The organism is Veillonella parvula, from assembly GCF_040097785.1.
In the GTDB taxonomy this organism is placed as follows: Bacteria; Bacillota; Negativicutes; order Veillonellales; family Veillonellaceae; genus Veillonella; species Veillonella parvula_D.
In genome coordinates this window covers 634384-692054 of record NZ_JBBNNS010000001.1, presented here as the reverse complement: position 1 = coordinate 692054, position 57671 = coordinate 634384, and the positions used below count along the sequence as shown (strand labels likewise).

Below are 57671 nucleotides of genomic sequence, written 5' to 3'. Positions count from 1 at the left end.
TGTGATTCATCAATCTGAAGTGTACCAAGTTGTAAATGAATGTTTGATAGGACTCTTGGATGAGGTTAAGCAAATGATTCGTGCTACGGCACCAGAAATCGTGGCTGATATTATGCAACATGGCATATGGCTTACTGGCGGTACGGCAAGACTATCTGGATTAGCGGATCGGATTGGTACTGAAGTAGGTGTACCTGTTCACGTTCCTGAAGCACCTGAAACAAAAGTTGTGGTAGGCCTTAATGGGGCCTCATCTGATTTGGTGAGCTTATCGCGTTTTATTGTAAATTCTAAGAATAGAAAGGGCCGAGACTAGCATGATACAGTCAGATAAAAAGTTAATTATCATCGTTGTCATTGGTTGTATCCTAATGGCATTGCTCGGCTTTGCGTGGAAGCAACGGACTAGTATTCCCTTTGTTACGGTTACCCTTGAAGGAATTACAACGCCTTTCTCTTATGGGTCAGCTCGTTTATTAGAGGGCGTCCAAACTAGCTTTACAGTACTTAATAATGCTATTTTCTCTACTATCGAACGTGAAGAGGAAGCATCTCGTAAAGCTACATTGGAACAAAAGGTAGTTAACTACGATGAAGTAGTGGCAGAGAATATTCGCCTTCGTCAGCTTTTAAACTATAAGAGTAGCCATCCAGAATTCTCCATGACCCTAGCAGGTATCATTACAAAGGATTACGGTACTTGGACAAATACTTTCACCATTGATAAAGGGAGTGAAGAAGGTATGGCAGTTAATATGGCTGTTGTTGTACCTAGTGGTGTCGTTGGTTTTATTACAGATGTATATCCGCATTCTGCTCGCGTTCAAACCATTCTTGATCCGCGTAGCGCAATAGGTATCCTTGTACAACGACCTGAATCTCGTTTGTCTGGCGTTGTAAAAGGTAATGGCAATACACCTCGTACACCATCTATGGTAAATATTGCTCGCGATGGTGATGTATTGGTAGGTGATAAGTTGATTACCTCTGGATATGGAGGCATTTATCCGAAAGGTCTACCTGTTGGCAACGTGCAATCTATCGAAAATGATTCGGAAGGATTTGTTAAAAATGCGGTAGTCACACCGAGTGTAGATTTTCATCGTTTAGAAGAAGTTTTTGTGCTTACCTCGTCTTCTCTAAGTGCACCACAAAAACCAGAACTTGAACCTAAACTTGTGCCTCAAACACAACGAGATCAAGTAGAGGGTGCAAAGGGGGCCGTTAAACAATGATGCGTCTAGCTTTAGCTTTCTCTGGATTTTTAATATATTTTATACAAGCGCAATTATTGCCTACTATTTTCCATACAAATTGGTTACCAAACTTAATTTTGACGATAATTGTTATGATTACTTTATTTAAAGGTCGTCGTATGGGGCTGATATCCGCTGTTGTTGGGGGTATCGTACATGATGTATTGATATCTAACTTTTTTGGGCTCCATCTATTCCCTTACGTAATTGTGGTATATCTACTATCTGCCGTAAAGCATCGTATCTATGAAGAACGCTGGTATTGGTCTAGCGGTATAGTAGCTATTTGTACGCTACTAGATGGCGTTATTCGTAGCTTTATGATATTAGCTAGTGGTGGCGATTTGCACTTTGGACTATACTTGTGGCATATGGTATTACCCGTGATGTTCTGGAATGGCTTGTTAGGCGCTATTGTGCATGGTTTGTTATGGCGTAAAGATGATGAACAACAAGGTTATATTTGGTAAGGATTAAGGGGGTGAAAGAGTGCTTGAAGGCCTCTATAAACGAAGAAAAACGAATCGCTTTGATGTACTCTTTTACATTGTAGCCGGCATATTTATAGTCTTGGCATTACGCCTGATGTCGTTGCAAATCTTGTCTGGTGGTTATTACCAAGCTAAGGCAGAAGGCAACCGTTTGCGCATGGTATCCATGACAGCTGCTCGTGGTATTATGTACGATCGAAATGGTCAGATCTTAGTAGGTTCTAGACCGGCATACACTATCTCCATTTTGCCTACGGGGAAGGCTCTAGACGAAGGTGAAGTTGCTAAGTTGGCAACTTTGCTGAAAATTAAACCAGAAGATATTACAAAAAAGGTAAATGATCATAAATATGGTTATGAGCCAATTCGTATTGCTAATGATATTTCTATGGATGTAGTTACAAGCATCGAAGAGCATCGTCATGAATTACCAGGTGTTACCATAGATGTAGAACCACTTCGCTATTATCCATATGAAACGATGGCTTCTCAGCTCTTTGGTTATGTGGGTGAAGTGAGCGAAGAAGAATTAGAAGAGCTAAAACAGCAAGATCCAAATACCCTTATTAGTGGTGGTACTATTTTAGGCCGTTCTGGTCTTGAAAAACTATATGATTCCATCTTGCGTGGTACTGATGGTGGTAAACAGGTAGAGGTTGATGCTACAGGCCGACCGGTTGCGGAGGTAGATAGAAAGCATACAGTGCCTGGATCTAATATCCATTTGACAATAGATGCAAATCTACAAAAGGCTGCTGAAGAAGCTGTTAAGAACCAATTAGAACAGTTGCGTGCCCAAGGCATTCCAGCTCAAGGAGCTGCTGTAGTAGCAATGGATCCAAATACGGGTGCCATTTTGGCCATGGTCAGCGCCCCTGAGTTTAATCCTAACTGGTTTGCGAAAGGGATTACAACGGCACAGTGGAATCAATTGAATAACGATAAGAATCATCCATTTGATAATAAGGTTATTTCTGGTGAATATCCACCAGGTTCTCCGTTCAAGATTATTACAGGTACGGCGGCTTTAGATCTTAAAAAGGTTACCCCTGAAGAAATGATTTTTGATAGTGGTAAACATTGGCTTATCGATAAACGAAATGCAGAAGGTGAAGCATTAGGGTGGCTTAACTTTAATAAAGCTCTTGCAAAATCAGATAATGTTTACTTCTATGAAATGGGCAATCGCGTTGGCATAGAAGGACTTGTAAAATATGCTGGCTACTTTGGTATTGGCGAAAAGACAGGCATCAATCTTGTTGGTGAGGCCTCTGGTAATATGGCAAGTCCTGCTTATAAACGCAAAGTGTATGATGAAGATTGGTATTTAGGTGAAACCTTTGATGCGGCCATAGGTCAGTCTTTTACTTTGGTGACACCATTACAAATGGCTGTTATGCTCAGTGAAGTAGCAAATGGTGGCATTAAATACCGCCCATATGTGGTGAGCCGTATTGATAATAAGGATGGCACGCCAAAAGAAATCTTTGGCCCAGACAAGCTCGGTATCTTACCTGTACCAAAAAATATTATGGATCTCGTTCGCGAAGGCTTGCGTGACGTTACTAATGAAGGTGGTACAGCAGGGGAGTTGTTTAAAGGATTCCCTATTGATGTAGCTGGTAAAACAGGTACTTCAGAGAATGCACATGGCAGAGATCACGGCTGGTTTGTAGCCTATGCACCATATGATAAGCCACAAATTGTAGTGGTTGCACTTGTTGAGCAAGGTAGCTTTGGTGCGGGCTCTGCAGGGCCTATCGTAAGAGATATATTGGCTGCGTACTTCAATGTACCAGTGAATAAGAAATCTAATGATACAAATAGTAAGGGCAATAAGGAAACTGCTACGGGGACAAGTATTAATAAAGGGCAAAAACCTCAGAATGCGGTAACTAGTGGACAACCAAGAAAGGATTAGTATGGGCGAGATAATCGGCGTTGTATCCGGTAAGGGGGGCGTAGGTAAGACTACGATTACCGCTTGCTTGGGTTCAGCCTTAAGTAATGCAGGGCATCGCGTATTGCTCTGTGATGGAGATTTTGGATTGCGCGATTTAGACCTTGTGTTAGGAGTGGCAAATGAAATTATTTACGACGCATTAGATGCGAGCGAAGATAAAGACTATATGGATGATGCCATCGTATCAATTGCTGAAAACTTAGATTTCCTACCAGCTAGCCAAAGTGCTCGTTGGGAAGATATAGGTCGTAAAAAATATAAAAAATTAGTCCGTCGCCTCTCTGAGACATATGACTATATTTTAATTGATGCTCCTGCTGGTATCGGTAAGGGCATAGAGTCTATTTTAGAATTAGTAAATCGCTGCATCGTGGTGACGCATCCTTTATGGGTATCCTTGCGTAATGGGGCACGCATGATTCAAGTATGTCAAGAACATAATATTCGTGATTATGCTATTGCTTTTAATGCAGTACCTATCGATGGAGAGAATATCAATTTATATGATATGTTAGAAGTCCTTCGCGCTGAATATGTAGGGGCTATAATCCCTTATGATGAGGATATTTTGACCTATACACAAGATGGTCGTTTGTTAGAATTTGTTTCTAGTGAACTAAAAGCTATGTTAGCACCTCTTGTTGATTATGTAACTACCGGTGAGTGTTGGGAAGACTACGATGTACAAAAGCACTTCGATGCTTATGTAACTAAGAAAAAAACATCGAAGGAGCAAGATATTACACCAAGTCTTGCAACAGTAGGTGAGTCTATTTTTGAGGATTCTAACAATGTTCATTACATTAATCGTGGCGGTTGGACCACGCAACGCTTATTGGTGCAAGGGAAACAAAGCTTGTGGCGCCGTAGCAAGTTGAAATAGGTGATATGATGTGGCGTAAAATATGGACAGATAGCGATTGGACTATCATCATATGTACTATATTACTTGTCGGAATTGGTCTTACAGCTATTGGTAGTGCTACCCATGTGAATCATGAAGCTATCGGTTTTGGTAGTTTAGTGGTAAAACAACTCGTATTCTTTTTAGCAAATATAGCTGTCGTTATAGGCATGCAATTTCTAGATTACCATCGCCTTAAAGGGTGGGGGAATATGATTTATGTGATTACCATGCTTATGTTAATTGCAGTTATGGTAGTTGGTACCTCCGCACTAGGTGCACAGCGTTGGATTCAACTGGGACCAATTACTATCCAGCCTTCAGAGTTTTCTAAACTATTGATGATTATCTGTATGGCTAAAATGTTAGAACCGCGCATTGGCAAGTTAGATACTTTTAAATCCCTATTGATGCCAGTGTTATATGTAGGGATTCCTATCCTTCTCGTATTCTTACAACCTGACTTGGGGACATCCCTTGTATATATTGCTATATTTGTAGGGATGCTCTTTATATCTGGTATCAAAACTAAGCTTATAAAAATCATTGCGAGCGTGACTTTACTCTTGATGCCTTTGGGCTGGTTTGTACTGAAAGAATACCAAAAGCAACGTATTCTAGTATTTTTAAATCCAGATATTGATCCCTTCGGTTCTGGCTATCATATTATTCAATCTAAGATTGCCATCGGGTCGGGTATGATTTTTGGTAAAGGTATCTTTAATGGTACTCAAAGTCAGTTGAACTTTTTACCAGAAAATCATACGGACTTTATCTTTTCTGTAATCGGCGAAGAATTTGGCTTTGTAGGATGCATTGTAGTATTGCTATTATTGTTTATGCTTATTTATCGCAGCATTCAAGTAGCATATACCTGCAATGATAATTTCGGTATGTTATTAGCAACGGGTATTGGTACGATGTTTGCCTTTGAAGTGCTCGTAAACGTAGGCATGACGATTGGTATCATGCCTGTAACGGGGATTCCGTTGCCATTCCTTAGCTATGGTGTTAGTGCGCTAACAACTAATATGCTGAGCATTGGCATTTTATTAAATATTGCTAGACAGCGGACAAAATATATATTTTAATATCCTTTCATAGGATTGATTGTGAAAGAAGTCTTTCATTAAAGACGGAGGATGTATGATTCAATTAGATACGTCATGGTTACAACATGTCCAAAAGCCCGCTCGTTACACGGGCGGCGAATACAATAGTATCGTGAAAGATCACAGTACTGTTGATGTAACTATGGCTTTAGGTTTTCCCGATGTGTACGAAGTGGCCATGAGTCATTTGGGCATCAAGATTTTGTATGGTCTCGTAAACCGTCGTGAAGATGCGGTAGCCGAGCGCGTATTTGCACCGTGGCACGATATGGAAGAGGAAATGCGCAAGCGTAATATTCCATTATTTTCCTTAGAAACACGTACGCCTATTAAAGACTTTGATGTGTTAGCATTTACGCTTCAATATGAAATGAGCTTTACTAACATTTTAAATATGCTCGATTTAGCAGGCATTCCTATGTATGCTAAGGAGCGTGATTTAGATTTTCCACTGCTTGTATGCGGTGGCCCTTGTGCGTATAACGTTGAGCCTATTGCAGATTTCTTTGATATCGTATCCCTCGGTGAATCCGAAGAGTGGGGCGATGAATTCATCGACTTATTTAAAGCAGAAAAAGCCAAAGGCTTCCCAGGTGGCAAAGAAGGCTTTTTGCGTAAAGTAGCCCAAATTCCTGGCACATATTGCCCGGCTTTATACGATGTAGAATACACCGAACAAGGCGATTTTAAATCGATTACGCCGCGTTTCGAAGACGTACCTGCAGCTGTTGAGAAACGTATTATAGAGGATGTAGAGAATGTATTCTATCCAACAAAGCCTGTTGTACCGTTCCTTGATATAGTGCATGACCGCGCTGTATTGGAGTTATTCCGTGGCTGTACGCGTGGCTGTCGTTTCTGTCAGGCTGGTATGCTCTATCGTCCGGTTCGTGAAAAGACGCCAGAACGTTTGTTACAAATTGCTAAAGATACAATTGCCAATACTGGTTACAACGAGATTTCCTTGATGAGTTTGAGCTCTGCGGACTACTCTAAATTGCCTGAACTCGTAGATATGCTCATGGAAGAGTTTAAAGATAAACAAGTTAGCGTTAGCTTACCGTCATTGCGTATTGATAGCTTCTCTATCGATATTGCGAAAAAGGTACAGCAAGTGCGCAAGAGTGGTCTTACCTTTGCGCCTGAAGCAGGTACGCAACGGATGCGTGACGTTATCAATAAGGGCGTTAGTGAAGAAGATTTGTTGGCCGCATGTACTAATGCCTTCAAATCAGGATGGAACACGGTTAAATTGTATTTTATGATGGGGCTTCCTACAGAAACAGACGAAGATTTGGCTGGTATTGCAGATCTTGCGTACAAGGTGCTTGACTTGCACCGTGATATTACAGGCAAACGTAATGGTTCTGTAACGGTGAGCGTATCCTTCTTCGTACCAAAAACACATTCTCCATATCAATGGTATGGTCAAGAAGATGTGGAGGAGATTCATCGTAAACAACGTTACTTGAAGTCTCTCATCAATAATCGTAACATTTCTTATCACTATCATGATGGTTATACTGGCTACATGGAAGCCGCTTTTGCTCGTGGAGATCGTAGACTATCTAAAGTTCTCGTAGAGGCTTGGAAGGCTGGTTGTAAATTTGATGGTTGGACTGAGTTCTTTAACTATGAAGCTTGGTTGAAAGCATTCGCTGACTGCGGATTGGATCCTGCGTATTTTGCACGTCGTACACGAGATTTCGATGAGCCATTGCCTTGGGATCATTTAGATTGCACTGTAAGTAAAGCTTTCTTAAAACGCGAGTGGGAACAAGCGGTGGCAGCTAACCTTACAGGCGATTGTCGTCGAGCTCCATGCAAGGGCTGTAATGTATGTCCAGAGCTCAATACAGCTATTATTGACTATAAGGAGGGTGGCAGAGTTGAAAAAGTTACGTTTGGCCTTAAATAAGGGCGAAGAATTACGATTCCTGTCACACCTTGATTATGCTCAAGCTGTAGAGCGGATGATACGTCGAGCAGAAATTAAAATGGCATATTCTGAAGGCTTTAACCCTCATATGAAAATTAGCTTTTCCTCTGCTCTTGCTTTAGGCGTAACGGCAGCGGCTGAATATATCGATATGGATGTGCTTGAAGAGGATAGTTTAGAGTCCATTATGGACCGTTTAAATCGCGTAGCACCTCCAGGACTTGAAGTACTAGACGGTAAAGAAATGCCTGAAAAGGTGAAAAAGATGATGGCCATCTGTAATTTTGCTATCTATGAGGTAACAGGTCCTGTGACAGATGAAAATGCTGATTGGGATGCGTTACTCAAACCTTTTAATGAAGCAACGGAAATTTCTTATGAAAAGGTAACACCTAAGAAAACTCGTACCATTGATGTAAAAGAGTTTGTAAAAGAACCCATCGTAGCCTCCGTTAAGGACGGTATGGTGACCCTTACAATGGGTATCGGCATTTATCCGCAAGGTACTATTAAACCTAGCGAAGTGTGGAATCTAGGTAAGGACCAATATAATTGGCCTATTACAACTAGCTACGAAGTTCACCGTAAAGCAATTATGGTAGAAAATGAAGAAGGCCGTTATACGCCTTTAGAGATTAATTACTAATTATAATTTAGATGACAAAGAAGGGAGGGATAGGATGCATAAAATTTTGGTCAATGTTATGCGCGAAGAAATTCGGATGGCTGTTATAGACGAAGAAGGTCAGCTAGTGGACTTTGTCTTGGAGCGTACCGATGAGTCTCATATGGCAAATCATATGTACAAAGGCACAGTAAAGAATGTATTGAATGGTATGCAAGCGGCCTTTGTTGATATTGGGGGCTCTCAAAATGCGTACTTGAACTTACAACAAGGGAAGGAACAGAAAATTTTGCCACGCTTATCTGTGGGGCAACAAATTCTCGTTCAAGTAGTGAAAGAAGAAATGCTTGGTAAAGGTGCTCGCGTAACTGCTGATGTCAGTTTGGCGGGCCGCTTTATGGTGCTTTTACCGTATTCTGAAGGCATGCATATTTCTAAAAAGATTACTGACGAAGCCTTGCGTGCAAAGTTGCAAGAATTAGCAGCACCTTATGTACAAGAAGGTTGCGGTTTTATTATTCGCACTGCGGCAGCTAAGGCTAGTGCTGATGAAATAGGCCGTGACATGGATTACTTGTGGCGTACATGGCAACATGTGTTGAAGCGCTTTAAGGTGGCTAAGAGCGGTACAGATTTATATAGTGACGCAGATTTCTGGTTCCGTCTTGTGCGGGACTATGCTCATCGCAATGTAGAAGAAATCATCGTCGATTCCGATATGGGTGAAGATCGATTGATGGATCTCTTAGGTCATGGCCCTACATCGCAACAAATTAAAGTAACACGTCATCGCGATAGCACACCTATCTTTAAAGCAAACCATATTGAACCGCAATTAGAAGATCTTATCTCTCGCGATATTAATCTTCCTTCTGGAGGGTCAATCCGTATTGATCATACGGAGGCTCTCACCGTATTTGATGTAAATTCTGCTCATTATACTGGTAAATCTAATAAACTAGAAGATTTAGCTTTTACAGTCAATAAAGAGGCGGCAAAAGAGATCTGTCGTCAATTGCGCTTGCGTGATATCGGTGGTATTATCGTCATCGATTTTATTGATATGAAAGATAAAGAACATCAACAAGAGTTATTAAAATTGTTGGGGGCACAAGCTAAGTTAGATAAAATGAAAACCGTTGTATGCGGCATTAGTTCGCTTGGCCTCGTAGAGATGACGCGAAAACGAGCTCGCCAAGGCTTGCAAACCTTGATGTTTGATACATGCCCTCAATGCGGTGGTACGGGCTATATGTTGTCGGGTCGTACTGTATATATGCAGATTGTGCGTCGCATCCGCGAGTTATTTAAATCAGGACGTATTAAAACGAATCTAGAAATCGAAGTTCATCCGGAGGTGGCTCAGTATTTAACAAAAGCTATTGTCGAGGATTTAGGTGGGTCTATAGGTCGCAAGATTTCTATTGTAGTAAATCCACAAATTAGTCGAGAAGGATATTCCTTGATGGCTATAGCCGAATAAGTAAGTAGTTTGTTTATAGGTGAGTATAGTGTCTATATTTGAAATTGTATTAATTAGTATTGGTCTTGCCATGGATGCTTTTGGCGTATCTATTGGTAAGGGGCTGACAATGCCTGTAGGTGAGAATAGTCGGAAGGTCACTTTGGCCTTTCTCTTTGGCTTGTTTCAGTTCCTAATGCCCCTCATCGGTTGGCTCATAGGACGTCAATTTATCGATGTCATATCTGATTGGGATCACTGGATTATCTTTGGTCTTCTTGGCTATTTAGGTATCGCTATGATTCGAGAAGGGCTTAGCGATGATGATGAAGAGGACGATGATAAGTAATTTTTAGGTGTCTGGGAGATGGTGATGCTCTCCGTAGCAACCAGTCTCGATGCGATGGCTGTAGGGTTGACCTTTGCGTTCTTACCTATTAATGTATGGGAAGCTTCTACCATGATTGGTATTATTACCTTTGGCATTTCTTTAATTGGTGTGTACTTAGGTAAATTTATGGGCCAATTTGTTGGAAAATATGCAGATATAGTTGGTGGAGGTGTATTAATTCTCATCGGTACAAAGATACTCTTACAGCACCTTGGAATTATCGGAGAATTTTAAAGCTCTGTATATATAAGTGTTAAAAACTAGGCGAATTCTGTAGTTTTTGGTTTGACATGATAGTGTAAATAGTATATACTATATCAGTATTAGTTCGGTTTTCTGAACTTTGCAATCCGCGTGAAGCAGGTTTAAACGCCCGACCGAAGTTCGGGTCGGGATACCGAATTCAGCGAGTTCGATAACAAGGAGGTGTTCTCATGTACGCAATTATTAAAACTGGTGGTAAACAATATCGCGTTGCTGAAGGCGATGTAATTACTATCGAAAAATTGGAAGCAGCTGCTAACGATTCCGTTACATTCGAAGAAGTTTTGACTGTAGTGAATGACGGCGACGTTAAAGTTGGCGCTCCTCTTGTAAACGGTGCAAAAGTTACAGGTACAGTTCTTGAGCATGGTAAAGGTAAAAAGATTTTAGTATTCAAATACAAAGCTAAATCCAACTACCGTCGTCGTCAAGGCCATCGTCAACCGTTCACAAAAGTTCGTATTGAATCTATCCAAGCTTAATTATGGTTTCCATTGGAATCCAGCGGAATAGTGATGGTCAAGTTATTGGTTGTCATATGTCCGGTCATGCAGGATATGATGAACATGGCTTCGATATCGTATGTGCTGCAGTGTCTGCCTTATCGGCAACGGCGATGTTAGGCCTCACCCAAATTGCTCAACAAGAAGGTGAGTATACGAATAGCGAAGGTCAATGTGATATAGTTCTCTCTGGTACGATTAATCAGAGTGGACAGGATATTCTGGGGACTATGCTTCTCGGTTTAGAGGAAATTAGCCGTCAATATCCAGAGTTTGTCCAAATTCACGAAATATAGGAGGTGAACTTAATGTTTACTTTTGATTTGCAATTGTTCGCACATAAAAAAGGTGTGTCCAGTACTCGTAATGGTCGTGATAGTGAATCTAAACGTCTTGGTGTTAAATGCCATGATGGTTCCATCGTAAAGAGCGGTAACATCATCGTTCGTCAACGTGGTACTCACTTCCACCCTGGTACTAATGTAGGTATCGGTAAAGATGACACTTTATTCGCACTTGTGCCTGGTAAAGTAGCATTTGAACGTGCTGGTCGTTATAACCGTAAAGTTAGCGTATACCCTGTAGAAGCTTAATTTTACAAGACTATTAATCCCTAGTGGTTTCCACTAGGGATTTTTTATTGTTTATTATGGTGTAAGTTGTATTGGTATAATATAATATAATTTAAAGTGATTATTAAATATATCATAGAGTCTTGAAATATGATCGGAGGCATTATGGCACTATTAGAGTTATCTAATATATCCTATGTTGTAAACGAAAAGTCTATTATCCGTGATGTGTCTCTATCTGTACATGAAGGAGAGTATCTCACTGTTGTAGGCCCTTCTGGTAGTGGTAAAAGTACACTTTTAAAATTATGCAGTGATTTGATTAGTCCTACCTCAGGGATTATTACTTATAATGGACGTGATTTAACCACTATAGATCCAGAAAGTTATCGAAAAGAGGTAGGTTATTGCTTTCAAAGACCTTACTTGTTTGCAAAAACGGTGCGTCGTAATATTTTGTTCCCTTATGATATTCGAGGTATGGAACCTGATATGATTCGTATCAAATATCTTTTCGATTTACTTCATATGCCTATTGAATATCTTGAGCGCCATAATGATGAACTATCTGGTGGAGAAATGCAACGGATTTGTCTCATTCGAAGCCTTATCTTTGAACCTAAAGTATTGCTTTTAGATGAGGTTACCTCTGCATTAGATGCTGTTAACACGGCTATCGTGGAACAGGTAATCGATGAACTTCATAATAATGGGATGACCATCATAGCAATAACACATAGTGAGGAACAAAGCTTACGTAAGGCTAATCGCCGCATTACAATTGTAGATGGATCATTAGCTAAAGAGGAGGTATTACGGTGAGTCAATTTCATGCTATTTCAGCCATGTCATTATGTCTTGCATCTATATTAGTTATTATAAGTATGTTTATGTCCTATCGGCAGGAGTTGAAGTTAGAGAAAGATATTTTTATAAGTGCTTTACGAGCTACCATACAGTTATTTGCCATAGGCTTTATTTTAGCTTATATTTTTAGTACTGAAAGTCCTATATTCATAATCGGATTATTAGGTTTTATGGCTATTAATGCAGCCTATAATTCTTCTAAACGCGGTAAGGGAATACCATATGCATTGTGGATTTCTTGGTTTGCCATAACCGTAGGTGCAAGCATTACATTATCGATTTTGCTTCTAACAGGTGTGCTTAACTTTACTGCTTATCAGGTGATTCCTGTTGGAGGGATGGTTATTAGTGGAGCTATGGTGGCAATTGGCCTTTGTTATCGACAAATGCTATCAAATTTTGAGTTACGCCAACAAGAGGTGGAAATTAAACTAGCGTTAGGAAGTACGCCTAAGCAAGCGTCAAAAGCCATCGTGCGAGATGTTATAAAGACTGGATTGCAACCTACTGTAGATAGCGCTAAGACTTTAGGAATCGTGGCTTTACCAGGAATGATGACAGGTCTAATCTTAGCGGGAATGCCTCCACTTGAAGCTGTAAAATATCAAATGATCGTGACATTTATGAGTTTATCTACTATATCGATTGCTTGCTTTATTACTTGTCAATTAGCGTATAGAGCATTTTTTAATAATAGGAATCAATTAAATAGGTAAATTTAGTACTTTAAATATATTTTATTGTACATCAAATCAGAATATTTACTCATAACTTAGAGTAGTAGCCTTAAGGTTACTGCTCTTTTTTATAGAAATAATATTTATATATGATTATAGGAATAAAAATTGTTGGATATAATTCTGTATAGTTATAAAGATTTACTTATTTTGTTTTTAACATTGCATTATTGCTATAAATGATACTGAGATTTATTATTGAAATAGATAGAGCATTGTTGATATAATGTATCAGTAAATTCTATAGTATTTCGTATTGTAAGGAGTTCTTATGAGCAATTATGACGTAGAAACAAGGGGAGGGCGCGCAGCTAAAACTACGCTACTAGGTATACTGGCTTTAGCTATTTTAATTGCCACATCTCTTGGTTCACTCTTCATTGGGATACGCTATATCAGCCTAGATGATATTATTTTATCCTTTACTAACTATGATCCTAATAGTATAGGTCAGATGATCGTTCAAACATTGCGCTTGCCACGTATGATAGCAGGTATCGTTGTAGGTATCAGCTTTGCCGTATCAGGTGCACTGATGCAAGGTGTTACCAACAATCCTATGGCAAGTCCTTCTATTTTGGGGATTAACGCAGGTGCCAGTTTTGGTTTAGCTGTTGGGATGATTTTATTTCCTTATTTAACCTTAAATGGAAGTATTTTGTTTTCCTTCGGTGGGGCCGCATTGGCAACACTGTTCATTTTAGCTCTTGCTAAACGCGTAGGTGGTAAAGCTACTCCTGTATATCTTGCACTTGCAGGTACGGCTATTAGTGCAGTATTTGTGGCTGTTACACATATGCTTGTTGTGTACTTCCAAGTGGCACAAGAGTTAAGCTTTTGGACTGCAGGCGGTATTAGTGGTATTCGTATGGAACAAGTATTACTCGTATTACCTTGGACACTCATTGGTATTCTTATTGCCATGTACGTATCTAAATCTGTTACGCTCTTAAGCTTTGGCGAAGAGGTAGCTATTGGTCTTGGCAGTAATTTAAATCGTGTACGTGTATTATCTGGTTTGACTGTACTTATTCTTAGCGGTTCTGCTGTTGCTCTAGCCGGTCCGATCGGCTTTGTAGGTCTCGTTATTCCACATATAACACGTAAACTGGTAGGCATCGATTATCGTCTTGTAATTCCATTCTCTGCACTCTTTGGTGCAGTACTTGTTATGATTGCTGACGTTGTAGCTCGTATCGTAAATCCTCCATTCGAAACACCATTAGGTGCCATTACTGCTCTTGTAGGTGTTCCATTCTTTATTTATTTAGCAAATCGTAAGGGAGGAAAATAAGATGAAAAAACGCTTTTTTGCCTACTCTTTCGTTATGACGCTCATGTTGTTAGGTGCCATGTATGGACATCTTCATACAGGCTTTAGTGATATGTCTACATCTGATCTTATTCGCATTCTCTTTGGCGGTGGTAATGATGTAGAAAAACTCACAGTTTTTGATTTCCGTTTAGTTCGCACCATCTTGGCTGTATTTATTGGTATGGGCCTTGCTATGTCTGGTGCAATTTTTCAAACTATATCTCGGAATGAATTGGCTAGTCCAAGCTTGTTAGGCGTAAATGCTGGTGCTGGTTTAGGTGTAGTTCTTTTAGTATATTTTGCAGGTTCTACAACGGCGTGGGGGATTTGGACATTACCTACTGTTGCCGTAGCTGGGGCTGTTGTGGCAGCGATTTTAATTTATCTTCTATCTTGTCGCGGTAGAGATATTATTTCTCCATATCGTTTAATCTTAACAGGTATCTCTATGAGTGCAGGACTCCATGCATTGCAAGTCTTACTCGTAACGCGTTTGGACCCTAATAAATTTTATTTAGTTAATACTTGGACCATCGGCACTATTTCGGGTAATACATGGGAGCATGTATGGGTGCTTGCGCCAGTTGTCATTGTATTATCACTCATTCTCTATGCCCGTTATATGGAGCTAAATTTATTGAGCCTAGCTGATGAAACAGCGATTGGGCTTGGTGTACATATAAATCGCTCTAGATTTGTATACCTTATTATTGCAGTTCTTTTATCTGGGTTCTGTGTAGCTATCGGTGGCAGCATTGGTTTTGTAGGGCTTATTTCCCCGCATATTGCACGCCGCTTAGTCGGTGCCGATCATGCCTATTTCTTGCCATTAACAGGTCTAATTGGAGCTATTTTAGTGGTCACTGCTGACTGGATTGGCCGATCCATTATTGCGCCTGATGAAATCCTCTTAGGGATTATTGTAGCTTTAATCGGGGCACCATACTTCTTGTATATTCTAGCAAAAACAAAAGCGTAAAAGGGGAAATATAAATGAAATTAGAAGTTAAAAACCTAACTACTGGTTACGGTGATACAAAAATTATAGAGAACTTAAATCTTACGATTCCAGAAGGCAAGGTAACAGCATTAATTGGTGCTAATGGTTGTGGTAAATCTACTTTACTAAAAACTATTTGTCGTATTATTCGACCAATGGATGGCGATGTCTTACTAGATGGTAAATCTATCGGTTCTTATGGTAGTAGAGAACTAGCAAAAAAGGTTGCTATTTTGCCTCAAAATCCAACGGCACCTGGTGAAATTACAGTTCGTGAACTTGTTATGTACGGTCGTGCACCGCATCAAGGCAGCTTATTTGCCCGTACTACAAAAGAGGATAAAGAAATTGTAGAGTGGGCTTTGAAGGAGACTGAATTACTTCAGTTTGCAGATCGTGGCATTACAAATATGTCTGGGGGGCAACGGCAACGCGCATGGATTGCCATGGCTATCGCTCAAAATACAGACATTCTATTCCTTGACGAGCCTACTAGCTTCCTTGATGTATCTCACCAAATGGATGTATTACATTTAGTAGAGCATTTGAATAAAGCTTATAACAAAACGATTGTTATGGTTATTCACGAACTTAATGAAGCCGCTCGTTTTGCTGATAATTTAGTTGCCATGAAGGATGGAAAAATTCAATACGAAGGTACGCCTCATACTATCTTCCATAATGAAATGTTGAAGGATGTATTTGGTGTAGATTCTACAATCATGAATGACCCTAAGACAGATCGTCCGTTCTGTATTCCTTATTCTATGAAAAATTATGGCCATACGGCACGTGAGGTGTAGTATGAAGCGTTTGTTAATTTCTGGTCTTTTGGGGGCTTGTATGCTCATGGGAATTGCAGGATGTGGTCCACAGGAAAATGGTATGACTCATGAAGCTATCTATGCTAATCTTGATGATAAGGTAAAAACAGCCCTTGAACGGTCAAATGATCCGAAAGACATTGATAAAGAGTTTAAGAAGCGATTAACGGCTATCCAAAAGGCAGCAGATAAAATTGTTACTGTTGAAGGAGATAAGATTATTGTCACTCATAAGCTCGGGACAACAGTTATGCCCAAAGAACATAAACGTATCGTGGTTGTTCGGACAGAAGATCCTATGATTGCATTAGATGAATCTTTTATAGGGGCAAATTTTAATGAAAAAAGCTATCTTTATAATGAATTAAGTAATCGTAATGTTCAAAATTTTAGTATTAATGATGAAACAAAGACTATCAACTATGAGCAGATTCAGGCTTTAAAACCGGATTTGATTATTATGCGTGACTCTTATGGCAAAGCGGCATATAATGCACTTTCTAAAATTGCTCCAACCATTTCTGTCAACGTAAATAAGGAAGAAGTTGCACTACTAACTATTGCTAAAGCACTTGGGGTCCCTGAAAAAGGGGAAGCTCGTTTGAAAGAATATTATTCACAGGCTAAGAAAACACGGATAGCTTTAGCTGAACATATGCAAGGGGAAACCGTAGCTTTTCTAAGAATTTTAAATAAAGAAATACGATTGTATCCGTATATGAAAAGCGATTTGAATGTCTTTATGGCTGAATTACTTAATATTAAACCGCCTGATATGGTATTAGAAACAGAACTTAACCCTACGAACAATGCGATTTCTTTAGAGCGATTACCCGATCTTGATGCAGGCTATTTAATCGTTTCTGCTGGTTACGGTGCTTCTAGTGCTAATAATCAAGGTGTAGCAGACCAACGATTGGCAAATCTTAAAAAAGATGAGTTGTGGAAAAATTTGCCTGCTGTAAAAGCCGATCATGTATTGCAAGTGGATAGTACTTTGTGGATGGCCCATGGTATTATTGCGAAAGAACGTGCTATGAAAGAGCTGTATGATACATGGGGAGAATAGGACTAAATACATTTGTAATATATAGTTAGTACTATTATGTAAGGGTTTATCTCGTGTAAAAATACATACATACATTTTAGTCATGTTCGATATAGATAATCGATATAGATTAGAAACTCCCATGATATAAAGGTTGCTTCCTCTTATGAGGTGGCAACCTTTTTGCATGTATCAAATTCCTGTGCTTTTTAGTAGGAATAGTGGTATACTATGTACAGTATCAGTGAAATACCAGAAGACTGGTTGTCATATACTTTCATAAACCTAAAGAGGGGTGGCATTGCCACTAGAAAGATTTGAGGTAAGTACTATGTATGATGTAAAATCTCCAAAGGCGGAGGAATTTATTTCCCATCAGGAAATCCTTGACACACTTGCCTATGCAGAGGAAAACAAGGAAAATAGGGAGTTGTTAGATGCTATTTTAGCGAAAGCTGCTACATTTAAGGGATTAAACCACCGAGAAGCAGCAGTTCTCTTAGAATGTCCGTTACCTGAATATAAGGAAAAGCTTTTTGCTTTAGCAAAGGAAATCAAGAAGGCTATCTACGGCGATCGTATTGTTCTATTTGCACCGTTATACTTGTCTAACTATTGTATCAATGGATGTGTGTATTGTCCGTACCACTCCAAAAACCGCGATATTAAACGTAAAAAATTAACGCAAGACCAAATCAGAGAAGAGGTTATTGCGTTAGAAGCGATGGGTCATAAGCGTATTGTAATTGAGTCTGGTGAAGATCCTCTTAATAATCCACTGGAATATATTTTGGAATCCATCAAGACGATTTACAGTATCAAAAATAAAAATGGTGAAATCCGCCGTGTAAACGTAAATATTGCAGCTTGTTCCGTTGAGGACTACAAAAAATTACATGAAGCTGGTATTGGCACGTATACATTATTCCAAGAAACATATAATAAAGAAAACTATGAAGCTTTACATCCTACAGGCCCTAAGAGCGACTACGCCTACCATACAGAGGCGATGGACCGCGCTATGCAAGGTGGTATTGATGATGTAGGCATCGGAGTTCTTTATGGTTTGGAACATTATAAATACGATTTCGTTGGTTTGTTGATGCACGCAGAACATTTAGAGGCTGTGTATGGGGTAGGTCCACATACTATTTCTGTACCTCGTATTTGTCCAGCGGATGATATCGATGTAGATGATTTCAGTAATGCTGTACCTGATGATGTATTTGAAAAAATTGTTGCTCTTATCCGCGTCTCCACACCGTATACAGGTATGATTATGTCCACTCGTGAAAGTCAATCCATGCGTGAACGTGGCTTGGCATTAGGTATCTCCCAAATTAGTGGTGGATCTCGTACTAGTGTAGGTGGTTACAAAGAAGAAGAAAAGCCAGAAGATAATACGGCACAATTCGATCGTAGTGATACGCGTACATTAGATGAAATCGTTAACTGGTTGCTAGACCTTGGGTATGTTCCAAGCTTCTGTACTGCTTGTTATCGTGCAGGTAGAACTGGGGATCGATTCATGGCTCTTGCAAAATCCGGTCAAATTCACAACTGTTGTCAACCAAATGCGTTGATGACATTGAACGAATATATCATGGATTACGGCAATGATGAAACTAAGGCTCATGGTTCTAAGGTTATTGAACAACAGTTAGAAAATATCAAAAATGATTTAGTTAAAGATAAAGCTAAAGCTTATATTGCACAGATGAAAGACGGCGAACGGGACTTCCGGTTCTAAGGAATTCACTGATATGGAGCCTCCTATTGATAATAGGAGGCTCTTTCTTGTTGAGAAAATAGCAAGCTTTAAATGAGAATAAAATATATAAAATAGTTTATTTTATTTGCATTTTAAGGTATAATAAATAAAAATGATAATGATAATACGTTGAATTCAAGAATAATATTGATTATAAACTACTGAGGGATATGATGATTAAGAAAAAACGTTGGCGCCTTTGTAAAGGTGATCAAGAGAAAGAGAATATCTTAATCCGTGAACTTGGTGTAAACCCTATTGTGGCTAAATTAATGGTGAATCGTCACATTGATGTAGACGAAGGTCGTCAGTATTTACAAGGTACTTTGTCAGATTTGTTAGATCCATTTACATTAAAAGATATGGATGTGGCTGTTTCACTAGTTCTGGAAACAATTGAAAGTCACAAACCAATCGTCATTTATGGTGATTATGATGTAGATGGTATTACTGCAACATCAGTACTTTATCGATTTTTAAAGAAATTAGGTGCCGATGTTACCTATTACATACCAGAACGTCAAAGTGAAGGGTATGGCCTCAATTTAGAGGCTTTAGAGCACCTTATTGAACGGGGAACGGCTTTAGTCATTACTGTAGACTGCGGCATTAGTTCTTACGATATTGTAGAGGCTGTACGAGACCGCATCGATATGATTATTACGGATCACCATACGGCTCCTGATATGATTCCACGAGCCAAGGCCGTTATAAATCATAAGCAAAAGGACTGTCCATATAAGGATAAAAACTTATCTGGAGTAGGTGTTGCTTTTAAGTTATGCCAAGCCTTGTGGCTTACAAAGCACGGAGAATGGTACTTAGATGATTTAGATATCGTTGCACTTGGCACTGTGGCAGATGTAGTGCCTTTGGTCGGTGAGAACCGTATCATTGTAAAATCAGGCCTTGAGAAGATGAATAGGGAACCTAACTTGGGGATTAAAAAGCTTATTGATGTAGCTGGGCTTCATGAACGAACTATTACATCTGGACATATTGGTTTTACCTTAGCACCTCGTCTTAATGCAGCGGGTCGCGTAACGCATGCAACGCGTGCAGTTGAATTACTTGTGACCGATGACGAGGATATAGTAGAGGCAATTGCGGAGGAACTAAATGAAACGAACCGTGAACGACAAGAGTTAGAACGAAATATTCATGAGTTGGCTCGTGTTGATGTAGCTAATCAAGGACATAAAGCTGATTATGTAACTATTGTGGCCGGCGAAGAGTGGCATCCAGGAGTCATTGGTATTGTTGCTTCTCGTCTAGTAGAGGAGTTTTACAAGCCAACCTTAGTCATCAGTATTCATGATGGCGTTGGTAAAGGCTCGTGCCGTAGTATAGATGGCTTTAACATATATGATGCATTAAAATCTTGTGAGGATATCTTGCTACAGTTTGGCGGGCATGCTGCGGCAGCAGGCTTTAGCATCGATGCAAATCGTATTGATGAGTTACGAGAACGGTTAACCAAGTATTGCAAAGCAGTTATTACAGATGAGGAATATATTCCTGTGGTTGCTATTGATGCGGAACTACCTGTTGATGATATCGATGTCGATATCATTGACCGCGTATCAGACCTTGAACCTTATGGAATGGCCAATAGCACGCCAGTCTTTGCTATTATGGAAGCTACCGTGCAAGATATTATGCTCATGGGCCAATTAAAAAATCATTGTAAGATAATATTTGAAACTTCGAATGGTACATTAGATGCTATAGCTTGGAATCGTCCAGACTTATTTAAATTTATCTTTGTGGGAACTGTGGTAAAAGTGGCATTTTCTTTGCAAAAGAATGAATGGCAAGGCATGGTTTCTCCGCAACTCATGATTCAAGCTATTGAACCATTGACTGAAGAGCCGATTAAGCTTTCTACAGAAGGGCTTAGACAAATGTATGTCATAATAAAACAGTCCATGCGAGGTCGTAGTCAATCGGTTTATAATGTAGAACAAGATATATTGCGCCGTAAGCCGGCAGATCAGAATAATCGCAGTGCTCTAACATCTATTGATGTATTTAAAGAATTGGGCATTGTTGAAGAATATACAAGTGATGATGGTCAATTAATGCTTAGATGGAACGCCATTGAAGGGAAATTAGATCTTGTCACATCCGTAACATTCCTTACTTATAGTGTATAGGAGGTGACATCATGACAACTGTAAATGAAGAAGGCAAAGCTTTGGTAGAACAAAGTACATTTGATAAAAGTAAAGCCTTAGCTGAGTTTATGGAGTATATCCATACGTATTTAACAGATGATGAGTGTGACCAAGTATTGAAAGCTTTTGAGCTTGCTGATAAGGCTCATGAAGGTCAGTTTAGAGCTTCCGGTGAACCGTATATCATGCATCCTCTAGCTGTAGCTGATATTTTGGCACATTTACAAATCGACCATATTACACTCATGGCAGCTCTAATGCATGATGTGGTTGAAGATACATCTTACTCGAAGGAAGACCTAGAGGAGATGTTTGGCTCTGAAGTAGCATTCCTCGTTGATGGGGTAACAAAATTAAACCAATTCCAGTATGAAACCAAAGAAGATCGCCAAATGGAAAACTATCGAAAGATGATTTTAGCTATGGCGAAGGACGTACGTGTCGTAGTTATTAAATTGGGTGATCGCTTACATAATATGCGCACCTTAAAGCATATGCGTAGTGACAAACAAAAGCGTATTGCTAAGGAAACCCTAGAAATCTTTGCACCTTTGGCACATCGTCTTGGTATCTTCAATGTGAAATGGGAGTTGGAAGATTTATCCTTCCGTTATTTAGAGCCGGAAAAATACTATGATCTAGTCGATCAAATGAAACAAAAACGCCAAGTCCGGGAAGACATCGTTAATGATACGATGAGGCAACTTACAAAGGCCTTAAGTGAAGCCCATATCAAGGCGGATATCAAAGGTCGTCCAAAACACTTCTACAGTATTTATAAGAAGATGAAAAAGGATAATCGTGATTTATCCCAAATTTATGATTTGCTTGCCGTTCGTGTGATCGTTGATAGCATCCCTGATTGTTATGCAGTACTTGGCATTGCACATAGCTTGTGGAAGCCATTGCCTTATCGCTTCAAAGATTATATTTCCATGCCGAAGTCTAATATGTATCAATCCTTGCATACAACCGTTATCGGCACGATGGGGCAACCGGTAGAGATTCAAATCCGTACTTGGGAAATGCACCGTGTATCTGAATATGGTGTGGCCGCTCACTGGCGATATAAAGAAGGAAATAAAAACGGCGATAAAGAATTTGATCAAAAGGTTGCATGGCTGCGCCAGGTTCTTGAATGGCAAGATACTAGTAATCCAACGGAACTCGTTAATGCTTTGAAATTAGACGTTTTCTCTGGTGAGGTATTTGTATTTACGCCAAAGGGTGACGTTGTTAAGTTGCCAATAGGCTCTGTACCTCTTGATTTTGCCTATCGAGTTCATACCGATGTAGGTCATCATTGTGTAGGTGCTAAGGTAAACGGTAAAATTGTACCGCTGGATTACACCTTGCAAAATGGTGATATTGTTGATATCATCACATCCAAAACAGGTCGTCCTAGCCTTGATTGGTTGAATATCGTAGGTTCTTCTGAAAGTAAGAGCAAAATTCGCAATTGGTTCAAGCGTGAAAATAAAGCTGAAAATATTGAAAAAGGTTTAGACTCTCTTGAAAAAGAAGCAAAACGATTGAATCATAATTGGAAAGAATTATGTGCAGACAACCGTTTACAACATGTAACGAAACAACTTAAAGCCGGTACAGAAGAGGAAATGTTTGCAGCCTGTGGCTATGGCGGTATTCCTGTAAGCACGGTTCTCTTGCGTTTAATTGAACTTTATAAAAAGTCTAAAGAGGTAGAGGAATCTAAGCGCAGTACAGAGCAAATTATTGAGAAGTTAAAATCTCAAGGACAAAAGAAAACTAAAAATGGCACTGGTGTTCTCGTAAAAGGTGAAGCTGGTGTGATGGTGCGTATGGCAAAATGCTGTAATCCTGTACCTGGTGATGATATTATAGGTTACATAACCCGTGGTCGTGGCGTTTCTATTCACCGTTGTGATTGCCCTAGCATGGGCCATTCACCTGAAGATTTAGAGCGGATGATAGAAGTCTCTTGGGACGGTTCTTCTGGCGAATCTTTCCACGTAGGCATTGATATTCAAGCTTATGATCGAGCTGGCATTCTCATGGAGGTTATGGCGGTGCTTTCAGAATTGAAAATCACCATTACTAACATCAATGCTAAGGTTCAAGAAGATACAAAAAATGTAAGCATCAATTTGGTGGTTGATATTCGGGATATTTCGCAACTAGATTTCGTAATGACTAAATTGCGTCGTATTCGTGAAGTGTATACTGTTCAACGTAGTAAAGGAGGGGCTTAATGAGCGAACAACAATTAGTGCTTATGCGCATGCCTTTAGGTCCACTAGGAACAAATTGCTATGTTATCGGTGATAAAGCGATAGGTGAAGCTTTCATTATCGATCCTGCAACAGCTGAAGTACTAGATGCGCTAAAAAAACATGACTTAAAGCCGAAGGCGATTGTACTGACACATGGTCATGGAGATCATATTGGTGGCATTCAAGAGATTGTAAACATCTATCATGTGCCTGTATATATTCATAAAGGCGATGTACCGTATTTATCTGATCCTGAACTTAATCTTAGTGCTTATAGCAATCCAACGCCAATTAAGGTAAAAGCGGAAATTATCGAGGTTAAACAAGGTGATCACATTACATGTGGTGATATCGATCTTGAGGTGCTTGAAACACCAGGTCATACGCCAGGAGGGGTGTGTTATTATATGGAAGGTCTTGTATTTGTAGGGGATACTCTATTCAGAGATTCCGTAGGCCGTACAGATTTTCCAAATGGTTCTTATGAGACCCTGATATCATCTATTAAGACTCAGCTTTATACATTGCCTGATAATACAATGGTTTATCCTGGTCATGGACCGGAAACAAGTATAGGGTATGAAAAACAATACAACCCATTCGTTGGTCAGTAGGTTTAAACGAATTATTTTTTACAGTCGAGGGGAAATTTATTATGAACACAACATTAGAAAAATTAAAAGAACGCATTAAAGACAAAAAGTACAAATTGACAACTCAACGTCAAACAATTTTGCAAGCATTCATCGATGCTGATGAAAATCACTTGAGTGCTGAAGATGTATATGTTCTTGTAAAAGAGGTGGCACCTGATATCGGGTTGGCAACAATTTACAGAACTCTTGATCTCTTCACAGAACTTGATTTGTTAAAACGTCTTGATTTTGGTGATGGCCGTAATCGCTATGAATTAAATGACGAAGAATTCGCTCATTTCCATCATCATTTGATTTGCGTAAAATGTGGTAAAGTATCTGAGTTTGAAGACGACATGCTTGAAACATTGGAGTCTATTATCGCTAAGAAATTAAACTTCCGTACCATTGATCATCAATTGAAAGTATATGGTTACTGTAGCGATTGCCAAAATCATATGACTGAAGCAGAATTAGAAAAGCTTGAGCGTATGTCCCATCATGGTTAATGGTTATCTATATACGGGGCCATTACCACTTGGCTCCGTAGTAGCTCATAACTGTGGCGCGGCAGGACTCTTTTCTGATAAGGTACATCCAGAGGTTATCCTTGAAGCGCATGAAATGGAAGGGATGTACACATTAACTGTTACTATTGGTGATTCGGTTCAGATTTTTGAAGGACCTGTTTCCTCTATGGGGCGTCGTCAAATTGGACAAGCCTTGTTGCGCTATTTGCGTGAATATCAAGGCTTACCTGCTGAGGCTCCGTGGGGAACCATGGTAGGTGTGCGCCCTACAAAGCTACTACATAAATATATAGATACATATGGCTCTGTCCACGCAGCAACTCGTCACATTCGGGACGAGTTTTCTGTGTCTATAGAAAAGCTTGCTACTTTGGGGGCCATTGGCGAGTATCAACGTCCATTTCTATCTGATACAGATGATAAAAAGGTAAGCCTCTATTGTGGTATTCCTTTCTGTGACACGCGTTGCGTATATTGCTCGTTTCCATATGGTCTCTATCAGGATTATGCTGGTAAAAGTCAATTTCTAAGGGCTTTAACCCGTGATATAGAAGATATGAAAGCTATTATCCAATCTTATAATCTAACCGTAGATACCCTCTATATGGGCGGTGGTACTCCGACAGTGCTAAAGGATGAAGACTTTCACCAGGTTCTAAAACAGTTGTCTCTACTCGTACCAGAAGGTCATGAATTTACTGTAGAGGCAGGACGACCTGATTCTGTTAATCCTACAAAGCTACGTTCCATGCTTGCGCTAGGTGTGAATCGTATTAGCATTAACCCGCAAACAATGCAAGATGATATTTTGCGTCGTATTGGACGCGGCCATAGTGTACGGGATATTGATGAACTTTTACAATATGTAAAAAACAATACATCATTAGCCGTAAATATGGATTTTATTGCAGGCTTGCCTAATCAAACGATGTTAAACATGATAGAGAATATGGATTATGTATGTCAAAATCTGCCGGAAAATGTTACAATTCATACGTTAGCATTAAAACGTGGTAGCCCGTTGTACGATTTACATATGGAAGATGATATTCCTGAAGAACATCTTGTGGCGGAAATGGTACAATATGGTAAAGAGCGTCTTGAAGCGGCTGGTTATGTGCCATATTATTTATATCGCCAACAATATATGAGAGGGCAGTTAGAGAATATTGGCTATACCTTGCCTGGCAAAGCGTGTGAATATAATATCCAGATTATGGAAGAACGGCAGAGTATTCTATCTATGGGGCCTGGCAGTTCATCCAAGTGGATGCGCGCCCCTGAATATCGTCAACTTAAACAGCATATGCCAAAAGACGTAGATGTTTATCACGAAACGATAGATGCACTTTTAGAGAAACGACATAGAATTTGTGAAAGATTTTGGGAGGTTGTGTAATGGCTATAAGAAAACCAAGAGGTACACAAGACTTTTTGCCAGAACAGATGATACATTGGCATTATATTGAACAACGTATGCGCGAAATTTGTAAAGTATATGGGTTCAATGAAATTCGCACACCTGCCTTTGAAGAAACTAAATTATTCTTACGCGGTATCGGTGAGACTACAGATGTAGTACAAAAAGAGATGTACACCTTTACCACTGGTGATGACGGTGGTTCTAGCTTTACCTTACGCCCTGAAAATACGGCGTCTGCTGTGCGCGCATACTTAGAAAATAAAGTATATGGTAAAGAAGGTCTCACAAAATGGTATTACATGGGCCCTATGTTCCGTCATGATAAACCGCAAGCGGGTCGTTATCGTCAATTCCACCAGTTTGGTGCAGAGGTACTAGGTTCGCAATCTCCAGTGGTAGATAGTGAAGTTATCTGTATGGTTGTACAGTTATTAAAAGACTTTGGCCTTAAAGACCTCAATGTAGAAGTAAACTCCGTAGGTTGCCCAACATGTCGTCCTGTATACCGAGAAAAATTAATCGCTTTCTTTGAACCTAAAAAGGAACAATTATGTAGCGATTGCCAAGAGCGTTTGTACAAAAATCCTTTGCGTATCTTGGACTGCAAAAATGAAACATGCAAATCCTTGTCCGTAGGTGCTCCTGAAATTCACGAACATTTATGTGAAGAGTGTCATGATCATTTTGAAGAATTGAAAACCTATTTAACTGCAGCTAATGTGCAATATACTTTAAATCCTCGTCTCGTACGTGGCCTTGATTACTATACAAAGACAGCCTTTGAGGTACAATATACTCCTTTAGGTGCTCAAAGTGCCGTAGCCGGTGGTGGTCGTTACGATGGTCTCGTAGAAGAGCTCGATGGACCGCATACCCCAGCTATCGGTTTTGCTATGGGCATGGAGCGCTTATTATTAGCTCTTGAAAAACAAAACCTATTGCCTGAACCAACTGTAGAACCATCTGCATTCGTAGTAGCTCTTGGTGATGCGGCTAAGGTAGAGGCTTTCAAAATTTGCCAAAAACTTCGCAGTCTTGATATTCCTGTTGAAATGGACGGGCAGGGCAAAAGTATGAAGGCACAATTAAAATACGCTAACAAAATTAATGCGAAATATGTTATTATATTGGGTGATGATGAATTGGTTCGTAAAGAAGCCATAATTCGATTCATGGATACTAGTGAACAAGAGACTGTATCTCTTGATACAGTGGCTGAACGTATAACTTCTTTGGTGAAAGGATGACAATTAGAATGGAAACAATGCAAGGCTTACACCGTACGCACGGTTGTGGCACCATCTCTGAACAAGAGGTAGGTAAAGAGGTCGTATTATGTGGTTGGGTTGAACGCCGTCGTGACCATGGTGGTTTGATATTCTTAGATTTACGCGATCGTTCTGGCGTAGTACAAGTAGTGGCATCCCCAGATCACAACGTAGAATCGTTCCACAAAGCAGAGGATGTTCGTAATGAATATGTGCTTTGCGTGCGTGGAACTATTACAAAACGTGATGATTCTGCTATTAATCCTAACCTTCCTACAGGTGCATACGAAATGTTCTGTGAAGAGTTGCGCGTATTGAATTCCGCTAAAACTCCTCCTTTCTATATCCAAGATGATATCGATGTAGATGAAAATATTCGCTTGAAATATCGTTACCTTGACTTACGTCGTCCAGAAATGCAACGCAACTTGATTTTGCGTCACAAAGTAACTAAAGCAATGCGCGACTTCTTCGATAGCCGCGATTTCTTGGAAATTGAAACGCCAATGCTTACTAAATCTACACCAGAAGGCGCTCGTGACTATCTAGTGCCGTCTCGTGTAAATGCTGGTACATTCTATGCGTTGCCACAATCTCCACAAATTTTCAAACAAATCTTGATGGTTGCTGGTTATGAAAAATATTTCCAAATCGTTCGTTGCTTCCGCGATGAAGATTTGCGCGCAGACCGTCAACCTGAGTTCACTCAGCTCGACTTAGAAATGTCCTTCGTTGATGAAGAAGATATTTATGCATTGCTTGAAGAGATGATTGCTCATGTATTTAAAACTGCATTAGGTAAAGAAATTTCTTTGCCTATGCCTCGTATTACATGGGACGAAGCAATGGATAAATACGGCTCTGATAAGCCGGATCTTCGTTTTGATATGGCGTTTACTGATGTAACTGATCTTGTAAAAGATACAGAATTCAAAGTATTCCGCTCTGTAATCGACAATGGTGGCGTAGTTAAAGGTATTGTTGTACCTGGTGATGCTGGCATTCCTCGCCGTGAACTTGACGACCTTGTTGAATATGTAAATCGTTACGGCGCCAAAGGCCTTGCATGGGCTTGCTTCAACGAAGATGGTTCCATCAAGTCTCAAATTATGAAGTTCTTAGGTGAAGATACAATTCGCAATATCGGTGAAAAAATGGGCGCTAAAGGTGGCGACCTCGTATTGATGATTGCTGATAAACCTGCAACTGTGGCACGTGCATTAGGTGAACTACGCCTTGAAATGGCACGTCGTATGAACATGATTGACCAAGATAAATTGGCATTCACATGGGTAACTGATTTCCCTATGTTCGAATATAACGAAGATGAAAAACGTTATGTAGCAATGCACCATCCATTCACAATGCCACGCCATGCGGATCTTGATAAATTAGAATCCGATCCTGGTAATGTAAAAGCGATTGCTTACGACATGGTATTGAATGGCGTAGAAATCGGTGGCGGTTCCTTGCGTATCTACCAAGCTGACGTACAAGAAAAAGTATTCAAAGCAATTGGCTTGTCCATTGAAGAAGCAAGATCTAAATTCGGCTTCATGCTTGATGCATTCCAATATGGTGCACCTCCTCATGCAGGTTGTGCATTTGGTCTTGATCGTCTTGTTATGTTGATGGCAAAACGTCAATCTATCCGCGACGTAATCGCATTCCCTAAAACTCAATCTGCTTCTGATATCATGAGTCAAGCTCCATCTGAAGTAGAACCAAAGCAATTAAAAGAGTTGCATATTAAATCCGATGTAGAAGAAGAACAAGAGCAATCTTTAGTGTAAAAACATAGGCAAGAATTGATTAAAATCGAAATGTCAAGACTTGTTAATTGCTAATCTTTCTGATACTATTTAAGTATAAGATATCCCTGCCATGTGCGTGTGATATCGCAGTTTTGAGCCAACACATTTACTTTGGGAGTCTGAACTCTCGTCTGAACGTTACGCCCGTACGGGACAACTGCAGGATGAGGAGGACACCCACCTGCCCTTGCAGGATCAAAACGCGGTACATTACGGCATGGTGGGGCTTTTTTGCGTGTAAAAATAGACTGAAATATCATATACTATAAATATATCTTTGGTAAGAATTTAAATTTTTTAAAATCTTAAGAGTCCTAAATGTCATAAACGTTATAAATGTCTTGCCAATATTATCAGTGTTACCGAGTTACTGATGTTATTAGGCTTTTATGACGGGGAAGTAATTGTTTTTTGATTGAATAGTTATAGATATGAAAATACGACAGTTAAACTGAGTGAGAATTGAGGTGATAGAATGGATAGTTTGTTTGATATGACACCTACAAATACATACGAGCCGCTTCCTGTACGAATGCGTCCTACTAAACTAGATCATTTATATGGTCAAGAGAAGGCCGTAGGTAAGGGGACTTTCTTGAGAGCTATGGTAGAGAAGGATACAATACCATCTATGCTTTTTTATGGGCCTTGTGGAACGGGTAAGACTACATTAGCCGGAATCATAGCTAAGGTGAGCAATAGTCATTTTGTGAATCTGAATGCTACTAACGCTGGTATTGGTGAGTTGCGTACTATCATTGAAGACGCGCGAAAACGGGTTCGTTCTTTACAGCAACGCACAATTCTATTCCTTGATGAAATTCATCGTTTTAATAAAAGCCAACAAGATGTGTTGTTACCTTGTGTAGAGGATGGCACTATTATCCTTATTGGTGCTACTACAGAAAATCCATTCTTTGAGGTTAATAGACCGCTATTATCTCGTTTGCGTCTTATTACATTAGAAGCACTTACACCAAAGGCTATCGGTCAAATTTTACGTCGCGCCATTACCGATGAAGAGGTAGGCCTTGGCAAACGCCATCTACAGGTAACCGATGAAGTTCTGGAGGATGTGGGGATTTTCGTCAATGGCGATGGGCGTATGGCTCTCAATATTCTTGAACAAGCAGCAGCTATGGTTCCTGATGAGGGGATGATTACTATTGAAGTTCTCGAAAAGGTCGTAGGTCGTCGCATATATACATACGATAAAAAAGGTGATAGTCATTACGATACAATCTCAGCTTTTATTAAAAGTATGCGTGGCTCCGATGTGCAGGCAACAGTACATTATTTAGCGCGTATGATTGAAGCTGGAGAGGATCCTAATTTCATTGCTCGTCGTATTGTTATTTGTGCAGCAGAGGATGTAGGACTTGCGGACCCACAAGCTCTTATACTTGCCAATGCAGCGGCTCAAGCGGCTCATATGGTAGGTTTTCCTGAGGCGCGCATTATATTATCTGAGGCTGCGTGTTATGTTGCTCTCGCACCTAAAAGTAATTCTGCTTATGTAGCTATTGATGCCGCGATATCTGATGTGCGACATAAGGATTGTGGACAAGTACCGGATCATTTGAAAGATAGTCACTATAGCGGGGCTAGTAAATTAGGCCATGGGAAAGCTTATAAGTATGCTCATAATTATCCTAATGGATTTGTAAAACAGCAGTATTTACCAACGCCTCTAGTTGATGCAACCTACTATAAGGGCATAAAGAGAGGGACTGAGGAACAGTTACTTCACGACTGGGAGAAACGTTGTAAAAATTAACTTAATATTACGATATATGCTATAATATAATGATAAGTTAATTTACTGTAATGTTATATAAGTAAGGGGTTTGTATAGATTTATGGCAGAAGAAAATACTTCCACCAAAAGACGCAACACACGCCGTAAGCGAACAAGTACAAAACAGCAATCAAAGTCTCAAAGCTTTTCTTTGCGCAGCGAAGTGAAAGGCCTTATTGTTATTGCCTTTGCTGTGATTTCCTTTCTGGGCTTTTTCGGCTTTGAACTCGGCCTTGTAGGACAGATTTTAACAGGTATATTCCGTTATGGCTTTGGACTGGGGGGGATTATTCCTTGTTTATGCGTTTTCTGGTTAGGTTGGAGATTATTATATAAGGATACATTTATTTCCATTACAAAACGAGGGGTTGTAATGACCTTGTTTTTTCTATTTTTGTTAGCTCTTGTTCCCTTGTGGCGCGTTCCTGAGGGGCAGGAACTCATTACTACGCAACTAGCTAATCAAGGTGGTTTCGTAGGTGGCGCAATTGCTACATTCCTTCGTACACTATTAGGCAATCTAGGGGCTATTATTCTTGATGTATTCTTACTCATAGCTTTTGGATTACTGGTGACACGTTTGTCTTTGCGCAGTGGATTACAAAAGGCTGCGGACAAAACACAGGTTGGCCTTGATGTTGCAAAAGAGGTAGCTGCTGAGAAGGTTGCTGTTGCAAAAGAAGTCTTTGAAGATTGGAATGAACAACGTAAAGAAGCGGCAGAACAGCGTAAAGCTTATAACAGGGAAAAAGATACACGCTTTGCTGATGCAGCAGATCAAGCATTAGATGCACTAGAAAAACAAGGCATTGCTACTGGCAGAGACCTCTTTGACTCTACTACAGCTATAGATGTTGATCCTATTGAAGATATAGTTACTACTATGGAGTCACAAAAAACTCCTACATCTTGGAAGGAATTGGCTGAGATAGAAGCACGTAATCGTGCGGCTGAGCAATTGGCTAATATATCTGAAGCATCTGGTGATGCGAAGTCTTATGAAGCTGATGATTTTGAACAATTCTCTGATACGCATAGATCTACGAGTGATGATTATGTATATGTTCCAGATGAGGACTATTCATATACACCAGATGAAGAGTATTCAGATGAGGTTGGAACTGTAGAAAACTCTGATGATGAAGAACCAAAATTCTCTTATCAAAATACAACAATAGGCCCATTAGAAACGAATCACGGTGCTATTGCCTCCGCTGTGCCAGGAACGGGTGCAGCTGCAAGCTCTGTAAGTGCTGGAGCAGGTATGGCAGGTATGGGGTTACAAGTGCCGTCCATTATTAGTACTACAGAAGATACGGCGCAAGTAGCTGTATCTAAAGATGGACAGATTCATCGGTCCTATGATAGACCTTACCATTTCCCAAGCCTAGATATTTTGGCGAAAGGGAAGGGGAGTCAAAACAATGGTGAAGAAGTAGCACAAAATGCGATGATGCTTGAACATGTATTGAGTGACTTTGGTATTACTGCAAAGGTTGTTAATGCTACACAAGGGCCAACTGTTACACGTTATGAAATTGAACCTGCACCAGGCGTGAAAGTGAGTCGTATCGTTAATTTAACAGACGATATTGCCCTCAATTTGGCAGCGCAACATATTCGTATGGAGGCTCCAATTCCAGGGAAATCTGCCATCGGTATTGAGGTCCCTAATAAAACGACAGAAGCCGTTCATTTACGCGATGTACTTGATTGCAGTGACTTTAAAGATGCTCGTGGAGGTATTCCTGTCGGTCTTGGTAAGGATATTGCAGGTAAGCCTGTTATTACAGACCTTGCGAAGATGCCTCATTTGCTCGTAGCTGGTACGACTGGATCTGGTAAATCCGTATGTGTAAATACATTGATTTCTAGTATTCTCTTTAGTCGTAAACCAGAAGAGGTTAAGCTATTATTAATCGACCCTAAGATGGTTGAATTGTCTATTTACAATGGGATTCCGCATTTGATGGCTCCAGTTGTAACGGATATGAAAAAAGCGGCAGCTGTATTGCGCTGGGCCGTTCGTGAAATGGAGGCTCGTTATAAGGCGTTTGCTGCATCTGGTAAACGCGATATCAAGAGCTATAATGAAGCGCATCCTAAGGCTGCAATGCCGCTAATCGTGTTGATTATTGACGAGTTAGCTGACCTTATGATGACGGCTCCTGATGATATTGAAGAATCTATTAGTCGTTTAGCACAAATGGCTCGTGCCGCAGGTATTCACATGGTTCTTGCTACACAACGGCCATCTGTTAATGTTATTACCGGTTCTATCAAGGCTAATGTACCAAGCCGTATTTCCTTTGCTGTAGGCTCTCAAATTGACTCCCGTACCATTCTTGATATGGCAGGAGCAGAGAAACTATTGGGTAAAGGGGATATGTTATTTGCTCCGATTGGTGCTAATAAACCTATTCGTGTACAAGGGGCTTTCATTTCTGATGATGAGGTAGAAAAACTTGTAGAGTTTGTGAAAGCTCAACGAGAACCAGAATATGATAATACGGTAACTCAAGAAGTGGAAAAGGAAGCTGAAAAAGAATCTTCTGATGCTAATGATGTTTACCGCGATGAATTATTAGAGCGAGCTGTCAATCTCGTTATGGAATCTGGTCAAGCTTCCGTATCGATGTTGCAACGTCGTTTCCGTATAGGTTACACCCGTGCGGCACGTCTTGTAGATACAATGGAAGACCTCAAAATCGTTGGCCCTAGCATGGGCAGTAAGGCTCGAGAAATTTTAATGAGCCCTGAACAAGCTAAGGCTAGATATTTCTCCGATTCCAATGATGAGCAATAATTAGCTAATTACTATATGAATATTACGTAGATTTAGAAAGGAACGAAAATGGCTGAATTAGGCGAAGAATTACGACGTGAACGGGTAAGACGTAATCTAACCTTTAAAGATGTGGAGCAAGTGCTGCACATTAAAACAACCTATTTAGAGGCTATCGAAGATGGCAACTATGATATCATTCCTGGTCAAGTCTACGTAAAAGGTTTTATTCGAAACTATGGTAACTACTTAGATCTTGATGGGGATCGCTTGGTGAAAGTATATCAGGGCCAAGTAGGAGACATAGATACCTTTTCTTTACGTTCTGTTACAAGACGGAAGGCTCAAGCAACTCCTAATTTGGTACAAAGTGAGTTTGTTGAATATCAAACATCTAAAAAGCGTATGTCCTTAGAAACGCGTCAACGAAAACGTCAACGCTCTATTGTACAAGAACGCATTATTTTAGGGATTATTTTAGTTTGCATGGCATTATTTTTACTATGGTTATTCCTGTTCTAGTATCTGATTAGGCATGATAGAAAGGCATTTACACAATCAATGGATAGATTTTTAGTAACAGAACCTTCGGATATGAAGGAACGTGGTTGGGCTGAATTAGATTTCGTTCTCATCAGTGGGGACGCTTATGTGGACCATCCATCCTTTGCGCCTGCAGTTATCGGTAGATACTTGGAATCCAAAGGTTATCGTGTAGGCATTATAGATCAACCAGATTGGAATGATGTAGAGGCTTTCAAAAAACTAGGTAAACCACGTCTAGCATCCCTTGTTACGGCAGGGAATTTAGATTCAATGCTTAATAAATTTACGGCAGCAAAGAAAGTTCGCCGTCAAGATGATTATTCTCCAGGTGGTGAGTCAGGTCATCGTCCAGATCGTGCTACCTTGGTATATGCTAACCGTATGAAGGAGGCTTACAGTGATGTACCTCTTATCATTGGTGGTATAGAAGCGTCTTTGCGTCGCTTTGGTCATTATGACTATTGGTCAGATACGGTGCGTCGATCCATCTTAGTAGATTCTAAGGCCGATGTACTCGTCTATGGCATGGGAGAACTTCAAATCGTTGAACTAGCTGATGCCTTAGATCAAGGCCGATTCAAAGAGTCTTTGCCATCTATATGTGGCATTTGCTACATGGCAAAGGAGATTCCAACCATTGACTATGTAGAGTGCCCGTCTTATGAAGCTATTAAGGCGGATAAGATGGACTTTGCCGATGCATTTCGCATTCAATATGATGAACAAGATCCGTTCTATGGTCGTATTGTAGTCCAAAAACATGGTGATAGATATCTCATTCAGAACACGCCTGCCTTGCCATTGACGCAGGAGGAAATGGACGGTGTCTATAACTTGCCATATACTCGAAAGTGGCATCCTAAATATGATGATAAGGGTGGTGTGCCAGCATTAAGTGAAGTTCAATTTAGCCTTGTGAGCCAACGAGGTTGCTTTGGCAGTTGTTCTTTCTGTGCTATTACTAATCACCAAGGGCGTATCATCCAGAATCGTAGTCATGAGTCTTTGATTGAAGAAGCTCACATGATGATCAAGATGGACAACTTTAAAGGGTATATTCATGATGTAGGGGGCCCTACGGCAAACTTCCGCCATCTAGCTTGCGATAAACAAGCTGTCTATGGTGCGTGTAAAGGTCGTACTTGTGCGGCTCCAGAGCCTTGTGAAAACTTGAATACAAATCATGATGACTATATTGCTTTACTGCGTAAATTACGTAAACTAAAAGGTGTAAAAAAGGTATTTGTTCGTTCTGGTTTGCGTTATGACTATGTACTAGCCGATAACAATAAAGATTTTGTGCGGGAACTTTGCGAATTTCACGTAAGTGGGCAGCTAAAGGTAGCTCCAGAACATGTATCTAAACGGGTTACCAATATGATGGGAAAAGCTGGTAAAGAAGAATTCCTAACCTTTAAGTCTTGGTTTGAAGAGGCAAATAAAAAGCTTGGTAAGAAACAATACTTAGTTCCGTACTTTATGAGCTCTCATCCAGGTTGTGCGTTAGAGGATGCTATTGAATTGGCGGAATTTTTACGAGACCACCATATGTACCCTGAGCAAGTACAGGATTTTATCCCTACACCGGGTAGTCTTTCTACTTGCATGTATTATACGGGCATAAATCCACTAGATGGAAAGCCTGTTTATGTTGCTAAAAAGGGGCGAGATAAAGCAAAACAACGCGCTTTGATGCAGTTTAAAAATATTGAAAACTATGATCTTGTTAAAGAGGCTCTCATAGAAGCCAATCGACGTGATTTAATTGGCTTTGGCCCGGAATGCTTAATTCCACCGCGCCCAATTAGTGGAAATTCTAAGCGTATTAGCCAATCTAGTAAATTCCGTAATGGCAAACGAGATTGCGAACCTAGGAATCAATGCCGGACTGCCAAAAGGCGTAGTAGAGATGTGACTAAAGTTCGTACATCTAATAAAAGTTTTGGTGGTCGTTAAACCTAGAGAGTAGCTCTAGCTACTCTCATTTTAAGATACTTTATGTCTTATGGGAGGCATATATGAAACGATGGATTGCTCCGAGCATCTTAGCATTATTTGTGGTAGGAATGTTGATTTATGGTATAAACTTTTACCAACAAGAACAAATAGAACAGGCCAAAGAGCCTATTCGTGGTGAAATTATAGTCTATACGGACTTACCTAATACTTTGACAGCTATGCTTGCTGAGCGTTATGAAGAGGAACAAAAGGTAAAAGTTACTGTAATGCCTCTTACAGAGGAACAAATGTCGTTACGGTCGGCTTCTACCGTGGCTGATACTTCTGGTGATTTGGTGCTAACTTCTGAAGATAATCTCGTAGTTGGTGCCAATGCAGGTAAATATATGCCCATCGTCAATGAACGTATTGACGAGGTACGTGATAATCTAAAGGATCCAAATGGCTATTGGGTTGGTCTCTGGTACGATCCAATCGTATTTGTTCAGAATGATACCTTCCATAATGGCATTGGTAAATATATTACTACATGGGAAACATTGGGAAAACAAGGTGATTGGTCTATCGTTATGACTGATTTTGTAGCATCTCAGAATGCGGCCAATTTGCTATACAATATGGTAGAGTACAAAGGGGAACCAGAGGCTCTTGAATACTTGTATAGTTTGAAGCCTCATGTGGTTCAACATGCTAAATTTTTGTCTACTCCAATACGCTTAACTGCGCTAGGGGAAACAAATATTGGTATTGGTAACTTGTCTGATGCGGCGCAATATAGTCATCATGGGTATCCAATTAAGATCATTTATCCTAAAGATGGTACGTCTTATTATGTGACTGGTGCTGCTGTTTTAAAAAATTCAAAACATAAAGCAGATAGTGTAGAGTTTATTAATTGGTTACTATCTTCTAAAACGGCGAAATATATGGTAGAAAAGAATTTTACCTATATATTTACTAATCCTGAGATGGATGAGCCAAAAGATTCTATAGGGCATGATTTAGTGTTATGGCCTGTGAATGGTGGCTATACCCTAGAAGGTAAAAAGTTATTGTTAAATCATTGGGTTAGCCAGGTACGATTCCGTAAGGACTAAGTCAGCTGTATAAATCCAAGAAATAAAAAAAGAATCTAGTGACGAAAGGATATGGAATGGGGAAAAAATTAGGATATGTTAGCCTAGGTTGTGCTAAAAATTTAGTAGATACAGAGGTAATGTTAGGATTATTGAGAGATAATGGCTATTCAATTACAGAAGACTTAAGCGAAGCAGATCTTATCGTTGTAAATACCTGTACTTTTATTGAAAAAGCTAAGGCTGAGTCTATTAATACCATCCTTGAGGTTGCTCAATATAAGGAAGATGGTGCTTGTAAGGGCCTTATCGTAGCAGGTTGTCTTAGCCAACAATATCAGGATGAATTATTCCAAGAAATTCCTGAAATTGATGCATTAATCGGTACCGGTGCATGGGATCAAGTTATGGTAGCCGTTGATGCTATTGAGCACGGCAATCGTAGTTGTATAATGGAAAATATTACGAATATCTATGATGAGCGCATGCCTCGTATTCAAACAACACCTCGTTATAGTGCATATGTTAAAATTGCGGAAGGCTGTAATAACGGGTGTACATTCTGTATTATTCCAAAGGTACGCGGTGCATTCCGTAGTCGGACTATCGAGTCTATCAAGGTTGAAGTGGAACGATTGGCAGCGACAGGGGTTAAGGAAGTTGTCCTTATCGCTCAAGATACCACAAGTTATGGCATCGACCTTAATAATGGTAAACCATTGTTGACTACATTGTTAAAAGAATTAACAACTGTAGAGGGCATAGAATGGATTCGCATGCTATACCTATATCCGACATTCTTCTCTGATGAATTGTTAGATATTATAGTTAATGAGCCAAAGCTTTGTAAATATGTAGATATTCCATTGCAACATGTTAATAACGATATCTTGAAACAAATGAATCGTCGAGACGATCGCAATGATATTGAGCGTTTGCTTAAGAAAATTAGAAATGCGCCGACTCATATTACATTGCGCACCTCTATCATCGTTGGATTTCCTGGTGAAACAGATGAACAATTTGAGGAACTTTGTGACTTTGTAAAAGAAATCAAATTTGATAACATGGGCGTATTTACATATTCTCAAGAGGCTGGCACACCAGCGGGTGCTCGTGAAGACCAAATACCAGAAGCGGTCAAAGAAGAGCGTTATCACGTTCTTATGTCCATCCAAGCTGCTATCTCTGAAGAGAACAATCGCGATTTAGAAGGTACCATTGATTATGCGATGGTAGAGGAAATCGAAGAAGGCGAGAATAACACATTGCTTGCAAAAGGTCGATTGAAATCTCAAGCACCTGATGTAGATGGTAATATGTACATTGAAGACTGCGGTGAAGACATTCAACCTGGTGATATTCTTAAGGTACAAGTAGAGCAAGGCTTTGCTTATGATGTAGTAGCTACAGTTGTAGAATAATACACAGTTCGATATATTCGATTGTGGAGGTGATCTGATGATTGTAGAACTTATCTCTACAGGTTCAGAATTATTGCTAGGTGATACAGTAAATACGAATGTATCATGGCTGGCACAAGAGTTGAATAAACTAGGATATACCATTGCCCATCAATCAGTGGTAGGTGATAATCCGAAACGAATGGCTGAAGTCTTTCAGCTCGCTAGTACAAGGGCTGATATCGTTATTAGTACTGGTGGGTTAGGACCTACGCAGGGCGATATTACACGTAATGTACTTGCCGATTCAATTGGTAGACCTATTGTGTTTAATCAAGAGGCCATGAATGAGCTTGAAAGGTTCTTTAAAAGTGTAAACCGTACTATACCTGATGCGAGTCGGCGAGAGGCACAATTACCAGAAGGGGCGAAAGTATTATATAACCCTGTTGGAGTTGCACCAGGTGTCGTCGTTGAAGATGGTGACACTACATACATACTTCTACCTGGACCTCCTGGAGAAATGAAGGGAATGTTTCAAGAGAGCGTAGTTCCTTATTTAAATGGTCGATTTGGTTCTCAAGGGGTTGTTACATCTTATCGTTATGGTGTATATGATATTCGTGAAATTGATTTAGAAAGCACCTTGATGGATCTCATTAAGAAGCAATCTAATCCGACGATCGCTTTGCTTATTAAAAAGGGCTACATTGAGGTTCGTATCACTGCTAAGGCTGAAACATTAGAAGCGGCACAAGACCTGCTTAATCCTTGGGATGCAATCATACGAGAACGCTTAGGCTCTCGCATAGGGCGCAACTTAACAATTTCTATGGAGGAAACATTAGGTCGAACCTTGTTAGAGGAACATAGTACTATTAGTACTGCTGAATCTTGTACATCAGGATTGGTTGGCAAGCTTCTTACTAATGTCAGTGGTAGTAGTGAGTACTATATGGGCGGTGTCATCTCGTATAGTAATGATGTGAAACATCGTGTTTTAGGTGTACCACAAGATATGCTAGATGCGTATGGTGCTGTTAGTGAGCAAGTGGCTAAGGCTATGGCAGAGGGGGCACGAATTGTTGGTCAAACAACATATGCTGTTTCTACGACAGGCATAGCTGGTCCTGGAGGCGGTACGCTAGAAAAGCCTGTTGGTCTTGTTTGGTTTGGTGTTACTGGTCCACATGGTACGGTAGCCCATAAAGCTAATTTAATTGGCAATCGAGAAGATATTAGACAAAGTGCAGCAGAGCTAGCACTTTACTATGTTTATACTTATATAACAGAAAAGGGGAAATAAAATAATGGCTGTAGATGGTAGACAAGCAGCGTTGGATAACGCATTAAAACAAATTGAAAAAGATTTTGGTAAAGGTGCTATTATGCGTCTTGGTGAGGCGGCAGATCGCATGAATGTAGAGGTGATTTCCTCTGGTTCTCTAGCTATCGATATTGCTGTTGGTGTAGGTGGTTTCCCTCGTGGTCGTGTAATTGAAATCTATGGTCCAGAATCTTCTGGTAAAACAACAGTAGCTCTTCACGCGGTAGCAGAAGCTCAAAAACAAGGTGGCATTGCAGCATTTATTGATGCGGAGCATGCGATGGATCCTGTATATGCTCGCAATTTGGGTGTAGATATCAATAATTTGTTGATTTCTCAACCAGATAATGGAGAACAAGCTCTTGAAATTACAGAAGCCCTTGTTCGCAGTGGTGCAGTAGATATTGTTGTAGTTGACTCCGTAGCAGCATTGGTACCTAAAGCGGAAATTGATGGTGAAATGGGTGACGCTCATGTAGGTTTACAAGCTCGTTTGATGAGTAAAGCCTTGCGTAAATTGACTGGTATCATCAGTAAATCCAAAACAGTTGTTATCTTCATCAACCAATTGCGTGAAAAAGTTGGTGTTATGTTTGGTAATCCTGAAACAACAACTGGTGGTCGTGCGTTGAAATTCTATTCTTCTGTGCGTCTTGATGTTCGTAAAGGGGAATTGATCAAAGCAAATAATGAAAATGTTGGTGCTCGCACAAAAGTCAAAGTTGTTAAAAATAAGGTGGCACCTCCATTTAAGACCGCTGAATTTGATTTGATGTATGGCGAAGGTATTTCTAAAACTGGCACACTTATTGATATTGGTACAAATATGGAAATTATTAATAAATCTGGTGCTTGGTATTCTTATAATGGGGAACGTATGGGCCAAGGTAAAGAAGCGGCTAAACAATACTTGCTAGACAATCCACAAATAGCTGATGAAATCGATCGCATTATTCGTGATACATTAGCTGTTGGTACTGAAGAAATCGATGTAATCGGTGAAGAAGTAACTGAAGAAGTATAATCATGAGTGACGAAACGATGCAAGCTGCTATGGATCAAGCGTATCGCTTCTTAGCTCAACGCTTTCTTAGTTCTTATGAACTGACACAAAAAATGAGACGTAAACAATTCGAGGACCCTATCATTGAGAGGGTCCTTGAGCGCCTTAGAGATTATGATTACATCAATGATGAACGTTTATCGGAGCAAGTATTAACCTATTTGATGAAAGAACAAAAATACGGTGCTTATATGATTAAGCAAAAAATGAAACTTCGAGGACTTGCGATTCCTCAAGAAATTTCTGCTTATGATGAGGTAAAAGCTGCTTATCGGGTGGTAGAGAAAAAGTTTGGATCTATTCTCAATGAAGAAAAGACTCCTCGGGTAAAGGTTTTCAGTTTTCTCAAATACAGGGGGTTCTCAACAAGCACAATTCAAGTTGTATGCAATGATTTTTATGAATAAATTATGCTTTTTGAGAGGCCTTACTAAGCTTGTAAAATCTTGACAGAAAGGGCTTTGAAGTCTAAAATTAATAATAGCCTTATTTATTTATATGATGATATGGCTAATTGATAATTTAATGCATAAAGGGCATAAAAAGGAGCATGAAAGCTCAATTTTGAGAAATAAAAGGAGGTGAAAGAAATTTTAGAGTATAGTCTAATTGCAGTGGTAATGGTACTGATTGGACTAGGGGTAGGCTATTTTTTAAGAAAAAATATTGCTGAAGGAAAACTGAATCAAGCTGAGCAAGAGGCTGCACGCATCATTGCAAATGGTGAACGCACAGCTGAGTCTAAAAAGAAAGAAGCTTTATTAGAAGCGAAAGAAGAAATTCATAAGCTCCGTTCTGATGTGGAACGAGAAAATAAAGATCGTCGTTCTGAACTTCAACGTATGGAACGTCGTATTCTTCAAAAAGAAGAATCTTTGGATAAAAAATTAGACAATATTGAGCACAAAGAGGAAGCTTTACATCGCAAAGAAGCTGACTTAGCCCAAAGCCGTGAAAAGGTAGAAGCTTTGTATGAAAAACAAATGGCAGAATTAGAACGTATTTCTGGCATGACGTTCGAAGAAGCAAAAAATATCTTGTTAACGAATGTGGAACAAGAAATCCGTCATGAAACGGCGATTATGGTTAAGGAAATGGAGCAGCAAGCTAAGGATGAAGCGGAGAAAAAAGCGAAAGAAATTATCTCCTCTGCAATCCAACGTTGTGCAGCTGACCATGTAGCGGAAACTACCGTATCCGTAGTGGCATTGCCTAATGATGAAATGAAGGGTCGCATTATCGGTCGTGAGGGCCGTAACATTCGTGCACTCGAAACATTAACAGGTATTGATTTGATTATCGATGACACGCCAGAAGCAGTTATTCTTTCCGGCTTCGATCCAATTCGTCGTGAAGTGGCTCGTATTGCGCTGGAAAAATTGATTGTAGATGGTCGTATCCATCCAGCTCGTATTGAAGAAATGGTTGGTAAAGCTCGTAAAGAGGTGGACCAAACTATTAAAGAGGCTGGTGAACAAGCGACATTTGAAGCTGATGTTCACGGCTTACATCCTGAAATTGTTAAGATTTTAGGCCGTTTGAAATATCGTACTAGTTATGGTCAAAACGTATTGAAACATTCCATTGAAGTATCTCATTTAGCAGGTTTAATGGCAGCTGAACTAGGCTGTGATGTAACTTTGGCTAAACGAGGTGGTTTGATTCATGATATTGGTAAAGCATTAGACCGTGAACTTGAAGGTTCTCATGTTCAAATCGGTGTTGATGTGGCTCGTAAATATCGTGAAAGTGCAGCAGTAATTAACTGTATTGGTGCTCATCATGGTGATGAAGAGTTCCAAACTGTAGAAGCTGTATTAGTAGCTGCCGCTGATGCTATCTCCGCTGCCCGTCCAGGAGCACGTCGAGAAACATTAGAAAACTACTTAAAACGTTTATCTAAATTGGAAGAAATCGCTGAATCCTTCGAAGGCGTTGAAAAATGTTTTGCTATTCAAGCCGGTCGTGAGATTCGCGTTGTAGTAAAACCGGATAAGATTGATGAAGCTGAGTCTACATTACTTGTTCGGAATATCGTAAAACGCATCGAGTCAGAACTTGAATATCCAGGCCAAATTAAGGTCGTAATTATTCGTGAAACTCGCGTTGTGGATTACGCAAAATAATATGCTATAAGCGATAAGTATAGGCTGCAATGTTTTCATTGCAGCCTATTGTTATCAAAGTTTCGGTAATTACATATTGCTATATACGGCGTATAGAAATCATCATGTACATTACATTGTAGATGATGATTCCTATGATTCGTATCAAGCTTTTTTATATTATTTTTATAATTTAATTGATTAAAATGCTTTACAAATAGAGGATTTTTTATTTGTATATAGAATTAATATATATATGGGGAAGGAGGCGTTGGCTATGAGCCGATATTTTGAAAATGAGTTGATTGAACAAATCAAAGATGCTAATGATATCGTGTCAGTTGTATCCGAGCATGTAGCCTTAAAGAAACGCGGCAAGAACTATTGGGGTTGTTGTCCATTTCATAATGAAAAAACGCCATCCTTTAGCGTAGCTCCTGAAAAGGGTTTTTATTATTGTTTTGGTTGCCATGCATCAGGAAATGCTATTAAATTTCTTATGGAATTAGAGCATTTAACCTTTGTAGAAGCCCTAGAACGGCTAGCTAATCGAGCTAATATTCCATTGCCAGAGGCGAAACTTTCACCTGAGCAAAGAGCTAGAGATGAAAGACGTAAAAAACTGTATGAAGCTTCTGATTTAGCAACCACCTTTTTCCATAACTGTCTCACTCAAACGTCTATTGGTAAAGTGGGATTAGATTATTTGAAAAAGAGGGGGCTCACACAAGAAACCATAGAACAATTTAAACTTGGTTTTGCTCCTGATGGTTGGGATAAGTTATATCGTGCCTTTCATGACCGTGGTATTGATGATTCCATTCTCTTGGAGTTGAATCTTGTCCGAAAGAATCAAAAGGGTCAATTTTATGACTTCTTCAGAAATAGAATTATGTTCCCCATTATGGATGGTAAAGGGCGAGTAGTTGCTTTTGGTGGGCGTGTTATGGATGATAGTACACCAAAATATTTAAACTCTCCAGAGTCATCAATCTTTGAAAAAGGTAAACTTCTATTTGCTTTTGATAAGGCTTATAAATCTATTCGTGAGGAAAAACAAGCTATTCTTGTAGAAGGCTATATGGATGTTATATCTGCTCATAATCATGGTGTTACTAATGTAGTCGCATCATTGGGGACTGCTTATACAAGAGATCATGGACATATCTTGATGAGGCAGGCTGAAGAAATCGTGTTAGCTTATGATATGGATGGTGCTGGTCGTCAGGCGGCTGCTAGAGCTATTGAATTATTGCAAAATACGGATTTTAAGGTGCGTGTCCTTGCTATGCCAGACGGCAAAGATCCAGATGATTATGTGCGTAATCATGGGGGGCAGGCATTTAAGGAGTTAGTTGCTAAAGCTGTTAAGCCTCTTGATTATCTATTAAGTGAGTCTTTAATTAAACACGATACAAATGATACAGAAGGAAAGCAGGCTGTTATGGCAGATGTTTTCCCATATATTGCAAATATAGATAGTCAAACGCAGAGAGATGATGCTTTAAAAACATTGGCATTGCCATTATGGCTTGATAATAGTACTATTTTTAGATACTTTAGAGATTATGTGAAAAAAGGACAAATTGAATTAGTGGATACGGCATCGACACCTTTGCCAACACAGGATTTACCAAGGGGTGATGCGGAAAAATTATTATCCTTAGCTTTCACAAATGGCGAAGTATTACAACATATGATGAGCTATTTGCCATTAGAGGACTTTGAAAAAATTGAATATCGAGGTATAATAGAAAAGCTATTCACCTTGTATAAGTCCGAAGGTCGTCTAGATGAAACTGCAATTCAATCTGTTTTATCTTCTCAAGAATACGATATTTACTCTAGGTTGGTCGTCATGAGTGACGATGAATATAAGGTACAAGTGCCTGCATTAATCCGCAAGATAAGGCTCCATTCATTGCGTGAACAGTATAAAGCGCATTCGATTATGGCGGATCAATTAAAACGAGCAGGAGATTCGACGTTTATTAGCGAATTACATAAGTGTCAGGAAATACAGAATTTAATTAGAGAATGGTCTAAGTAAATCATTAATGGTTAAAAAGGAGAGCGCTGTGGCTAAGAAAGTACAAAAAAGTCAAATAGAGGAGATTGTTGAGCAACTTCTTGAAAAAGGCCGTAAGAGCGGTGTGTTGACACAATCCGAGATTTCAGATGCTCTTCATGAGCAGACGGAAATTACTGCGGAACAATTAGATGATATTTATACGACTTTGGGTAAATTGAATGTTGAGATTGTGGCAGATATCGATGCTGATGATACAGATAATCATACAATTGAAACGGATGAAGATGAAGACGAAGTTTCTAGCGAGAAAAAAATTGCTATCGATTTAAGTGTTGATTCTGGTGTTAATATCGATGACCCTGTACGAATGTACCTAAAAGAGATTGGTCGAGTGCCATTGCTTTCAGCTGATGAAGAAATCGTATTAGCTAAGCAAATTGAAGCTGGTGCTCAAGAGGATGCTACATATAAAGATATTCAACTTAGCAAAAAGGCAAAGAAAAAATTGGTAGATGCTAACTTGCGACTAGTTGTAAGTATCGCAAAACGTTATGTAGGTCGCGGTATGTTGTTCTTGGATCTAATCCAAGAAGGTAACTTAGGTCTAATCAAAGCGGTAGATAAATTCGATTATACTAAAGGTTATAAATTTTCTACGTATGCTACATGGTGGATTCGTCAAGCAATTACGCGTGCTATTGCAGACCAAGCTCGTACGATTCGTATTCCTGTACATATGGTAGAAACAATTAATAAATTGATTCGTATTTCTAGACAATTGTTGCAAGACAAGGGTCGTGAGCCATTGCCAGAAGAAATTGCTGAAGGTATGGGAATTACTGTAGAGCGGGTGCGTGAAATTCAGAAAATCGCTCAAGAGCCAGTATCCTTGGAAACTCCGATTGGTGAAGAGGAAGATTCCCATTTAGGGGACTTCATCGAGGACCAAGATGCAATTGCTCCAGACGATGCAGCTAGCTACATTTTATTGCAAGAGCAGATTGAAGATGTATTTACATGCTTGACTGATCGTGAGCAACAAGTCTTGATTTTACGTTTTGGTTTGAAGGATGGTAAGCCTCGTACATTGGAAGAAGTTGGTCAACATTTCAATGTAACAAGAGAACGTATTCGTCAGATTGAAGGTAAAGCGCTTACTAAATTGCGCAATCGCGGTAAACGTGATAAAATCAAAGACTTCTTATAATATTTTGAAACTCTTAAGGGTTGTAATGCAGTGTTGTATAGCACTGTATTACAACCCTTTTGTGTTATAATAAAAAATAATAATATCTTACAATAAAAAATATTTTGTGATAAGACTTATGTAATAGACAAGGGTTTCATGTAATAGCGATAAGTCTTATGTAATAGATATAAGTTGAAAGCTTATGTAATAGATAGGAGATATAATGTTTACAGTTACTAAACGGTTAGAGGTGAGTGCATCTCATCAATTAAAACTAGATTATCCGAGTAAATGTCAAAATCTTCATGGGCATAACTGGATTATTACAGTTCATGCACGCTCTGAAGAGTTAGATCATAACGGGATGGTCATCGACTTTACGATTATTAAAGAAAAAATTCATGGTCGCTTGGATCATCGCCATATCAACGATGTACTAGGTGACATTAATCCCACTGCGGAGAATATGGCAAAATGGATTGCTGATGAATTGGGCCCAAAATGCTTTAAAGTAGAGGTTCAAGAATCTGAAGGGAACACAGCTGTTTATGAACGTGATTGAGATTTTTGCCTCTATTGATGGGGAAGGTAGTCGGCAAGGCTTGCTGACTACATTTTTACGTCTTCATGATTGCAATATTCGCTGTTCCTATTGCGATACGACTTATAGTTACGGCATTGATAGTGTATTCACAGAGATGACTGTAGCTGAGGTGGCTGATGTTATTGAAAGCTTAGGTAATCATCGCATTACTATTACTGGTGGGGAGCCCTTATTGCAAGAAGCCGCTGTAGTAGAGCTAATCGATGAGTTAAATCGTCGGAAGGCTGAAACAATGCAGGATAATACATCAGGTCAAGCTGGTTCAACTTGTATTATTGATATAGATAAATTTGATAAACGAGAGATGCTTAATAATAGCCTTTATGATTTCAATATTGAAACAAATGGCACGATTATACCGAGTTTTCATAGAGATAATGTGTGGTTTACCTACGATTATAAAACACCGTCTTCTTTAGCCGAAGAGTCTATGAATATAGACATATTCAAGGTGGCTACAGAACGAGATCTTATCAAGTTTGTCGTTGGTTCTCCAGAAGATTTGGATTGTATGCGTCGCATAATTGACCAATATCCTACAGCGGCTCAAATATATGTATCGCCTGTATGGGGACAGATTGAAGCGGTATTGATTATCGATTATATGAAAGCATATAATTTGCAAAATGTACGATTTCAACTGCAAATCCATAAATTTGTCTGGGATCCAGATATAAAGGGTGTATAGTATTATTAGGATGTGTAGTGTCAGTATCTTTTTTTATGCATAGTATGATATGGGATCTGATGGAATCTTGATATAAAGGGGTAAATATGGATACAAAAAAATAGAATCGCTTATATATCAGTTGTTAGAAGCACTAGGTGAGGATCCTAATCGGGACGGTTTGTTAGAAACACCGAAACGGGTAGCTCAAATGATGGAAGAGGTATATGAAGGCATTCAGTATACAAATGCTGAAATTGCAGAAATGTATGGTAAAACCTTCGCTGTAGATACAAATCAAATGGTAGTAGTAAAGGATATTACTTGCTTCTCTCATTGTGAACATCATATGGCATTGATGTATGATATGAGTATCAGTATTGGGTATATACCAAAAGGTCGTGTCATAGGTTTATCTAAGATTCCTCGCATAGCTGAAATGTGTTGCAAGCGTTTACAATTGCAAGAAAAAATTGGTGAAGATATTGCGGAAGTAATTTCTTTAGCGACAGGGTCTAATGATGTTATTGTGCACATTACATCGTCCCACAGCTGCATGAGTGCAAGAGGCATTAAATCTACAGATAGCCAAACGACTACACTAACTACTAAAGGCGTATTTAACGAAGATCATATGATTCACCGTTTTATGCTAATGAAACAGTCTTAGCGTTTGAGTTACCTTGACTAAATGATAGTCTATTCGGTATAATTAATAAGCTAGAAACTAACTGAGGGCCTATAGCTCAGGGGTAGAGCAACCGGCTCATAACCGGTCGGTCCCTGGTTCGATCCCAGGTGGGCCCACCATTATGTTGATATCTACCGTCCTTGAGATTTCAAGGGCGGTTATTTTTATATGTAACTCATTTTGAGGCAACATAATAGAGATTATTTCAGAATAGTATTGTGTTTATAGATATATAAACGAGAACAAATAAGTAAGAAAATAATCAAGAATTAGTAATTAAGAATAAATAATTAGTGATAGTAGAGGAAGTTATGGAACCTAGACCTATGATGGACCGCCTAGAAGCGGTATTCTCAATCGTACCAAAGGCGCATGCCATTGCAGATATTGGCACCGATCACGGCTATTTAGCGGTAGAGCTCATCAATCGTCAACGTGCTGAATATGTCATTGCCGGGGATGTGCATAAAGATCCGTTAGAGTCTGCAAGGGCATATGTTGAGTCTTGTGGATTAGCCGCTAAAGTAGATTGTCGTTTAGGCGATGGTCTTAAGATGACAGAAAAGGGTGAGTTGAATGGTGCCATTTGTTGTGGTATGGGTGGCTTCTTAATGCGAGATATTATAGATGCAGGACCAGAACCATTAGAGTTCTATGTACTCCAACCACAGAATGGACAAAAAGAATTACGTCAATACATGGTTCAAAAGGGATATGTTATCGTTCTAGAAATCATCGTAGAAGATGCTGGTAAGCTCTATACAGCGTTTTTAGTAGTACGCAATGATTGTGTAGAAGCTTATACAGGTATGACTGAATATGTAGATGTTTATCAAGCGTTACCGGAAGATTCCTTGTTGTGGTCTGTAGGGGCTTTATTGGAACAAGACAGACCACCACTTTGGATGAAATATATAGAGTATTTAATATATCAACGACAATGTGCATTAGATGATATGACAGAGAAATTAAGTCATATTGATAAATATCAGGATTTAGAGCAGGAAGTTAATTTTCTTCGGAATCTTTTATAGAATAGATAGGAAGTGATTTTATGACGACGGTTCAACAAATTATTAATGTAATGGAACAACTAGCACCCCGCTCCTATGCAGAGTCTTGGGATAATGTAGGTTTAATGCTGGGTAATCGGAATGCAGTTGTTACAGGTGTAGTGACTACGTTAGACGTAACAGATGAAGCCGTAGAATATGCTATTGAACAGAATTGTAATCTAATTATTAGTCATCACCCATTAATCTTTAAAGGGTTAAAACAGATATCATGTGATACTGCTCAAGGGCGTACGATTAATAAGCTGATTCAACATAAGATTGCCGTATATAGTGCTCATACAAATCTTGATATCGCTCCAGGCGGTCTCAATGATATGTTGGCGAAGCAATTGGGACTTATAGATATTAAGGGCTTTTTTAAAACTGGTGAAGAGGTGCTCTATAAGGTGACTACCTTTGTACCTGAAAGCTCGGCTGATGCGGTTCGTTTGGCGATGGGCGATGCAGGGGCAGGTCGAATTGGTAATTACGAATATTGCAGTTTCAGTACCCATGGTGAAGGGCGCTTTGTTGGTAATGAAGATTCTCATCCTGTCATTGGGACAGCTGGTGCTTTGACAGTGGCTCCTGAGGTACAAGTAAATGCTATAGTCGATGGTATGCATTTAAGCGAAGTCGTAGCGGCTATGAAATCAGCTCATCCGTATGAAGAGGTGGCTTATGAGGTTTTAAATATAGTTGAGCCTACTAGTTCAACTCAATATCTAGGACGTGTAGGTCGCTTGCCAAATGCATTAAACTTAGATTCTTTCCGTGAATGGGTACAAGAGGCTTTGCCTGATGCCAATATTCGCTTTGCCGGTGTTGCGCCAAAAGCGATTCAATCCATTGCACTATGCTCCGGAGCAGGTGCTGAATTTATTAAGGATGCCGCTCGATTACATGTAGATGCCTATATCACAGGTGATGTGAAGTATCATGAGGCGCAAATGGCTAAGGAATTAGGTTTACTCGTAGTTGATGGGGGGCATTTTGGAACTGAGTCTATAGTAGCGTGTGGTTTGCGTGATTATTTAATTTCTACAAGGCTTACTGTTCCTGTGAAAGCTTTTACAGAACAAAATGATTTCTTCTTTGTGTAATGATGCATTTTCTTGCAACAAATTGTTAGCTATGATAAACTGAATTGAAGCAAGTATGAAAGACGATTGCGAGTCTATAAGACTCGAGGAAAGTCCGAGCTCCATAGGGCAGGATGCCAGATAACGTCTGGCGAGGGTAACCTTAGGGAAAGTGCCATAGAAAAGGAAACCGCCACGTAAGTGGTAAGGGTGGAAAGGTGAGGTAAGAGCTCACCAGCAGTCTGGTAACAGGCTGGCTCGGTAAACCCCATCCGGAGCAAGACCGAATAGGGAAGGGTTAAGGGTGGTCCCGCCTACCTTCCGGGTTGTGTCGCTCGAGCGTGCAGGCGACTGTACGCCTAGAAAGATAATCGTCACCGCGCAAGTGGAACAGAACTCGGCTTATTGATTGCTTGCTTCTATATTTAACATATAATTGATAGTATATAAGATTGTAGATCTTTGTTAGGAGAACTTCATGGCAATTACAGCAATTACTAGTGTACAAGAATTTGATGAGAAAGTGCTTGGCGCTAAAGGTTTAGCTATTGTTGATTTTTGGGCTGGTTGGTGCGAACCTTGCACCGTTATGCGTCCAGAGATTGAAGACGTAGCAGAGCGTTTAAAAGGTCAAGTAGAATTCTTTAGTGTTAATGCAGAAGATAAAAATCTTCGTGGTATTTTGTTAAAAGAAGATGTTGATGGTATTCCATCCTTAGTATTCTTCCGAGATGGTAAAATGCTTGATTCCCTTGTGGGTTATAAAAAAGCAGATATGCTTGAGTCTCTAATAAAGGAAGTTATCTAATTAATTAATAACTAGGAATTCGTAGAAAATAAATAACATGAGGCTGTATATAAGAAAAGTTAATTTCTTATATACAGCTTTTTTGTTAAATTTTATAGTTTTCAAAAATGTTAAGTGATATAATAAAATAGTAAAAATATGATTGTCATCATGCTGGTTGAACTTCGTCAAACTGATAGAGTGAGCTCATAAAAATGATTTCTGTCATAAACGTTGTAGTTTATTAAGTAATATAATTATATTGCGCAAAGTTGTTGTAAGGAGGCTATATTCCATGAAGAATCGTATAAATAGTTTGTGGACACTCTTCCAAGAACGCCGTTTGAGTCGACGCACATTTATGAAATCCTGTGTAGCACTCACTGCTATTTTAGGTCTACCTCCAACGATGTTAGACACCGTTGTTAAGGCTGCCGAAACAACTGAATTACCTACGGTGATTTGGTTGCATGGTCATGAATGTACTGGTTGTAGTGAATCTTTTATCCGTTCATCCTCTCCCTTTACTTCTGATGTTATTTTGAACATGATTTCTCTTGAATATGATGATACTTTGGCGGCAGCGTCTGGTGCACCATTAGAGGAACATTTAGAAAAAATCATCAAAGAAAAAGCCGGTAAATATATCTTGGCTGTTGAAGGTGGCGTACCACTTGATGAAGATGGTGTTTATTGCACAGTAGGTGGACGTACATTTAAAGAATCCCTATTAGAAGCAGCTAAAGGAGCTGCAGCAATCATAGAATATGGTTCTTGTGCTTCTTGGGGCGGTATACAGGCGGCAAAACCAAATCCAACAAATACAGTTTCTGTATCTTCCGTTGTATCTGGTAAGCCTATTATCAAGGTTCCTGGCTGCCCTCCGATTCCGGAGGTTATGACTGGTGTAATTATGCATTATGCATTATTTGGTCAAATTCCACCTCTTGATTCTCAAGGCCGTCCTAAACAATTTTATGGCAATCGTATTCACGACACATGCTACCGTCGTGCCTTCTTTGACTCTGGTCTCTTCGTTGAAAAATTTGACGATGATGCATCTAAATCTGGTTGGTGCCTATACAAGGTAGGTTGTCGTGGACCTCAAACATATAATTCTTGTGGTAATCTACGTTGGTGGAATGGTTTATCCTATCCAATTCAATCCGGTCACGGTTGTATTGGTTGCTCTGAAAAGGGCTTCTGGGATAATGATGTGTTCTACAAACGATTACCAGATATTCCATTGGCTAATACTATCACAACTGCTGATACAATCGGTACAGTAGCTGCCGTTGGTGCCACTGCAGCGGTTATCGTTCATGGTGCAGCAACTCTTACGCGTAATAAAATTCTTGATATGAAAGAAGAAAAACGCTTAAAAGAACAAGGCTTATGGGATGAAAAGAAACATAATAATGGAGGAGGTCACTAATGAAACGCGTAGTAGTAGATCCGATTTCCCGTATTGAAGGTCATTTACGGGTTGAAATAAAAGTTGATGAAGCGAGTGGTAAAGTAGAGGACGCATTGTCTTCTGGTACTGCTTGGCGCGGTATCGAACTTGTTGCTAAAGATCGCGATCCTCGTGACCTTTGGGCGTTCGTACAACGGATTTGTGGTGTATGTACTACAACACATGCGTTGGCAGCATTACGTGCGGTAGAGGATGCAATTGGAATTACAATTCCTAAAAATGCAAACTATATACGTAATATCATGCATAGTAGTCTAGATGTGCATGATCATATCGTGCATTTCTATCACTTACATGCGCTTGATTGGGTTAGTCCGGTAGCAGCTCTTAGTGCAGATCCTGCTAAAACCGCTCAATTACAAAATGATGTATTAGCAACTTATAATGTGAGCGGTTTAGCACCTGCGGAAACGGCATCAAAAGACTCAGCCTATCCTAAAGAGTTTCCTAAGGCTACTACAGCATACTTTACGGCTGTACAACAAAAGGTTAAGAAAATAGTTGAATCAGGCCAATTGGGGATTTTCTCCGCTCAATGGTGGGATCATCCTGATTATAACTTGTTACCTCCAGAAGTTCATTTGATGGCCGTATCTCATTATTTGAACATTCTTGATCGTCAACGGGATATTGTAATTCCTCATGTTGTATTTGGTGGCAAAAACCCTCATCCTCATTACATTGTAGGTGGCATGCCATGCTCTATTTCTATGAATGATATGAATGCCCCTATTAATACGCAACGCCTTGCTGCTGTAGAGCAATCTATTGCATTGACTAAAGACTTAGTTGATAATTTCTACGTGCCAGATCTATTAGCTATCGGTAAAATATATGTAGAAAAAGGTATGATCGATGGTGGTGGCCTTGCGAAGAAACGCGTTATGTCCTATGGCGATTATCCTGATGATACGTACACCGGTATTTCTAATGGTGACTATCATAAGAAATGTATTGTTCGTTCCAATGGTGTTGTTGAGAACTTTGCATTAGGTGTAGATAAAGCAACATTCATCCCATTAGAAGGTAAAGATTTCATGGATCCTCAATATCTTAGTGAAGAGGTTGATCATTCCTGGTTTACATATCCAGATGGAACAAAAACACTTCATCCTATTGAAGGTGTTACTGATCCTAAATTTACAGGTCCTAAATCTGGTACAAAAGAAAAATGGGAATTCCTTGATGAAGATAAAAAATATTCTTGGATTAAATCTCCAACTTTCAAAGGGAAAACTGCAGAGGTTGGTCCATTAGCAAAATATATTGTTGTGTATACAAAGGTAAAACAAGGCATAATCAAAGACCCAACTTGGGCTGAATCTATGATTGTTCGTCAAATTGATACAGTATCACAAGTATTGGGTGTACCAGCTCATGTATGGATGACTACTATGGTAGGACGTACAGCATGTCGTGGCCTTGATGCACAGGTAGCGGCAAATATTAGCCAATACTTCTTTAACAAGCTTGTATCTAATATTAAAAATGGTGATACTACAGTAGCGGATATGACTAAGTTTGAACCAAATACATGGGATAAAGATGCTAAAGGTGTTGGTCTTGTAGATGCGCCTCGTGGTGGTTTGGGGCACTGGATACATATTAAAGATGGACGCTCTGCAAATTATCAATGTATCGTACCATCTACATGGAATGCGTGCCCTAAAACTGCAGCTAATGAACATGGTGCCTATGAAGATTCTATGATTGATACACATGTAAAAATTGCGGATAAACCACTTGAAATTTTGAAGGTAATTCACTCCTTTGATCCATGCCTAGCATGTGCAACCCATTTATACAATAAAAAAGGCGAAAAAATTGTTTCCGTCAATACAGATGCATTGTGTAAATAAAGGGTGGTGGACTTATGTTAATACATACTGACAAAAAGGCGTATGTCGTATTTAGTCTATGGTTGCGTATATTCCACTGGACTATGGTACTCAGTGTAACTGCATTGTTCTGGACTGGCCTATATATTGGTGATCCAGGCTTTGCTGCGATTACGGGTAACCCTGAACCAACCTTTGCTATTGATGGCTGGTTCTCTATGGAAACTATGCGTCGTATCCATTTCATTGCAGGTGTTATCTTAACGTTCTCCTTCATCTTCCGTTTTGCAGGCGCTCTTTGGAACAGAGGGGATAGATTATTACCTAAATTCCGTCAAAAACGGTATTGGTACGGTCTTAAAGAAACAACATTGCACTATTTAATGATTCCTCAAAAACATGAACATCATTGGCTTCGTAATTCCTTAGCTAGAACTGCGTATATGATGGTATACATTATGTTCTTCTTTGAAATTTTAACGGGTTTCGCAATGTATTCGATGGTTAACCCTAATGGTATTCTAGGAACTTTATTTGCACCAGTGGTTACATTATTTGGTGGTGAATACAAGGTCCATGTTATCCATCACTACATTGCGTGGGGATTCTTGTTCTTTACTATTGTTCACGTGTATATGGCATTCCGAGAAGATGTTATGGAGGAATCCGGCGAAGTATCTGCTATGGTTTCAGGTATGAAATATTACGCTCATGATCCAATTGATATTGAAGACCTTAATGGTAAACGTCGTCGTGGGGAACGTATTGATAAACCATCTGGTACTACATATCGTCCAAGTGATCCTAATGATCCTAGAGAAAGAGAATTACAAGAAAATGACTAATACAAGTACTGATATTATTAGTGGCTTGGAACAATACGCGGACTCAGAGGGTCCGCGTATTGATTTAAATAGCCTTTATGATGATGGAGATAATGAAATTGTTCTACTCGGAGTCGGCAATATTTTACTTACCGATGAGGGATTAGGTGTTCATGTAGTAAAAGAATTGAAAGAGTCTTTCACATTTACGCCTGCAATTTCCATTATTGACGGTGGCACTATGGGAATGGAATTACTTACGTATATGCGTGGTATGAAGAAAATCCTTCTTGTAGACGCTATTAATGGCGGAGATGCTCCAGGAACTATATATGAATTTCCTCATAAGGAATTAGAACAATATTTTACGGAACATATTTCTGTACATGAAGTAGGAATGCAAGATATTTTACGTATCCGTGCTATTCAAGAGGATCCATTAGAAGATGCAGTGGTTATCGGTGTAGAGCCGGAATCATTGGAAATCGGTTTTGAACCTAGCGAGCCGGTACAATGCGCCTTGCCTGAGGTTAAGAAACGTGTTTTGAATGTACTACGAGAATGGGGCGTAGTAGCTGAGCCTAAAGCACAAAGTGAAAATTTCATATAGTATATAGATAGCTTATAGAATGTAAAGATAGTCTCTGTATAGGAGTATTTATGATTGAAAATTATGGTAATGTTCGCGCCGTTTTAAATGAGTTGCGTTTGGCTCTAAAGAATTTGCGTGAAACTGGTGAGACATATTCGATTTATATTGAAAAAACGGGTTTAACAGAGGAAGAACAAGTTGAAGTATTAGAAACACTTGGACGCGGTCATATTACGATTAACTTTAATGAAACTGATCAACCTGTAGAATGGTATGAATCACAATTTTCTGGAATCTGGATTGGGACTTATAAAAATGGTCGTGATGACTCAATTTTACATACCGTAGAGGTCGCTAAGTATCCAGTTGTAGCTGGTGCTTATATAGAGGATATGGAACTGGCGGAGGAAGATTTACAATCTTGGATTGATGCTGCTGGATTATAGTAAAGGAGACCCTTAACGGGTCTCCTTTTTATGAAAAATAGATGAAAATAGATGTTTCCGGTAAATTTGTGATAAAAATACATATAAATTTTTGATTAATAGTTAATAAAGTCAGAAATAATCATATTTACTTCCATATCATTAAAATAAATATTTTTTATAAATCGCTTTATTAATTAGGTTTACAAATAAATTAATATTATATTAATTTGCTATAGTTATATAAAAGATAAATGAAGTGTTTTATTGGTGTTTTATAGAGAAGTGGCTTATTTACTGGCTTTATAAACATTATTAGGCCTATTGTTAACCTTTAGCATTTGCCTTAATTTACTAATTAACATAAAATATGTGAGTAAAATACTTTGGAGGATTTATGTTACTTTCTATTGTAGTGCCTGTATATAACGAAGAGGAAAATATAGCGAACTTTTATAAAGCTGTAACTGATGTTATGTCAGGTCTCACATATGATTATGAACTAATCTTCGTGGATGATGGATCTAGTGATTCGTCAGCTATGATACTGCGTGAAATTGCATTCAATGACAAACATGTTAAAGTGTTATTGCTGGCTCGTAACTTTGGGCATCAAACGGCACTTACATGTGGACTTGATTATGCTCATGGCGATGCAGTCATTACAATGGACGGTGATATGCAGCATCCACCTGCATTGATTCCTGAACTAGTTCGATTGTGGGAATCAGGGTATGATGTGGTGCGTACCATTCGCGATTCAACTGATGACGCTAGTTGGGCTAAATCTTTCACGTCTAAGTATTATTACAAACTAATGAACAAAATGGCCGATGTTCCTATTGTTGAAGGTGGGTCAGATTTCCGTCTCATGAATAGTAAAGCATTGGGCACGTTGAAACGATTTAGAGAACATGGTCGATTTTTGCGCGGTATTGTCGGCGCCTTAGGGTATAGACAAGCAGAGTTGCACTTTGTGGCACCACCTCGATTTGCAGGTGTCTCAAAGTTTAGTGTGCGTAAAATGATTCGATTTGCTCTCGATGGTGTAACCGCTTTTTCAAGGGTGCCTTTACGGGCGGCCTTGTATGTAGGTGTACTTTGTGGTGGAATGAGTTTTTTGCTCATCTTACATCTTTTGTATGTATATCTTACAGGACAAGCTTTGAATGGGTGGACAACCTTGGGCGTATCAATCTTGTT

The 57671-nt window shown here is 39.5% G+C and carries 50 protein-coding genes, 1 tRNA gene, 2 other RNA genes and 1 pseudogene (2 of these 54 only partly in view); all 54 read left to right on the top strand.

Annotated elements, in window-relative coordinates:
- A protein-coding gene (locus tag AAA071_RS03265; RefSeq protein ID WP_004698656.1) for a rod shape-determining protein crosses the window boundary here: on the top strand, nt 1-316 show its final stretch. It extends 722 nt beyond the left edge of the window; the window shows 316 of its 1038 coding nt (coding positions 723-1038); its start codon lies beyond the left edge, outside the window; the stop codon is at nt 314-316.
- A 1-nt stretch (nt 317) separates the two neighbouring features.
- A complete protein-coding gene (gene mreC, locus AAA071_RS03260; protein WP_004698531.1) occupies nt 318-1235 on the top strand; it encodes a rod shape-determining protein MreC in 918 nt (305 codons plus the stop codon).
- Entirely contained in the window at nt 1232-1726 is a 495-nt protein-coding gene (gene mreD / locus AAA071_RS03255; protein WP_004696449.1) for a rod shape-determining protein MreD, read from the top strand. Before mreC ends, mreD begins: the two co-directional genes overlap by 4 nt.
- Nucleotides 1727-1745: 19 nt before the next feature.
- Nucleotides 1746-3668, top strand: a complete 1923-nt coding sequence (gene mrdA / locus AAA071_RS03250; protein WP_060919197.1) for a penicillin-binding protein 2 — start codon at nt 1746-1748, stop codon at nt 3666-3668.
- Nucleotide 3669: 1 nt separating this feature from the next.
- Nucleotides 3670-4593, top strand: coding sequence for a P-loop NTPase (locus AAA071_RS03245; protein WP_227037098.1), 924 nt, complete (start codon nt 3670-3672; stop codon nt 4591-4593).
- An 8-nt stretch (nt 4594-4601) separates the two neighbouring features.
- The gene (gene rodA / locus AAA071_RS03240; RefSeq protein ID WP_004698715.1) at nt 4602-5705 is read left to right on the top strand and encodes a rod shape-determining protein RodA; all 1104 of its coding nucleotides are present in this window, start codon (nt 4602-4604) and stop codon (nt 5703-5705) included.
- Between the two features lie 55 nt (nt 5706-5760).
- Nucleotides 5761-7644 carry a TIGR03960 family B12-binding radical SAM protein gene (locus tag AAA071_RS03235; protein ID WP_123137817.1) on the top strand — a complete coding sequence of 628 codons (1884 nt, stop codon included), beginning with the start codon at nt 5761-5763 and terminating at the stop codon, nt 7642-7644.
- A complete protein-coding gene (locus AAA071_RS03230) occupies nt 7616-8311 on the top strand; it encodes a TIGR03936 family radical SAM-associated protein (RefSeq protein ID WP_120055423.1) in 696 nt (231 codons plus the stop codon). The genes AAA071_RS03235 and AAA071_RS03230 overlap by 29 nt, the downstream gene beginning before the upstream one ends.
- A 34-nt stretch (nt 8312-8345) precedes the next feature.
- A complete protein-coding gene (locus AAA071_RS03225) occupies nt 8346-9773 on the top strand; it encodes an Rne/Rng family ribonuclease (protein WP_105086661.1) in 1428 nt (475 codons plus the stop codon).
- A 28-nt stretch (nt 9774-9801) separates the two neighbouring features.
- A pseudogene (locus tag AAA071_RS03220) lies at nt 9802-10377 on the top strand (manganese efflux pump MntP).
- A 200-nt stretch (nt 10378-10577) separates the two neighbouring features.
- Nucleotides 10578-10889: a 50S ribosomal protein L21 gene (gene rplU / locus AAA071_RS03215; RefSeq protein ID WP_105086659.1), complete on the top strand. Its 312-nt coding sequence runs from the start codon at nt 10578-10580 to the stop codon at nt 10887-10889.
- 2 nt (nt 10890-10891) lie between these two features.
- On the top strand, nt 10892-11206 hold the full coding sequence (locus AAA071_RS03210; RefSeq protein ID WP_004698521.1) for a ribosomal-processing cysteine protease Prp: 315 nt from the start codon (nt 10892-10894) through the stop codon (nt 11204-11206).
- Nucleotides 11207-11218: 12 nt separating this feature from the next.
- Nucleotides 11219-11503, top strand: coding sequence for a 50S ribosomal protein L27 (gene rpmA / locus AAA071_RS03205; RefSeq protein WP_004696430.1), 285 nt, complete (start codon nt 11219-11221; stop codon nt 11501-11503).
- Between the two features lie 144 nt (nt 11504-11647).
- A complete protein-coding gene (locus tag AAA071_RS03200) occupies nt 11648-12304 on the top strand; it encodes an ABC transporter ATP-binding protein (RefSeq protein ID WP_119563216.1) in 657 nt (218 codons plus the stop codon).
- Nucleotides 12301-13065 carry an ABC transporter permease gene (locus AAA071_RS03195; RefSeq protein ID WP_004698663.1) on the top strand — a complete coding sequence of 255 codons (765 nt, stop codon included), beginning with the start codon at nt 12301-12303 and terminating at the stop codon, nt 13063-13065. Before AAA071_RS03200 ends, AAA071_RS03195 begins: the two co-directional genes overlap by 4 nt.
- Nucleotides 13066-13357: 292 nt before the next feature.
- The gene (locus AAA071_RS03190; protein WP_120055419.1) at nt 13358-14380 is read left to right on the top strand and encodes a FecCD family ABC transporter permease; all 1023 of its coding nucleotides are present in this window, start codon (nt 13358-13360) and stop codon (nt 14378-14380) included.
- 1 nt (nt 14381) lies between these two features.
- On the top strand, nt 14382-15380 hold the full coding sequence (locus AAA071_RS03185; protein ID WP_120055417.1) for a FecCD family ABC transporter permease: 999 nt from the start codon (nt 14382-14384) through the stop codon (nt 15378-15380).
- Between the two features lie 14 nt (nt 15381-15394).
- Entirely contained in the window at nt 15395-16204 is an 810-nt protein-coding gene (locus AAA071_RS03180) for an ABC transporter ATP-binding protein (RefSeq protein WP_120055415.1), read from the top strand.
- A gap of 1 nt (nt 16205) precedes the next feature.
- Nucleotides 16206-17294, top strand: a complete 1089-nt coding sequence (locus tag AAA071_RS03175; protein WP_024061977.1) for an ABC transporter substrate-binding protein — start codon at nt 16206-16208, stop codon at nt 17292-17294.
- A gap of 310 nt (nt 17295-17604) precedes the next feature.
- Nucleotides 17605-19023: a [FeFe] hydrogenase H-cluster radical SAM maturase HydG gene (hydG, locus tag AAA071_RS03170; RefSeq protein ID WP_077708570.1), complete on the top strand. Its 1419-nt coding sequence runs from the start codon at nt 17605-17607 to the stop codon at nt 19021-19023.
- A gap of 194 nt (nt 19024-19217) precedes the next feature.
- Nucleotides 19218-21200, top strand: coding sequence for a single-stranded-DNA-specific exonuclease RecJ (gene recJ / locus AAA071_RS03165; RefSeq protein WP_227037096.1), 1983 nt, complete (start codon nt 19218-19220; stop codon nt 21198-21200).
- Nucleotides 21201-21211: 11 nt separating this feature from the next.
- A complete protein-coding gene (locus tag AAA071_RS03160; protein WP_155086103.1) occupies nt 21212-23452 on the top strand; it encodes a RelA/SpoT family protein in 2241 nt (746 codons plus the stop codon).
- Entirely contained in the window at nt 23452-24087 is a 636-nt protein-coding gene (locus tag AAA071_RS03155) for an MBL fold metallo-hydrolase (protein WP_349234026.1), read from the top strand. Before AAA071_RS03160 ends, AAA071_RS03155 begins: the two co-directional genes overlap by 1 nt.
- A gap of 41 nt (nt 24088-24128) precedes the next feature.
- Nucleotides 24129-24617 carry a Fur family transcriptional regulator gene (locus AAA071_RS03150; protein ID WP_004696420.1) on the top strand — a complete coding sequence of 163 codons (489 nt, stop codon included), beginning with the start codon at nt 24129-24131 and terminating at the stop codon, nt 24615-24617.
- Complete coding sequence (hemZ, locus tag AAA071_RS03145; RefSeq protein WP_120055411.1) at nt 24610-26037, top strand: coproporphyrinogen dehydrogenase HemZ; 1428 nt, start codon at nt 24610-24612, stop codon at nt 26035-26037. The genes AAA071_RS03150 and hemZ overlap by 8 nt, the downstream gene beginning before the upstream one ends.
- Nucleotides 26037-27308, top strand: coding sequence for a histidine--tRNA ligase (gene hisS, locus AAA071_RS03140; RefSeq protein ID WP_156697631.1), 1272 nt, complete (start codon nt 26037-26039; stop codon nt 27306-27308). The genes hemZ and hisS overlap by 1 nt, the downstream gene beginning before the upstream one ends.
- A gap of 8 nt (nt 27309-27316) precedes the next feature.
- Nucleotides 27317-29122 carry an aspartate--tRNA ligase gene (gene aspS / locus AAA071_RS03135; protein ID WP_349234025.1) on the top strand — a complete coding sequence of 602 codons (1806 nt, stop codon included), beginning with the start codon at nt 27317-27319 and terminating at the stop codon, nt 29120-29122.
- An 80-nt stretch (nt 29123-29202) separates the two neighbouring features.
- A non-coding RNA gene (gene ssrS, locus AAA071_RS03130) (6S RNA) lies at nt 29203-29374 on the top strand.
- Between the two features lie 244 nt (nt 29375-29618).
- The gene (locus AAA071_RS03125; RefSeq protein WP_128114049.1) at nt 29619-30920 is read left to right on the top strand and encodes a replication-associated recombination protein A; all 1302 of its coding nucleotides are present in this window, start codon (nt 29619-29621) and stop codon (nt 30918-30920) included.
- A gap of 82 nt (nt 30921-31002) precedes the next feature.
- Complete coding sequence (locus AAA071_RS03120; protein WP_349234024.1) at nt 31003-33747, top strand: FtsK/SpoIIIE family DNA translocase; 2745 nt, start codon at nt 31003-31005, stop codon at nt 33745-33747.
- 48 nt (nt 33748-33795) lie between these two features.
- On the top strand, nt 33796-34248 hold the full coding sequence (locus AAA071_RS03115; RefSeq protein WP_004698676.1) for a helix-turn-helix domain-containing protein: 453 nt from the start codon (nt 33796-33798) through the stop codon (nt 34246-34248).
- A gap of 39 nt (nt 34249-34287) precedes the next feature.
- Nucleotides 34288-36228, top strand: coding sequence for a YgiQ family radical SAM protein (locus AAA071_RS03110; RefSeq protein ID WP_349234023.1), 1941 nt, complete (start codon nt 34288-34290; stop codon nt 36226-36228).
- A 62-nt stretch (nt 36229-36290) separates the two neighbouring features.
- Nucleotides 36291-37328 (top strand): ABC transporter substrate-binding protein, encoded by a 1038-nt coding sequence (locus AAA071_RS03105; RefSeq protein WP_012864574.1) that lies wholly within the window; start codon nt 36291-36293, stop codon nt 37326-37328.
- 56 nt (nt 37329-37384) lie between these two features.
- Nucleotides 37385-38731: a 30S ribosomal protein S12 methylthiotransferase RimO gene (gene rimO / locus AAA071_RS03100; RefSeq protein ID WP_302682916.1), complete on the top strand. Its 1347-nt coding sequence runs from the start codon at nt 37385-37387 to the stop codon at nt 38729-38731.
- Nucleotides 38732-38768: 37 nt separating this feature from the next.
- Complete coding sequence (locus AAA071_RS03095; protein ID WP_302682915.1) at nt 38769-40016, top strand: competence/damage-inducible protein A; 1248 nt, start codon at nt 38769-38771, stop codon at nt 40014-40016.
- Nucleotides 40017-40020: 4 nt separating this feature from the next.
- Complete coding sequence (recA, locus tag AAA071_RS03090) at nt 40021-41061, top strand: recombinase RecA (RefSeq protein ID WP_008601363.1); 1041 nt, start codon at nt 40021-40023, stop codon at nt 41059-41061.
- A gap of 2 nt (nt 41062-41063) precedes the next feature.
- Complete coding sequence (locus AAA071_RS03085) at nt 41064-41507, top strand: regulatory protein RecX (RefSeq protein WP_039965037.1); 444 nt, start codon at nt 41064-41066, stop codon at nt 41505-41507.
- A gap of 213 nt (nt 41508-41720) precedes the next feature.
- Nucleotides 41721-43226 (top strand): ribonuclease Y, encoded by a 1506-nt coding sequence (gene rny / locus AAA071_RS03080; RefSeq protein WP_038125528.1) that lies wholly within the window; start codon nt 41721-41723, stop codon nt 43224-43226.
- Nucleotides 43227-43482: 256 nt separating this feature from the next.
- Entirely contained in the window at nt 43483-45255 is a 1773-nt protein-coding gene (dnaG, locus tag AAA071_RS03075) for a DNA primase (RefSeq protein ID WP_077708560.1), read from the top strand.
- Between the two features lie 28 nt (nt 45256-45283).
- The gene (gene rpoD, locus AAA071_RS03070; protein WP_077708559.1) at nt 45284-46444 is read left to right on the top strand and encodes an RNA polymerase sigma factor RpoD; all 1161 of its coding nucleotides are present in this window, start codon (nt 45284-45286) and stop codon (nt 46442-46444) included.
- 205 nt (nt 46445-46649) lie between these two features.
- On the top strand, nt 46650-46988 hold the full coding sequence (gene queD / locus AAA071_RS03065) for a 6-carboxytetrahydropterin synthase QueD (protein WP_021148329.1): 339 nt from the start codon (nt 46650-46652) through the stop codon (nt 46986-46988).
- Nucleotides 46975-47718 carry a 4Fe-4S cluster-binding domain-containing protein gene (locus AAA071_RS03060; RefSeq protein WP_349234022.1) on the top strand — a complete coding sequence of 248 codons (744 nt, stop codon included), beginning with the start codon at nt 46975-46977 and terminating at the stop codon, nt 47716-47718. The genes queD and AAA071_RS03060 overlap by 14 nt, the downstream gene beginning before the upstream one ends.
- Nucleotides 47719-47818: 100 nt before the next feature.
- Nucleotides 47819-48367 (top strand): GTP cyclohydrolase I FolE, encoded by a 549-nt coding sequence (gene folE / locus AAA071_RS03055; protein ID WP_349234046.1) that lies wholly within the window; start codon nt 47819-47821, stop codon nt 48365-48367.
- A gap of 65 nt (nt 48368-48432) precedes the next feature.
- A tRNA-Ile gene (locus tag AAA071_RS03050) sits at nt 48433-48507 on the top strand.
- A gap of 192 nt (nt 48508-48699) precedes the next feature.
- Nucleotides 48700-49422, top strand: a complete 723-nt coding sequence (locus AAA071_RS03045; protein WP_349234021.1) for a tRNA (adenine(22)-N(1))-methyltransferase — start codon at nt 48700-48702, stop codon at nt 49420-49422.
- A gap of 20 nt (nt 49423-49442) precedes the next feature.
- On the top strand, nt 49443-50546 hold the full coding sequence (locus tag AAA071_RS03040) for a Nif3-like dinuclear metal center hexameric protein (protein WP_349234020.1): 1104 nt from the start codon (nt 49443-49445) through the stop codon (nt 50544-50546).
- Nucleotides 50547-50595: 49 nt separating this feature from the next.
- Nucleotides 50596-50946: RNase P RNA component class A (gene rnpB / locus AAA071_RS03035), an RNA gene on the top strand.
- A gap of 57 nt (nt 50947-51003) precedes the next feature.
- On the top strand, nt 51004-51333 hold the full coding sequence (locus tag AAA071_RS03030; protein WP_004698670.1) for a thioredoxin family protein: 330 nt from the start codon (nt 51004-51006) through the stop codon (nt 51331-51333).
- A gap of 274 nt (nt 51334-51607) precedes the next feature.
- Entirely contained in the window at nt 51608-52747 is a 1140-nt protein-coding gene (locus AAA071_RS03025) for a hydrogenase small subunit (RefSeq protein WP_004696383.1), read from the top strand.
- Nucleotides 52747-54648 carry a nickel-dependent hydrogenase large subunit gene (locus AAA071_RS03020; RefSeq protein WP_004698603.1) on the top strand — a complete coding sequence of 634 codons (1902 nt, stop codon included), beginning with the start codon at nt 52747-52749 and terminating at the stop codon, nt 54646-54648. Before AAA071_RS03025 ends, AAA071_RS03020 begins: the two co-directional genes overlap by 1 nt.
- Before the next feature lie 14 nt (nt 54649-54662).
- Entirely contained in the window at nt 54663-55472 is an 810-nt protein-coding gene (cybH, locus tag AAA071_RS03015; protein WP_008601341.1) for a Ni/Fe-hydrogenase, b-type cytochrome subunit, read from the top strand.
- A complete protein-coding gene (locus tag AAA071_RS03010; protein WP_278466420.1) occupies nt 55465-56061 on the top strand; it encodes a HyaD/HybD family hydrogenase maturation endopeptidase in 597 nt (198 codons plus the stop codon). Before cybH ends, AAA071_RS03010 begins: the two co-directional genes overlap by 8 nt.
- 50 nt (nt 56062-56111) lie before the next feature.
- Nucleotides 56112-56489, top strand: coding sequence for a hydrogenase expression/formation C-terminal domain-containing protein (locus AAA071_RS03005; protein WP_008714244.1), 378 nt, complete (start codon nt 56112-56114; stop codon nt 56487-56489).
- Nucleotides 56490-56865: 376 nt separating this feature from the next.
- Nucleotides 56866-57671: the 5' portion of a glycosyltransferase family 2 protein gene (locus tag AAA071_RS03000; protein WP_004696372.1), read on the top strand. 205 nt of this gene lie beyond the right edge of the window; only the first 806 of its 1011 coding nucleotides appear in the window; it begins with the start codon at nt 56866-56868; its stop codon lies beyond the right edge, outside the window.

Coding starts and splice junctions, on each gene's coding strand:
- mreC (WP_004698531.1), top strand. CDS start 318: ATGATACAGTCAGATAAAAAGTTAATTATCATCGTTGTCATTGGTTGT.
- mreD (WP_004696449.1), top strand. CDS start 1,232: ATGATGCGTCTAGCTTTAGCTTTCTCTGGATTTTTAATATATTTTATA.
- AAA071_RS03245 (WP_227037098.1), top strand. CDS start 3,670: ATGGGCGAGATAATCGGCGTTGTATCCGGTAAGGGGGGCGTAGGTAAG.
- rodA (WP_004698715.1), top strand. CDS start 4,602: ATGTGGCGTAAAATATGGACAGATAGCGATTGGACTATCATCATATGT.
- AAA071_RS03235 (WP_123137817.1), top strand. CDS start 5,761: ATGATTCAATTAGATACGTCATGGTTACAACATGTCCAAAAGCCCGCT.
- AAA071_RS03225 (WP_105086661.1), top strand. CDS start 8,346: ATGCATAAAATTTTGGTCAATGTTATGCGCGAAGAAATTCGGATGGCT.
- rplU (WP_105086659.1), top strand. CDS start 10,578: ATGTACGCAATTATTAAAACTGGTGGTAAACAATATCGCGTTGCTGAA.
- AAA071_RS03210 (WP_004698521.1), top strand. CDS start 10,892: ATGGTTTCCATTGGAATCCAGCGGAATAGTGATGGTCAAGTTATTGGT.
- rpmA (WP_004696430.1), top strand. CDS start 11,219: ATGTTTACTTTTGATTTGCAATTGTTCGCACATAAAAAAGGTGTGTCC.
- AAA071_RS03200 (WP_119563216.1), top strand. CDS start 11,648: ATGGCACTATTAGAGTTATCTAATATATCCTATGTTGTAAACGAAAAG.
- AAA071_RS03190 (WP_120055419.1), top strand. CDS start 13,358: ATGAGCAATTATGACGTAGAAACAAGGGGAGGGCGCGCAGCTAAAACT.
- AAA071_RS03185 (WP_120055417.1), top strand. CDS start 14,382: ATGAAAAAACGCTTTTTTGCCTACTCTTTCGTTATGACGCTCATGTTG.
- AAA071_RS03180 (WP_120055415.1), top strand. CDS start 15,395: ATGAAATTAGAAGTTAAAAACCTAACTACTGGTTACGGTGATACAAAA.
- AAA071_RS03175 (WP_024061977.1), top strand. CDS start 16,206: ATGAAGCGTTTGTTAATTTCTGGTCTTTTGGGGGCTTGTATGCTCATG.
- hydG (WP_077708570.1), top strand. CDS start 17,605: ATGTATGATGTAAAATCTCCAAAGGCGGAGGAATTTATTTCCCATCAG.
- recJ (WP_227037096.1), top strand. CDS start 19,218: ATGATTAAGAAAAAACGTTGGCGCCTTTGTAAAGGTGATCAAGAGAAA.
- AAA071_RS03160 (WP_155086103.1), top strand. CDS start 21,212: ATGACAACTGTAAATGAAGAAGGCAAAGCTTTGGTAGAACAAAGTACA.
- AAA071_RS03155 (WP_349234026.1), top strand. CDS start 23,452: ATGAGCGAACAACAATTAGTGCTTATGCGCATGCCTTTAGGTCCACTA.
- AAA071_RS03150 (WP_004696420.1), top strand. CDS start 24,129: ATGAACACAACATTAGAAAAATTAAAAGAACGCATTAAAGACAAAAAG.
- hemZ (WP_120055411.1), top strand. CDS start 24,610: ATGGTTAATGGTTATCTATATACGGGGCCATTACCACTTGGCTCCGTA.
- hisS (WP_156697631.1), top strand. CDS start 26,037: ATGGCTATAAGAAAACCAAGAGGTACACAAGACTTTTTGCCAGAACAG.
- aspS (WP_349234025.1), top strand. CDS start 27,317: ATGGAAACAATGCAAGGCTTACACCGTACGCACGGTTGTGGCACCATC.
- AAA071_RS03125 (WP_128114049.1), top strand. CDS start 29,619: ATGGATAGTTTGTTTGATATGACACCTACAAATACATACGAGCCGCTT.
- AAA071_RS03120 (WP_349234024.1), top strand. CDS start 31,003: ATGGCAGAAGAAAATACTTCCACCAAAAGACGCAACACACGCCGTAAG.
- AAA071_RS03115 (WP_004698676.1), top strand. CDS start 33,796: ATGGCTGAATTAGGCGAAGAATTACGACGTGAACGGGTAAGACGTAAT.
- AAA071_RS03110 (WP_349234023.1), top strand. CDS start 34,288: ATGGATAGATTTTTAGTAACAGAACCTTCGGATATGAAGGAACGTGGT.
- AAA071_RS03105 (WP_012864574.1), top strand. CDS start 36,291: ATGAAACGATGGATTGCTCCGAGCATCTTAGCATTATTTGTGGTAGGA.
- rimO (WP_302682916.1), top strand. CDS start 37,385: ATGGGGAAAAAATTAGGATATGTTAGCCTAGGTTGTGCTAAAAATTTA.
- AAA071_RS03095 (WP_302682915.1), top strand. CDS start 38,769: ATGATTGTAGAACTTATCTCTACAGGTTCAGAATTATTGCTAGGTGAT.
- recA (WP_008601363.1), top strand. CDS start 40,021: ATGGCTGTAGATGGTAGACAAGCAGCGTTGGATAACGCATTAAAACAA.
- AAA071_RS03085 (WP_039965037.1), top strand. CDS start 41,064: ATGAGTGACGAAACGATGCAAGCTGCTATGGATCAAGCGTATCGCTTC.
- rny (WP_038125528.1), top strand. CDS start 41,721: ATGGTACTGATTGGACTAGGGGTAGGCTATTTTTTAAGAAAAAATATT.
- dnaG (WP_077708560.1), top strand. CDS start 43,483: ATGAGCCGATATTTTGAAAATGAGTTGATTGAACAAATCAAAGATGCT.
- queD (WP_021148329.1), top strand. CDS start 46,650: ATGTTTACAGTTACTAAACGGTTAGAGGTGAGTGCATCTCATCAATTA.
- AAA071_RS03060 (WP_349234022.1), top strand. CDS start 46,975: ATGAACGTGATTGAGATTTTTGCCTCTATTGATGGGGAAGGTAGTCGG.
- AAA071_RS03045 (WP_349234021.1), top strand. CDS start 48,700: ATGGAACCTAGACCTATGATGGACCGCCTAGAAGCGGTATTCTCAATC.
- AAA071_RS03040 (WP_349234020.1), top strand. CDS start 49,443: ATGACGACGGTTCAACAAATTATTAATGTAATGGAACAACTAGCACCC.
- AAA071_RS03030 (WP_004698670.1), top strand. CDS start 51,004: ATGGCAATTACAGCAATTACTAGTGTACAAGAATTTGATGAGAAAGTG.
- AAA071_RS03025 (WP_004696383.1), top strand. CDS start 51,608: ATGAAGAATCGTATAAATAGTTTGTGGACACTCTTCCAAGAACGCCGT.
- AAA071_RS03020 (WP_004698603.1), top strand. CDS start 52,747: ATGAAACGCGTAGTAGTAGATCCGATTTCCCGTATTGAAGGTCATTTA.
- cybH (WP_008601341.1), top strand. CDS start 54,663: ATGTTAATACATACTGACAAAAAGGCGTATGTCGTATTTAGTCTATGG.
- AAA071_RS03010 (WP_278466420.1), top strand. CDS start 55,465: ATGACTAATACAAGTACTGATATTATTAGTGGCTTGGAACAATACGCG.
- AAA071_RS03005 (WP_008714244.1), top strand. CDS start 56,112: ATGATTGAAAATTATGGTAATGTTCGCGCCGTTTTAAATGAGTTGCGT.